The organism is Actinokineospora spheciospongiae, from assembly GCF_003182415.1.
Lineage (GTDB): Bacteria > Actinomycetota > Actinomycetes > Mycobacteriales > Pseudonocardiaceae > Actinokineospora > Actinokineospora spheciospongiae.
This window is the reverse complement of record NZ_QHCP01000002.1, coordinates 396,086-450,524: the sequence shown is the minus strand read 5'-3', so window position 1 is coordinate 450,524 and position 54,439 is coordinate 396,086. Positions and strand designations below refer to the sequence as shown.

Here is a 54,439-nt window from a genome sequence, read left to right as displayed (position 1 = left end):
CGACGAACGGCACGTTCGCCTTGAGCAGGTAGCGCTGCTGGGCGCCGCCCTCGGTCGCCGAGCCCCAGCCCATGACGGTGAAGGTGCCGGAGTCGTAGTTGGTGCTGGTGGCCAGCGGCAGGGTCGCCACGCCGTTGATCGGGGACGAGAGCTTGATCAGCGCCCAGTCGCCGCCCGCCGAGGTCGAGTAGCCGGGGTTGCGGTACACGTACGACGACGTCCGGGTCCCCTTGCTGCTGCTCTGCAGGTCGACCACGCCGTAGGTGGCGGTGATGCTGGTGTTGTCACCCGTGCCGTTCACGCAGTGCGCGGCGGTGAGCACCAACTGGTTGGTGTACATCGCGCCGCCGCAGCCCATCGACAGCCGCACCATCCACGGGAACTCGCCCTGCGCGGCCTGGGTGCCGCCGACGACCTGCGGGGTGATCGGCCCGTCGTCGGTGGGCGGTGCCGCGCTCGCGTGCGCCGCGGCCCCCGCCACCAGGGTGGCGGCGCCCGCGGCGACCAACACCGCCCGGCGGAGCCTGCTGTACCACTTGCCCTCGGTCACTGTGTCTTCCTTTCCCGGACCCTGTCGGCAGGGAGGCCCGGTGCGTTGCGCTGTGGACTCCGTCGGTGCGGACTCCAGTGTGGACGGGATGGCACGGCCACGCCTCGGGCCCGGCGGAGCGGACCCGAGGCGTGGCGGTGACCGGCGCCGGGTGCCCCCGGGGTGCCGGTGCGGGGGCTACAGCGTCGCAGCCTTCGCGGCGATCGCCGCGGACAGGGCGCTGACCTGGGCGTACACGCCCGGGTAGTTCGGCCGGGCGCAACCCTGGCCGTAGGAGACGATCCCGACCTGGACCCAGTTGTTGTTGGCGTCGCGGCGGACCATCGGCCCACCGGAGTCACCCTGACAGGTGTCGACCCCACCCTGCGGGTAACCGGCGCAGATCTCCACCGCGGTCTTCATGCTCGGGTACGCCGACCGGCAGCTCGTGTCGCTGACGAACGGCACGTTCGCCTTGAGCAGGTAGCGCTGCTGGGCGCCGCCCTCGGTCGCCGAGCCCCAGCCCATGACGGTGAAGGTGCCGGAGTCGTAGGCGGTGCTGGTGGCCAGCGGCAGGGTCGCCGCCCCGGTGATGGGCGAGGCCAGCTTGATCAGCGCCCAGTCACCACCGGTCGAGGTCGAGTAGCCCGGGTTGCGGTACACGTAGGTCGACTTGCGGGTGACCCGGCTGCTGCTCTGCAGGTCGACCACCCCGTAGGTGGCGGTGATGCTGCTGTTGTTGCCGGTCCCGTTCACGCAGTGCGCGGCGGTGAGCACGAGCTGGTTGGTGTACATCGCGCCGCCGCAGCCCATCGACAGCCGCACCATCCACGGGAACTCACCCTGGGCGGCCCGGCTCCCGCCGACCACCTGCGGGCTGAACGTGCCGCCGTCCGACGGCGGCGGGGCCGCGCTCGCGTGCGCCGTCGTGCCCGCCGCCAGGGTGAGCGCGCCCGCGGCGACGAGCACCACTCGGCGGAGCCTGCTGTACCACTTGCCCTCGGTCATTGGTCTTCCTTTCCCGGGCCCGATCGGCAGGGGTGGCCCGGTGGTGTGGAGCGGACTCCGTGGGACGGATCTCCGTGGGGGGTTGGAACGCCCCGGACCCGCGGCAGGGGTCAGCGGGCCCGGGGCGCGAGTCCTAGAAGGTGAGCTTGAAGCTGTCGACGTAACCGGTGTCGGAGCTGTAGACGTCCTGCACCTTGAGCCGCCAGGTGCCGTTGGCCGGGACCGCCGAGGCGTTGACGGTGTAGGTGGCGATGACGTTGTCGGCCGAATCCGACGAGCTGGAGTTCTTCAACCGGAAGGTGGTGCCGTTGGGCGCCACCAGGTCGATCACCAGGTCACCGCGGTAGGTGTGCTTGATGTCCACGCCCACCGACAGCGCGGCCGGGGCGTTGCCGGTCACCCCGCTGACGGCGAGGTTGCTGAACACCGCCGCACCCGCGTCGGTGATGGTGACGTTGTTGGCGTTCTCGAACACCTTGCCCGCCGGGGGAGGGGTGCCGTCGCAGGTCAGGCCCGCCGCGCGGCGCGGGCAGTCCGCGTAGTCCAGCAGGTAGAACACCGCGTCCCGGTTGCGGGAGGTCTGGGCGGCGATCACCTCGTCGGGCGGGTAGAAGCCGCCGAGGCCACCGCTGCCCGAGGGGTACATCTCGAAGGTGTAGGCGTAGATCTTGTACTTGCCCCACAGGTAGTCGTCGATCGACCCGTCGGTGATGTAGAGGTCCGAGGACTGCTCGGGGGTGTAGCCGTTGGACGCCGCCATGGCCCGCCCCATGGTGGACAGCACCCGCTGGTCCTCAGCGGTCAGGTCCGGGGTGGTGTCGGCGGTGGTGTAGCCGTAGGGCCACAGCACCAGCTCGGAGTAGGTGTGGAAGTCGATGCCCGCGGTGATCTGCTGCTTGCCACCGACCACCCGGCTCGCCACCCAGTTCTGCAACGCGGCAACCTCGGGGCTGCTCGCCGCAGACGGACCGCGATAGGTCTCACTGCTCGCGCTGCCGGAGGAACCGCCGCAGCAGCCCCACTTGAAGTCCCAGTTGCGGTTCAGGTCGGTGCCCACACTGGACGATCCCGGCGTCGGCTGCCGGTTCTTGCGCCACCCCGCGTACGACCCGGTGCTGATGTCGTACTCACCGCCGTCGGGGTTGACGTCCGGGATGATCCACACCTCGCGCGAGTCCACCAGCCCCCTGACCCGCGCGTCACCGGCGTACCCGTCGGTGAGGGTGCGGATCAGGTACAGCGCCATCTCGACGGTCAGGTGCTCCCGCGCGTGCTGGTGCGCGGTGAACAACACCTCCGGCTCGTTCTCGTCGGTCCCGGCGTTGTCGGAGATCTTGATCGCGACGATGTCCCGGTTCTGGTACGACTTGCCGATCACCGTCCTGGTGATGATCCCCGGGTGGTCGGCCACCGCCTGGTTGATCTCCGCCGTCATCTCGGCGAAGTTGTGGTAGTTCGAGTCGGCACCCGGGAAGTCGTTGGGGGACACCGCCCCCCGGCTCTGCACCACGGGCGTGTCGGCCACCACGGTCAACCCCAGCGCCCGGATGCGCGCCACCTCGTCCGGCGTCGCGGTCACCATCAACCGGCTGTCCTCGAAGCCGTACAGCGCGGCCCCGGTCGCCGCCACGGCGTTGCGCTGCTCAGCGGAGCGAACCCCGCTGACCTGGTACTCGGCCGTCCCCCGACCGGGCTCCGGCTTGGCCCCGGCACCGACCGGGCTCATCGAACTGATCAGGGCAAGGGCGACCAGCGCCCCACCCACGACGGACAGGCGTTTGCGTCTCACGCGGCGGTTCCTCCTGCAGGGGGCGGCCGGGGCCGCCGGAGGTGGTCTTCAGTTGTGACCGGACCTGGCGCGGACGAACCCGAAGGTGCCCTCCCGCCCGACGCCCACCCGGTGCTCGTCGAATAGTGACCGGTCGGTCACGGCTGTCACAAGGCTGCACGCGGTGGGCGTCGTTCCCGTTTCATTCCCACTTCGAACGCGGATAGCGGCACGTCAGAGCGGGTGCCCGGCAATTTTTCACCCATTTGCCCCTGCCCCCGACAACTCCGGTGCGGTGGGTGACGAACCCCTCGGCGAATGTTTCGCCGAGCCGCACGGACGCCCAAGCGCATTGCCGGTCGGCTCAGATGCCCGGCACCGGTTCAGGGCAACGCGTCGGCGTCGAGGTCCGTGCGGGAGACCGCGCCCAGTTTGCGCAGCACCCGGGCCGCGTGTTGCTCGACCGTCCTCGGCGACAGGAACAGCACATCGGCGATTTCCCGGTTCGTGTGTCCGGATGCCAGCAACCGCGCCACTTCCAGCTCCCGTGGTGACAATTCGTTGCCGTACCCGCGCCTGCCCCGCCGCGACGGGGTGCCGCCGCCGAGGGTGCGCAGTCGGTGCCTGCACCGGGCCGCGTCCCGGGTGGCACCCAACGCGTCGAACGCGTCGACCAGCGCGGCCAGTTCCGCCACCGACGGTTCCGCCCGTTCGGTCGCCAGGGCCGCCAGGTACGGCGCGGGCAGCGCCGCGTACAAGTCCGCTGCCTCCCGCAGCGCCGCCGACGAGCCGTCGACCAACCCCCGGCACTCGACCAGCGCCGCGGCGGCGATCGGAACGTCCCTTCCGGACAGCCCGGCCGCGAACTCCGCCACCACCCCCTCCGCGTCCGCGTGCCGCCCGGCCGCCAGGTAGGCGCTGACCGCCACCGGCCCCAGCTCACCCGCCCAGGCCCACACCCCCTTGCGCCGCACGATGTCCAGCCCGCGCTCCGCTTCGACCACCGCCCGGCAAGCGTCCTCCTGCGCCAGTGCCACCCCGGCCAGTCCGGCGCACCCGGCGATGGCCACCGGGGCGATGGACTCCTCCGGGGTGAACGCCCCGGTGGCGCCGAGGTGCCCGGTGGCCTCCGCCCACTCGCCCCGGGTGGCGGCGAGCAGGCCGAGCACCAGGGACAGCTCGCCCGCGATCGGCACCAGGTCCCGGTACTCCTCCAGCAGCGCCCCCGCGCGCTCGGCCAGCCCGGTCCACTGCCCGGTGAACCAGTCGAGCCGGGCGGTGGTGGTGCGGGCGGTGCCGACGACGAACGGGCCGCCCGCCTCGGTGGCCAGGCGCAGGCCGCAGCGCAGGTGCCCCGCGGCGAGGCGGAAGTGGCCGACGGAGGTCATGGCGTCGCCGACGTTGCAGTGGGCTCGGGCGAGTTGCCTGCGGGCGCCGGTGCCGGTGATCGCGGTGGGCAGGGCGGCGATCTCGGCCAGCGCGGTCGGGTCGCCGATGTGCAGGCGGGAGCTGAGTTCGTTGGCCAGCAGCGACATCCGCAGTTCGACGTCGTCGGTGCTCGCGCGGAACGCGTCCGCCGCGGCCCGCCACCGGGCCAGGTCGGCGACGGAGGTGATGCCGACGAACGGTTGGCCCAGCACGGCGAAGCCCTTGGCGGCCAGGTCGGGGCGTTCGGCGAGGTCGGCCACCGCCGTCTCGATCTCGGCCATGGCCTGCTCCACCGCGCCGGACTGGCGCACCAGCAGCAGCCCCCGGTACAGCCGTACCTCCCCGCGCACCGACGTCGACAGCCTCGGGTCGGTGAGCAGCCGGGCCAGCGCCTCGGCCGGGTCGTGCTGGTCGAGGCCGGTGTGCGCGACCCGGCCCAGCTTGATCGCCAGCCGGTCGACGTCGGCGGCGGGCAGGTTGGGCTGGTCGAGCAGGCGGCGCAGCAGGCCGGTGGCTGCGGTGGCGTCGCCCTGTTCGGCGGCCCGGTCGGCGGCGGCCTCCCCGTAGCGCAGGAACCCGGCGACCCGGCCCGCCCTGGCGCTGTGCTCGGCGAGTTGCACCAGCGGTCGCGGTTCGACCTGCTCCAGGGCGTCGATGGCGCGGGCGTGCAACTGCCTGCGCCCGGGTCCGGTCAGCGTGTCGTACACCGCCTGCCGGGCCAGCGCGTGCCGGAAGCCGTAGCGGCCGTTCTCCGCCTCGTGCAGCACCTGCCCGCTCAGCGCCGACGTCAGCGCCTGGTCGACGCGTTGGGCGCCCACCGCCGCGACCTCGCCGAGCAGTTCGGCCGGGGCGGGCACGCCGAGCACGGCGGCGGCCTCGGCGAGCCGGGTCGCGGTGGCGGGCAGCGCGGCCAGCCGCTCGGCCATGGCGTCGCGCAGCAGCACCGGCACGCCCACCGCGTCCAGCAGCCGGGCGTCGCCGGGCTGGTCACGCAGGGTGCGCAGCACCTCCTCGACCACGAACGGCAGGCCCGCGGTGCGCTCGTGCAGCCGCGCGGCGAACTCCGCGGAGGTGTCCTCGCCCAGGATGGCCGAGGTCAGCGCCCGCACCCCGGCCGCGTCCAGCGGCTCCAGCCCGACGACGACCCCGGTCACCGACGACGGCGGCCGGTAGGCGGTGCCCAGCGGCAGGCCCCCGGGCACCTCCGCGCGCCGGTAGGTGACCACGACCGCCAGGTCGGGCGGCGGGTCGCCCATCAAGAACCGCAGCAGCCGCCGCGACCCGTCGTCGGCCCAGTGCAGGTCCTCGACCACCAGCAGCGCCGGACCGAGCGCGTTCAGCAGCTCCCGCAGGCCGCGGAACAGCCGGTGCCGGTCGGCCCGCGGATCGCCGGTGCTCGGCGGCGGTGGGGGCAGGTGCTCGGCGATCTCCGGCAGCAGCGGCCCGACGACCCCGGTCACCGGGTTGAGCTTCGGCAGCCTGGCCAGCCGGGGCCCGACCTCGCGCAGCGCGTCGAGCACCGCCCCGAACGGGAACGGCTCGCCGACCGGGTGGCAGTGCCCGATGAGGACGGCCAGCGGCCCCAGGTCGCCGTCGATCAGCTCGCGGACCAGCCTGCTCTTGCCGACCCCGGCCTCGCCCTCGACCATCGCCACCGCCGGGCGCGCCCGCACCGCCGAGCGCAGCGCGCCCAGCGGACGACTGCGCCCGACCAGCACCGGGGAACTGGTCCGCGGCGCCCCCGAGGTCCACGGCATCGTCCGAGCGTAGGCGAAAGTCGGGTAGCCCTACGTATCGAAACCCGGATTGTTCGCTCTCCCGCGCCACCCGATGGTGAATCCCGAGTGGCTGTCAGTCATCACCCCTGCCAACAGCCACACAAGAGAGGGAGACATCCACGATGCGACACGACCGACTGAACCGCCGGGCGGCGGCGGTCCTGCTGGCCGCGGGCACGGCGGCGCTGGCCGTCGGCACCCCGGCCCAGGCCGCGCCCACCAGCACGATCCTCGGTGTGGCGAACGCCGTCCCCGGCGCGTACATCGCCGTGCTCAAGGACGGGGCCATGACGGCCGCGAGCACCAACGGCACCGCGCTCGACCTGGCCAAGCGCTACGGCGGCACGGTCAAGCTGACCTACACCGCCACCCTGCGCGGCTTCGCCGTCCGGATGGACGAGGCCGCCGCCAAGCGCCTCGCCGCCGACCCGGCGATCGCCTACGTCCAGCAGGACGGCATCGCGCGCATCAGCGACACCCAGACCGGCGCCACCTGGGGCCTCGACCGCGTCGACCAGCGCGCCCTCCCGCTCAACCAGACCTACACCTACGCCAACACGGCCGCGAACGTGAACGCGTACATCCTCGACACCGGCATCAACAAGTCCCACCCGGAGTTCGAGGGCCGCGCCAAGGACGGCTACGACTTCATCGACAACGACAGCGACGCCTCCGACTGCCAGGGCCACGGCACCCACGTGTCCGGCACGGTCGGCTCCAAGACCTACGGCTTGGCCAAGAAGGTGAACCTGATCGGCGTTCGCGTCCTGGACTGCCAGGGCAACGGCCCGTACTCGCAGATCATCGCGGGCGTCGACTGGGTCGCCCGCAACGCGGTCAAGCCCGCCGTCGCCAACATGAGCCTCGGCGGCGGCGCCGACACCTCCGTCGACAACGCGGTCAAGGCCGCCATCGCCTCCGGCGTCACCTTCGCCGTCGCGTCCGGCAACGCCAACACCAACGCCTGCTCCACCAGCCCCGCCCGCGTCCCCGAGGCCATCACGGTGAACGCCACGGACAACGCCGACAACCGCTCGTCGTTCTCCAACTACGGCTCCTGCACCGACATCTTCGCCCCCGGCACCAACATCACCTCCACCCGCAACGGCGGCGGCACCACCCAGATGTCGGGCACCTCGATGGCCACCCCGCACGTCGTGGGCGCGGCGGCGCTGTACCTGTCGGCCAACCCGAACGCGACCCCCGCCCAGGTCCGCAACGCCCTGGTGGACAACGCCACGTCCAACGCGGTCAAGTCCCCGGGCACCGGCTCGCCCAACAAGCTCCTCTACACCGGCTTCATCGGCGGCGGCACCACCCCGCCCCCGAGCTGCGCGGGCGGCACCAACGGCGACGACGTGTCCATCCCGGACACCAACACGCCGGTCACCTCGTCGATCGCCGTCACCGGCTGCACCGGCAAGGCCCCGGCCACCACGAAGGTCAAGGTGGACATCAACCACACCTACAGCGCCGACCTGGCCCTGGACCTGATCGGCCCGTCGGGCGCGGTGTTCCCCCTCAAGCGCGCGGGCGGCGCAGGCTCGTCGGCGGGCGTGCACGAGACCTACACGGTGAACGCGTCGGCGGAGAACCTCAACGGCACGTGGAAGCTGCGCGCCACGGACGTGTGGAGCTACGACACCGGCACCATCGACACCTGGACCCTCACCTTCTGATCCGGTCGTTCCTCAGCAGGCCCCGGGGCGGTGCGCCCCGGGGCCTGCTGCTGTGCGCGTCAGCGGATGAGGTTCCGCAGCGCCGCGCCCGTGTGGGAGCCGGACAGCGCCACGTCGGTGAGGTGCCGCAGGAAGGCGGTGTGCGCCCCGGTGGCGGCGGGCTCCTCCAGCAGGACGTCGGTGCCGTGGTGTTCGATGTGGACGACCGACGGGAAGTGGCCGACCTCCAGGACCCGGAACCCGGGCTCGCGGGCCACCCCGATCGGCAGCAGCCGAACCCGGTGCGCGTGGTTCTCCACCAAGTGCAGCAACTGGTCGCGCATGGTCTCGGCCGAGACCGCCGGGTGGCTCAGCGCGGAGGGGTGCAGGAAGAACCGGCTGATCCGCAGCAGCGCCGGGTCGGCGCGACCCCGGTCCGACCCGATCGCCCGCTCGTAGGCCGGGGTGCGCAGCGGGCGGGGGACCAGGGCGGGGTCGAACCCGGTGATGCCGTCGGCCACCGCCTCCACGTCGCCGATCGGGTCGTCCCCGGTGCCCGCGTGCACCACCCACCCGGTCAGGTCGGTCGCCGCCGCCCGCCGGTAGAGCAGCGGCCGCCGGGCGGCGGGCACGTCGAGCACCGCGCACAACCCGCCGATCTCCAACGCGGTCGGCACCCGCCTGCCGGTCATCACCCGGTTCACCATCGCCGGGGACATCGACATGGCCGAGGCCAGTTCCCTGGTGGTAAACCCCCGCGCCAGCCGCGCGCTGTCGAGTTCGCGCGCCAGCAGCAACCCGCGCAGCGTCTTCGCGCGGACACCGCTGTCGTCCGTTCCCGGTGGGGTCGTGGTGGGTGCTGACATCCGTGGTTCCTACCGTGAGTGGTCGATGTGCTGGTGGCTGACGGCGTAGTGCACCTTCACCACCGACGCCCCGTCGTACGGGGAGTCGGCGGGAATGGCGAAGCCGCACGTGGGTATCGAACAGGTGAACCACGCGCCATTTCCTCGCCGGTCGCGGCAAAGGTCGCAAAAAGGGGACACCGGGGTCCGTAGTATGAAGTCCGGCGGGCCCGGCGGTTCGACGGCGGGGCTGCGGCCCAGCACCGGTCCTCTGCCCATTGCCGCCCCTCCTGATTGGTTTCCCCTAATGTAGTCTTGTTCCTGCAAGTGCGCTTGTGATTGCAAGTGCGGAAAGCGCCGGAGGCAATTGCAGGTGCGGAAAGGAAGTCGTGTCCGGTCAGAGAAAGACACCGCAGGCGCGGGACAGAACCATAGGCGCCCAACTGCGGGCAGTGCGACTTGAGCAGACCACACTGAACCTGGAGGCCGCCGCCCACGCGGTCGGCTGGTCGCCCGCCACGCTCAGCCGAACGGAGAACGGCAAGCGCCACATCACCAGCGAGGACGTCTCCGCCGTCCTGGCGGTCTACGGCGTGCCGGTGGCGCAACGGGATGAGCTGATCGAGAGCGCCCGCGCAGGAGCCCAGGCAGGCTGGTGGTCACGCCCGCTACCAGGCGTTCTGCCCGACGTGGGCACCCTGGCCAGCTACGAGTCCACGGCCGTCGGCCTGACGGACTGGTCCCTCGGTGTGGTCCCGGGCCTGCTGCAAACCGAGCGATACGCCGCAGGCTTCATGCTGGCCGACGGCGCTGAGGCGCGGGACGTCGAGATGCGCTGGCTCGCACGTTTGCGCCGACAACAGGTTTTGCCCAAGGTCGAGTATGTGGCATTCATCCACGAGGGCGCGCTCAGAACGCCCTTCGGTGGCGTTGATGCGCTCCGCGAGCAACTGGACCACCTCCGGGAAGCATCGAGTAAGGGGTACAGCGTCCGGATTGTGCGGGAGCACCTGCCGCACCGCGCACTGCTGCATTCCTGGATGATGTTGCACTACTCGCAAGCGCCCCCGGTGCTGAACATCGAGCTTTACCGAAGCAGTGTTTTCTTGCATGACTCCGAGGTCCACGTCTACGAAGATGTGCTCTCAGAGTTGGCTGACCTGGCACTTTCAAGTGCGGAAAGTCGCAGTATGATCGGGCGACTACGAGAAGGGTTGTGATCATGGAGTGGCGTAAGTCGTCCCGTTCGGGCAACGCTGGTAACTGTGTAGAGCTGCGGCAGGACCTCTCGGCCGTCCGGGACAGCAAGCGACCCGGTGTGTCGCTGCCGGTGTCCCGCGACGCCGTGCGCGAGTTGATCACCAAGCTCGCCCGCTAGCCCCCTCCGGTGCCCCCGCCCAACGGCGGGGGCACCGGAGGGCGTCACCTGAGAACAGGAACGAGGGGCAGATGGCGACACGCACCAAGGGTGGCGTACTGCTGCCGGTGATCATCTTGGTTGCAGCGGTGGCCGTGTTCGGCGGTGACAAGGTGGTCGACACCATGACCGGCCTGTTCACCGGTGGCGGGAGGACGATCCTCGGTGAGGGCGACTCGCGGGTGATGGTCGCCACCGCCGCCGAGTCGGACGCCAAACAGTGTGAAACACCCCAGATGTTGGCCGACAGGTGGTGCGGAGACCTGCATGTCCTCCTCGTCGACGCCAACAAGATCCCCTTCATCGCGCGGAACACCCAACTCGCCTGGGAGTCCGGCCGCCCCGGGGTCCTCACCATGAACAGGGCCAAGCAGGACGAGAATCGCCGCATTGCATGCCCGCGCAGCTTCTCAAAAAAATACGGTGGACAGTGCGACGAATACCCCATGGCGTCAACAAGTGAAGGTGGGGGAGGTGCGCGTACCGAGGAGGTGCCCGGTCGGGAGAACAGTTGTCAGGGTGGAATGTACGGCGCCCAGTACCCTAAAGACGGTCAGCGGTTCCTCGTTGTCATCGTTCATCTTGACCAGATAGCAACAGAGGCGTTCTCGGGAACAGACATCGCAAAGGACAAAGGGCTGTGCTAGAAGGTGGCGCTCCATTCGACGACTTGGTGCGCAAATATGCTTGGGTGAAAGAGGTCGAGGCGTGGGCCGTCGCAGTGATCTCTGGCAAGACCACCGCAGACGTGGCTGCCGTCTACGGCGCCCGGGGAGACAGCCTGCTCGGCGACCACAGCTTCGGCCAGTTGGGTGGCCTGCAAGGTCAAGACCCGCTCACACTCCGACACCACGTCCAGGTGTTCGAGCACGATCACCACGTCGTGACCGTCGAGAACAACGGGTGGAGTGGGAGTCACCCGGAGGTGGCCCGACGGTGCTCAGCGGGAAGTGGACACTTCTTCAGCGTGTACTGGAACGTCAACGCATTCGGTCTTGTCACCGAAGCGGTAGATGGTGTGATCACGGCACGGTTCGAAATGCTCTACCCCATCGCGCCGAGTCAAGAATCAGGTGAGATTCGTCCGCCATGGGCAATCGGTCCTGAGTCAGAAACGGCAGTGGTACGCCAAACTTGTCTCGCGCTCATGGAGCAACAGACCGGCGTGGCCTTCGACCCCTATTGGCTGGGGCAACAGTTTCCCACCTACCATATTACCGAGTCCCATGTACTGTATCCGGATGCGGAACATGGAGGGGCGTAGGTTTTCTCGTTCGGGCAACGCAGGCGACTGTATCGAACTGCGGCAGGACCTCTTGGCTGTCCGGGACAGCAAGCGACCCGGTGTGTCGCTACCGGTCGAGATCAACCACGGCCAAGTCTACATCTACGGCGAGCCCCCCTGGGCTGATGATCCCGGCAACAACGCTGTCCTCCGCGCACTGGACGACGCGCGACAGTCCGGTCGTTTCGTCGGCGAGTCCGATGGCCTGGTCGATCTGGTGAGCCCGGCCCAGTGGAACTCCCACGCCCCCATGCGAGTCGAGGCCTGGCCACACGAACCGCCCCCCGATGACGACCAATGGGACCACGTGGTCGACATCGACCTCGACGCACCGAACGGCCGCTTGTGGTTCGAGGGCTCCGGCGGCCGCGACCCGATCCCCTGCGACGTCCCTCCCGGCGCATACCGCGCCCGCGTCTCGGGTCGTGGTTACACCGAGGCCGCCGCAGGCACCGAAGGCGTGGACTCCTACCGACTCCGGTTGTGGCCTCGAGGCCAGAAGACCCCACCTCGAGGCCGAAAAGTCTGGCACGGTTGGCAGGACGGCACGATCAACTGAACCCGACCACCGAAAGGGTTGTGATCATGGAGTGGCGCAAGTCTTCTCGTTCAGGCAACGTGAGCAACTGTGTCGAGTTGCGGCAGGACCTCTCGGCTGTCCGGGACAGCAAGCGACCTGGTGTGTCGCTGCCGGTGTCCCGCGACGCCGTGCGCGAGCTGATCACCAAGCTCGCCCGCTAGCCCTCTCCGGTGCCCCCGCCTCACAGCGGGGGCACCGCAGGTTCGGGGCAGCTCGGGCTCGACCAACTCCGCCGCTCCCGACGCCTCCGGGCACATCGCCGTGGTGCCTTCGGCCGTGGTCTGGACATCAACCCGCGAGGTGGCTGTCACCTCGACGGAAGTCGTGAACACGCTCGAAGCCCATGGGCTGGGTGGTCAAACCCTCGACGTGCCGACACGCCCCGCCCGGATGGCCCTCACCAGGTCGGGTCCCAGCCACCTCCGGTCGCGCGACGGGCCAGTACGGTGTCGTGGCGGGAGACGAGGACCAGGAAGTCGCCGTTCGGGTCCTCGACGCGTGCTGTGGCCACCGCCCGGTGGGCCAACGACAGGGCGGTGGCGGCTGCCCTGCCCTCGACCAGGTCGTCGAGTCGGGCGGCCTCGCGGTCGTCGGCCGTGAGTTCGCTCCAACCCGACGTGCGGGCGCCCTCGGACAGGATTTCCGACAGGGTGTCCCGCAGCGGTCCCGGCGGCGTTCCCGCGACCACCTCGGCGACCGGGCCGGGCGGGTCGGGGAGCCGGAACACAGCCAAGACCTCATCCCGGCACCGCGAGCACGCGCTCGGCGAGTAGGGGGAGAAGGGGGAGCGGTAGTGGGTGAACGTCTCCGCCCCGCACAGGGTCGCGTCATCACCCGCCGCGTGTTCCGCCCTGCTGCCCGGGACGCCTGCTCGGCCGAAGAAGTGGGTTCGCTGCGGCACCCTGCCGATCACCGCGCCCACGGCGTGCGCCACGATCACGAAGTGCTCCCGCCCGTGGCGGACCACCGCGTACCCGGCCTGGCCCGGGGCGGCGAGCGCCGCTCGCACCCGGTCGTCGTCCTCGGGGGCCACCTCGTCGCAGAAACCGCTGGTGTCGACGTTCAGCTCCACGACCTCGCCGTCGCCCAGCGCATCGAGGAATTCGTCGACCAGCTCGTCGGCGCCGGTCGCCCAGTCCAGCACCATCTCCTCGGTCATGCCGGTCAGCGTAGCCGTTGCGCCACAAGCCTTCCCGCGAACGGCGGGCTGTGGTTCGAGGGCTCCGGCGGCCGCGACCCGATCCCCTGCGACGTCCCTCCCGGCGCATACCGCGCCCGCGTCTAGGGTCGCGGCTACACCGAGGCCGCCGCAGGCACCGAAGGCGGTGTGTCACTGCCGGTGTCCCGCGACGCCGTGCGCGAGCTGATCACCGAGCTCGCCCGCTAGTCACCACCGGTAGGGATCGAAACGGGGCCGGGGTGCCCTTCGGCGAGCACGACGCCAGCGGGCGTCGCCTACTGCCCCACGGTCACGAGGACGACCGTGTTGGTGTCCTTGGCCAGGTAGGCGGTGACGGACCAGCCCTGACCGCTGAACGCCCCGTCGAGGGATTCGCCGGTCAGGAAGGGGCCTTCGGGGAGGTGGTCTCGGAGGCCCTCGACGACCTCGGGTGCGGCGGTGCCTTCCCGGGCGCCCTCGCTGATCTCGGTGACCGTCGCGCGGGGGAGGGTGACGATCGCGTCGATCCAGTACGTGGAGGGGCCGGGGACGCGGTCGTCGCCGAGGGTGCCGGACATCCATTCCGCCGTCTCCGCTTGGGCGAGCAGCGGGAAGCGCTTGGTGAGGGGGTCGAGGTCGGTGCGGAGTTCGCCGGTGCCCGACTTGGGGGGCGTGGTACTTGCCTCCTCCGGTTGGGTGCTGCCGCAGGCGGTCGCGGTCAGCAGCGCGAGGGCTGTCGCGGTGAGTCGGCGGGCTGTGGGGGTCACCGGGCGCGGTTCCTTCCGAGTGCCGGGGGGTTGTCCGGTGTCGGGTCGCGGTCGATGCCCCCAGGGTGCGTGGGGCGAGGATAAGGGGACAGGCGGAAGCCGTCCGGCCTTCGCCTGCGGATCACTCGGGTGGATCTTCGGGAACGGTCGCGACCCGGGCACCCCTCCGTGCCCGGGTCGTGGCCGGTCAACCGGCTTCAGCGGTCTGCCGTCAGCGGACACCGAACGGGGTGACGGTCAGCGTGAAGGTGGTGCTGCCGGTCTTGCCGTCGGCCGAGGTTGCCTTGACGGTGATCGGGTAGGTGCCCACCGGGGTGTTCAGGCTGGTGAAGAACCACACCGTGCTCGTGCCGCCCTGGCCGACCACGGCCGGGTTGAGCTGCACCTGCGTGCCCGCGGGGACGCCCGACGTGGTCAGGGTGAGGTTGCCCGTGCCGCCGCTCGCCCGGATGGACGTCTGCACCAGGCTGCCCTGGTTGCCGCCGCCCGAGGACGGGCTCGCCGTGACGACGACGCCACCCGTGCTGCCCTCGACGGTCAGGGAAACCGTTGCCGTGGCCGACTTTCCGGCCGCGTTGGTGCCGGTCACCGTGATGGTGGCGGTGCCCGGTGCCGCGGTGGTGGTGGCCTCCAGGGTCAGCTTCGAGGAGCCGCCCGCGGGGAGGGTGGTGGGCTGGAAGGTGGCCTTGACGCCCGCGGGGAGGCCGGTGGCCGACAGGGTCAGGTTCTCCGTGGCGTTGCTGGTGATCGCGGTGGAGGCGTGCTTGCCCCCGGCGACGGTCAGCGCCGTCGGGGAGGCCGTCAGGGTGAAGGTGGGCTGGCTGCCACCCCCGGTCACGGTCAGCGCGTACCGCGCCGACGAGCCGCCCGCCGACACGGTGATGTCCGAGGTGCCGGAGGTGGCCGCGGTGGTCGCCTCGAAGGTGACCTTGGCCGTTCCACCCGCCGTGATCGACGTGGGCTGGAACGTCGCCTTGACGCCCGCCGGGAGGCCTGCGGCGGTCAGCGTGCCCGCGGTGCTGGAGGTGACCGTGGCCGAGACGTGGTTGCCCACCGCCACCGTGCCGCTGGTGGGGCTGACCGTCAGGCCCGCCGTGCTGCCGATCTGCGACTTGACCCAGTCGCCCATGGTGTTGTCCAAGCGGCCGTAGACGCTGTACCACTTGAAGTCCGAGCGGCTCCAGCTCGCCACACCGACGATCTTGCCGTCGACGACCAGGGGCCCACCGCTGTCACCGGGGAGGATGGTGACGCGGCCGTCGTTGTAACCAGCGCAGGTCATCGTGGCGGCCTGGAAGCCCGCGCCGACCCCGGTGCACACCCGGGCGCCGTCGACGATCGGCAGGGTGGCCTTGTCCAGGGTGACGTCAGCGGTGTTGTCGTCGAAGTCCTTCTTGCCGTACCCGTAGCCGACGCCGCTCTTGCCCGGCGCGGCGATCCCCGCGTCGGCCGAGGTGGCGACGGCCGGGTAGGCCGCGCCGCCCTTGAGCGCGATGTCGCGGTTCACGGTCACCACGGCGACGTCGTAGCCCTGGTCGAAGTTGACGTAGCTGGGGTGCTTCTTGTACTCCACCACGTTCACCTGGAGACCACCCGCGTCCCGCAGGTCGTCGAGGCCGTAGACGAAGGTCTTGGTCCCCGTGGCGTCGGCGCAGTGGGCGGCGATCAGAACCTTGCGCGGTGCCACGACCGTCCCGGTGCACGTCTGTCCCTCGGGCCGGGTGCCACCCGCCCGGAGACCCGCGATGACACCGGGAAACTCGGCGACCGTGGCGTCCTGCCCGTTGAAGAACAGCGCCCCCGGCCCACCCCCCGTGGGGACGACACTGCCCTCGTAGATCGCCGCGCCGGAGGGCGCCCCCGCAGCCGCCACCCCGGGAATCACGACCCCGGCGACCACGGCCGCCGCCAGCCCCCACACCACACCAGTTCGTCTCACAGTGGATTCCTTTCGGTCCGGAACACGCGCCCAAGGCAGGGAGGGCGGCGTTCACTGCGGCCACTGTCGGGCGGTGCGGCGGGAGGAACAATCAGGGCAGGCATCCGTAGGGGTACGGGTCTTAATCCGCTACTCCAGGAGGATTTCTTCCGGCCTGCGGTGCACCCGGGGGATTGCCGAGCCGATCGACAGCGCTTCGATGCAGAGGTCGATGTCCCCGTCGTACTTCGTATTGGCCAGGTTGCGGACCTCGGTCGCCAGTCTCCGGCCGTTCACCAGGACCATCGGGTACTTGTCGCTGAAGATTTCTTCCTGGGCCTGTGTGGAGTACACCCCCGTGGTGACGTACACCCCGATCCAACCGCGCTGGAGCCGGGCCACGACTCGAGCCACGTTGTCCGCGGAGATGCTCTTGTCCGGCTGCACGCACTTCGCCTGCCCGAGGACGACCAACTTCGCGACAGCAGTACCTGAGCCGATGTCAAGTCGCCCGACGAAGTCGGCGCCGCCGTCGCCGGAACTGCGGGTGACCCAGCCCTCCCGGTACTTCCCCCCGCCGTCCTTGAGGATGCGCGCGGCGATCGCCGAGGCGAGGTGCTCGAAGTCCAACTTCGTCGCGCGGTCGAGGCCGTTGGGCTTTTTGTGGGTTTCGAAGTAGCGGTAGATCCGGTCGAGGTCGCGTCCGAGGGGCTCGGTCGGGGCGACCTTTTCGACCGACGGCTTGCGCAACCGGGACGTGGCCACTCGTCGTCGCACCTTGGTGAGCGCCTGTCCGTCCTGCACCCACACCCGCCAGCTCTTCGGCGCGTGCTCGAGAGCTTGCTGCGCGGTCAGTTCCGGGTTGCGCCGGGCGTTGATCCAGGTCCAGTCGATGCCATCGCCCGTCTGCGCCAGGTCGAGCAGTGCGATGTCGAAGACGTAGTTCACGAACGTCCTGGACCCGGCTGTTTGCTGGACGACGCGTTCGGTCCGTTCGATGACACCGAGTCCGCAGAACTCGACGTACCCCTTCGGCACCCTGCCCATGGGGATGGAGCGGAAGAGCAGGAGCGGAGTCGCGCTCACCCGGACGGCGGGGTCGGTCGACTGGTGTTCCTCGAAGACCGTGAGCATCGCCTTGCTGCCGCTGGTCGTGCCCACGTCGACCTTGGTCTCCGGTCTGTGGTCGCCGTAGTACCGCACGTGCCCGTTCTCCAGGTCGAACACATCGTGCCAGGGCGTGTCGGCACTGCCCGCCTTCCGCGGCGTCGAGCGGATCAGCAGCGCGGGACGCCTCAGCCCGTCAGCGGCGTGCACCATGGCCGGGGTATCGATCCCCTTGTCGAGTTGGAGCCTGGATGTCCCGGCGAGTTGGGTGATGTGGAAAAAGTTGCGCAGCCCGTCGACGGTCTCGGCGGTCGAATCCTTCGACTTCGCGTAGCGTAATTGCTCACCAATTTTTATCACCCGATTGTGCGTCGACATGCCTCAATCGTGGCATCGATGCTGCACGGCATGATGTGGCCGTGGGTTCCTTGGAGACGACGGACGCGGTCCGGGGGCGGATGAGCAGGCAGCGCTCACGGGACACGGGAACCGAGATCGCGCTGCGGAAAGAGCTGCACGCCCTGGGTTTGCGCTACCGGGTGCACCGGCGGCCGGTGCGCGCGGTCCGTCGGGAGGCCGACGTGGTGTTCGGCCCGGTGAAGGTGGCGGTGTTCGTCGACGGGTGCTTCTGGCACGGCTGCCCGGAGCACCTGACCTGGCCGAAGAACAACGCCGACTTCTGGCGCTCGAAGATCGAGACCAACCGGTCCCGCGACCGCGACACCGACCGCAAGCTCGCCGACGACGGGTGGGCGGTCGTGCGGGTGTGGGAGCACGAGGACCCGCTCAGCGCCGCCCGGCGGGTGCGCGACCTCGTCGCCGAGCGGCGCTGAGCCAGGCGACCGCGGCCAGGGTGGCCACCAGCGCGCACACCCACGGCCACCCCGGCAGTGCCGTCGCCGCCCACGAACCCGCCGCGCCGCCGAGGAAGGCGCAGGTCATGTAGGCCGTGTTGAGCCTGCTGCGGACCTCGGGGCCCAGCGCGAAGATCCGCACCTGGTTGGCCACCATGCCCGACTGCATGGCCACGTCCAGCAGCAGCGTCCCCACCACCAGCGCGCCCAACCCCACGGCCCCGCCCAGCGCGCCCAGCCCGAGCACCGCCGCGGCCACCAGCACCGCGCCGAAGCACACCGCGTTCACCACGTCCGGCCCCCACCGGTCCGCGAACCGCCCCGCGACCGGCGTGCACAGCATCGTCACCGCGTTGACCAGCGCCAACGCCCCCACCGCCCGCGCGTCCAACCCGTAGCGCCCACTGGTCAGCAGGAGTGCGACCGCGGTCCACACCGCCGAGAACCCGCCGAACACGCACGCCTGGTTGAGGCACGACCGCCGCAGCGCCGCCTCCGCCCACAACAACCGCACCGACTCCGCCACCAGCGCCGGGTACCGCTGCCGCGACGGCGCCACCGACGACGGCAGCAACCGCGCCAGCACGACCGCCGCGACCGCGCACAGCCCCGCCGCCAGCAGGTACGGCGCGCGCCACCCCAGCCACTCGCCGAGCACCCCGCCGAACGCCCGGGACAGCAGCATCCCGCCGATCGACCCGCTGAGCACCGCGCCGGTCACCGCCCCGCGCCGCTCCGGGGCGACCACCCCGGCCACCATGGGCGCGACCAGCGGTGCCACCACCGTCGTCACCCCGGCCAGGCCGCCGCCGACGACCAGCGCGGGGAGTGCGGTGGCGGTGCCCGCCACCAGCAGGAACACCGAGGTCAGCCCGAGCAGCGCCACGACCAGGGTCCGGTACGGCACCCGGTCGCCCAGCGGCACCAGGAAGAAGACCCCGACCGCGTACCCGAGCTGGGCCACCGTCACCACCAGTGCGGCAGCCGTGGGTGCCACCCCGAGCCCGGAGGCGACCAACGGGCTCACGACCTGCGGGAAGTACAGGTTGCCGACGGCGATCCCGCAGGTCAGCGCCAGCACGAACACCAGCCGCCCGGTCATCGCCGCCAGTGTCACCGGGGGAGACTGGGTGCGGCAACCGAATACTCGACGTGACCGGGATCACGGCGAGTGGCTTCAACGTTCCGGCACTCCCGCGGTGTTCCCCGGACGCACTCGACACTTCAGCGGAAGGGGGGCCACGGTGCGCGAAAGCTTCGACCAGTTCGTGGCGGAACGGCTGGACCGCTTGCTGCGCTACGCGACCGCGATGACCTGCGACCGGCACCTGGCCCAGGACATCGTGCAGGAGGTGCTGCTCAGGGCGCAGCGCAAGTGGTCGCGCATCGGCGACATGGAGGCCTCGTACCTCTACGTCAAGAAGATGGTCACCAACGAGTACCTGTCCTGGCGCAGGCGCAGAGCCGCCCGGGACATCACCGCCACCCGCGCCGCCCTGGAAGCGGCCTCCCCGCCGGTCGGCGACTTCGCCCACGACTACGTGGAGCGCGACGCCATGCGAGCCCGGATAGCGGCCCTCCCGCGCAGGCAGCGCGCGGCGGTGGTCCTGCGCTACTACGAGGACTGCACCACGGCCCAGATCGCGCACGTCCTCGGCTGCACCGAGGGCACCGCCCGCAGCCACCTCTCCCACGCCCTGTCCACTCTTCGCGCCGACACCACCGCGACCGCATCGGAGGCCCTGCGATGACCGAGCACGAATCCCTGATCCGCCAGGCCATCGCCGCCGAAGCCGACCAGGCGGCGCACCCCGAGGCGGTGCTCGCCCGGCTGCGCGGGGGCCACCACCGCACCTGGCCCAGGTTCGCGGTCATCGCCGCCGCCGTGGTCGCCGTCGTGGCGGGCGCGGTGGTCCTGCCGTCACTGCTCCGGGGCGACAACGCGGGCACCACCGAGCAGGTCGCCACCCAGCCGCCCCCGCCCCGCCGGGCCCAGAACGTCCTCCTCGCGGGCAGCGACGCGAACGGCTACCTCGACACCGTCGTCCTGGTCCGGGTGGGCGACGACGGCTCCCTGCGCGGCGTCTCCCTGCCGCGCGACTCGTACACCGCGGTCCCGGGCGCGGGGAACAAGAAGCTCAGCCACTCCTACAACACCCTCTACACCCAGGCGAAGGAAGGCGGCGCCGACGACCGGACCGCCGCCGCCGCGGGCCGCGACGGCCTGGTCGCCACCGTCGAAAACCTCACCGGCGTCCGCGCCGACCACGTCGCCATCGCCGACATGGCGGGTTTCGCCGCCCTCGCCGACACCCTCGGCGGCGTCGAGGTCTGCCTCAACCACGCCACCGAGGACCCCTACTCCGGCGCCGACTTCCAGGCGGGCCCCACCACCCTGACCGGTCAGAGCGCCCTCGCCTTCCTGCGCCAACGCCGCGGCCTCCCCGACGGCGACCTCGACCGCGTCGCCAGGGCCCAGGTGTTCCTCCGCAACCTCTCCGCCAAGCTCCTGACCGACGGCACCCTCACGAACCTGAACGACCTGGCGGCCCTGGTGGACGCGGTGAACCGCACCGTCCGCACCGACCCGGGCTGGGACCTGCTCGCCTTCGCGGCCACCCTCGTCGGCGGCACCCCCCTGGTCACCGCCACCATCCCCGTCGTCGGCGAGGTGGACACCCCGGACAGCGGTTCGGCGCTGGAGGTGGACCCGGCCGCGGTGAAGCAGTTCACCGAGCAGCAGTTCGCGGTGCGGCAGTCGTCACCGAACGCCGCTTCGCTCAGCTCTGAACCGGAAGTGCCCACGGGGAGCACTCGCCAGTGCGTCAACTGAAGGCGTGAGGAGGTCCCGGCCACTGGGGGTGGTCGGGGCCTCTTGCGTTGTGGGGCGCACTGCGCTTGTCCACAACCCTCTTGGCGCGCAGCGGTTTCTGACAGTCCCCCGTGGTGGACTTGTCGGAACCTACTGGAGAGGGGCGCGCGGTGTCGGAGGTCGAGCACGGTGCGGTGGGTGCTGTACTGCGGGCGTTCCTGGCGCAAGAGGGTGAGCTGCCCGCGGGCCGGGTGCTGACCCACGCGGTGGTCGTGTTCCGCACCTACGAGGTCCGCGAGGACGGCCGGGCTCTCACCAGGCGGGGGCGGGTCTACCCGCTGGGGGAGATGGACGCCACCCTGGAGCGGGGGATGCTCGACGACGCGCTGTTCGACGCGCGCAGGGACCGGGGCAGGCCCGGCTAGCCCGGTCAGTCGTCCTCGTGTTCCGGTTCCGCCCGCTGGACCTCGGTGTCGAGCGGGCTGAGCACGGGCTTCGCCTCCGCCAGGCTCCGCAGCGCCCCCACGGTCATGGGCAGGTTCTCCTCCGGCATGTGGGTGACCAGGTCGAGTGCTTGCTGGCGCAGCGCGGACGGCGTCTGCGTCACCGCCGGGAGGGGGCGGGGGGTGTAGCCGGCCAGCGCGAGGATCTCCTCCCGGGGGAGGCCCATCGCCCGGCCCGCTTTGACGATGTTCTTCGCCAGCGGGAAGGACTGGGTGCCGTTGTAGCGGCGGCCGCCGCGCTCGATGTTCTGCCAGGTGGTCTTGGAGATGTCCGCCGCCTCGGCCGCCTCGGCGTGCGACAGCGTTCTGGCCAGCCTCCATTCTTCCAGGCTGCGGCCGAACGCCTGGAGTTTCGCCACATCCGGTCGGCCGGTCATGCCACGGATGATCTCTTACCGGCGGCGGGGGGAAGTCGGCAAAACTCCGAAAGCCAAGTATTGCCGAGTATTGCTGTACTATTGCCGCAACGGTCGGTGTTCCGCGACCGGTGGACGGTTGTTTCATGGTTGAGACCGTCGCCGGGCAAACGGAAGCCCGCCGCACGTGATGTGCGGCGGGCTTCCGGGGATTGTCAGAAAGTGGGCAGCACCGTGGCCGCGGCGGCCAGAACCGCAGCAAAAGTGACCATCAGCAGGGCCATTCGCAGCGTGGTCGGCCACCCTGCGCGGGCCACCTTGGCCAGCGTGGTCAGGCAGTGCGTGCGGACGTCAGTCACAGGACTCCTTCGACTCGAATGGTGATTCGGTGAAACAACGGCGCGGTTTCCTTCTCGGCCGTTGTCCATCGATAACCGAATTCGGTCGGCGGTGTCCCGTCGGTTGCGAAAAGCGGTGGGAAACCGTCGGTGAGCGGTCAGGTGGTCGTGTGCCGGGCGGCCAGTGCGCGGCCCGCGCGTTCGACCAGCACCCGCAGGGTGGCGCCCATGTGCTCGTGCAGCAGCGCCAGTGCCTTCTCCAGGTCCGCCGCGTGGACGCGTTCCATGATCTCGATGTGTTCGGCGATGGACGTCTCGATGCGGCCCTCGACGGTGAAGTCGTACATCCGCACGTGCCGGATGCGCCGGTTCACCCCCACCAGGGTCTCCACCAGCGCCTCGTTGCCCGATGCCGCGAGGAGGGTGGCGTGGTAGCGCTCGTCCTCCAGGACGAAGTCGGGGGTCGGGGGCGGTGGGGCGGCGCGGAGGGCGTACCAGTGCTCCAGTTCGGCCTCCAGCGCCGCCCGGTCGTGGCGGACGGTGGGGTTCTCCACGGATCGGGTGATGCCGCGCAGTTCCACCGCGATGCGGACCTCGTACAGGTCCCGGACGCCGGGCGCGTCCGGGACGACGATCGAGTAGCCGTAGTCCTGGCGCCGCACCAGGCCGTCGGCCATGAGGCGGGTCAGGGCCTCGCGGACGGGGGTCCGGGAGACCCCGAGGGCGCGGGCCAGCTTGGGTTCGGTGAACCGGTCCGCGACCGACCAGCGGGTGCTCAGCACCTCCTCCCGCAGCCGCAGGTACACCTGGTCGCGCAGGGAATCGGTCACGGCCTAGATCGCCATGGCGGTGCGGACGTGCTCGACGGCCCCGGGGCCGCCGTCGCCGGTGGCGGTGACCCGGCCCGCCTCCAGCACGTAGTAGCGGTCGGCGGCGGAGAGGGCGAAGCCGATGTGCTGTTCCACCAGCAGCACCGACAGGCCGCCGCCGGTCGCCAGGGCGCGGATGGTCTCCTCGATCTCGGCGACGACCGACGGTTGGATGCCCTCGGTGGGTTCGTCGAGGACGAGCAGGCGGGGTTGGGTGATCAGCGCCCTGGCGATGGCGAGCTGCTGGCGTTGACCACCCGACAACAGGCCCGCGCGCCTGCCCAGCACCGGCACCAGGGCGGGGAACACCTCCAGGGCGTCGCGGATCAGGCGCTTGCCGTCGCGGCGGGTGTCGGCGACCAGGCGGAGGTTGTCCTCGGCGGTGAGCTGCGGGAAGCACTGCTGGCCCTGCGGCACGTACGCCAGGCCGCGCTTCACCCGCTCGTTCGGCCGCATCCGCGTGACGTCCGCACCGTCCAGCAGGACCTTGCCCGAGGTGGGGCGCAGCAGGCCCGCGGCGGCGCGCAGCAGGGTGGTCTTGCCCGCGCCGTTGTGGCCGGTGACGGCGACCACCGCCTCGGCCGGGACCGCCACGGTGGCGCCGTGGACGACGGTTGTGCGGCCGTAGCCGACGTGGACGTCGATCATCTCCAGCATCAAGACCGAACCTCCCCGGTGGTGGCCGCGCGGCCCAGGTAGACCTCTTGCACCCGGGGGTCGGCCTGCACCTCGGCGACCGTCCCCTCGCTGAGCACCCGCCCGGCGTGCAGCACGGTGACCGAGGTGGCGAACGAGCGCATGAAGTCCATGTCGTGCTCGACCACCACCACCGTGCGCTCCGCCCCGATGCGCCGCAGCAGTTGCCCGGTCTCGTCGCGCTCGTGGGCGCTCATGCCCGCGACCGGTTCGTCCAGCAGCAGCACCCGCGCGTTCTGCACCAGCAGCATCCCGATCTCCAGCCACTGCTTCTGCCCGTGCGCGAGCACCCCGGCCTGCTTGTCCCGCAGGTCGCCCAGGCCGATGATCTCCAGTGCCTCCTCGACCTCCTCCGGCACCGCCGACCGCCTGCGCAGCAGCGTCAGCGGCCCGCGCCCGGCGCCCGCGGCGATGTCAAGGTTCTGCAGCACGGTCAGCTCCTCGAACACGCTGGCCGTCTGGAAGGTGCGGCCGACACCCAGCCGGGCGATCTTGTGCACCTTCTGGTTCAGGAGCTGGGTCGCGCCGAAGGTGGCCGACCCGGACGCCGCGACCAAGCCGGTGATGGCGTCCACCAGGGTCGTCTTGCCCGCGCCGTTGGGTCCGATGAGGAACCGCAGGTCGCCCTGCAACACCGTCATGGACACGCTGTCGACGGCCACGAACCCGTCGAAGGTGACCCGGACGTCGGTCAGCTCCAGGTAGTCGCCGTTCACGCCGTCTTCTCCTTGCGCCGGTCGAGGAGCGCTCCCACACCCGCGAACCCGCGCGGGAGGAACGCCACCACGAGCACGAACATGGCCCCCTGGAAGTAGGTCCAGAACGACGGGAAGCTCTCCGACAGCGACGTCTGCGCCCACGCCACCGCGATCGCCCCGACGACCGGCCCGAACAGCGTCGACCGCCCGCCGATCGCCACCCCGATCAGGAACGCGATGGACGGCACCACCCCCACGCTGGCGGGCGAGATGATCCCGACGATCGGCACGAACAGCGCCCCCGCGATCCCCGCCATGGCCGCGGCCACCACGTACGCCACGATCTTGACGTTGGCCGGGTCGTAGCCGAGGAAGCGCACCCGCTCCTCCTGGTCGCGCACCGCGATCAGCAGTTCGCCGTAGCGGGAGCGGTAGAGCTGCCAGACCACCAGCACCATCAGCAGCAGGGTGGCCGAGGCGATGTAGAACAGCATCCGCTTGTTCACCGGGTCGTAGAGGTTGAACCCGAAGAACGACTTGAAGCCGTTGAGCCCGTTGGTGCCGCCGATCGTCGCCTGTTGCCCCACGAGCAGGATCGCGAACGCCGCCGCCAGCGCCTGGGACAGGATCGCGAAGTACGCCCCGCGCACCCGGCGCCGGAAGATCGCCGCGCCCAGGCCGAAGGCGACCAGCGCCGGGACGGCCACGATGGCGACCACGGTGACGATCGGCGAGCGGAACGGTTCCCACCAGCCGGGGACCTCGCCGCTGCCGTAGAGCTTCATGAAGTCCGGCACCCCGTCCGCCCCCGCGTCGGCGAGCTTGAGGTGCATGGCCATCACGTACGCGCCGAGGCCGAAGAACACCCCCTGCCCCAGCGTCAGCATCCCGCCGCGACCCCAGGCCAGGCCGATGCCCACGGCCACGATCGCGTAGCAGACGAACCGGCCCAGCAGCGCCAGCCGGAAGTCCGACAGCACAGCCGGGGCCAGCACCAGCAGCGCCAGGCCGAGGGCGATGAACCCGATGGCGGTGGGCAGCTCGCTCTTGCGTCTGACCCTGGCCTGCGGGGCAGCAGACTCGGTCTTGTCCTTGAGCGTCGTCATGCCAGGCTCCTCGTCCGAATGCTGAAGATGCCCTGCGGCCGGATCTGCAAGAACACGACGACGACCGCGAACACCGCCACCTTCGCGATGCTCGCCGTGGTGGAGTACTCGAACGCCGCCTGGAGGATGCCCAGCCCGAACGCGGCGATCACGGTGCCCTTGATCTGCCCGATGCCGCCCGCGACGACCACCAGGAACGCGTCGACGATGTAGTTGGTGCCCAGGGTCGGGCCGGTGGAGCCGAGCAGGGTCAGCGCCACCCCGGCGATCCCGGCGAGGCCGGAGCCGATGAAGAAGGTGAGCCGGTCGGTGCCCCGGGTGGAGATGCCCGCGGTCTCGGCGAGGTCGCGGTTCTGCACGACCCCGCGGATGCGCCTGCCCAGCGGGGTCTTGGTGAGCACCAGCGCCAGCCCGCCGACCGCCACGACCGACAGCACCAGGATGAACAGCCGCGACGCGGGCACCTCCGCCACGCCCAGGTCGACGCTGCCGGAGAGCCACGACGGCGAGCGGACGTCGACGTTCGGGGCGCCGAACACGTCGCGGGCGACCTGTTGCAGGATCAGCGCCACGCCCCAGGTGACCAGGAGCGTGTCCAGGGGGCGGTTGTACATGCGGTGGATGAGGGTCAGCTCCAGCAGCAGTCCGAGCAGGCCGCCGATGAGGAACCCGAGGGGGATCGACACCACGAGCGCGATCCCGGCGTCGGCGATGACGCCCTGCACGACGAACGCGGTGTAGGCGCCCGCCATCATGAACTCGCCGTGGGCCATGTTGATCACGCCCATCTGGCCGAAGGTGAGCGCGAGCCCGAGTGCCGCGAGCAGCAGCACCGACCCGAGCGACAGACCCGCGAAGAGCTGTCCGAACAGGGCTTCCATTGCCGGTGTTTCCCTTCTGACGCAGGGGGTCCGCCGAGTCGCGCCCGGGAGCGCGACCCGGCGGCGGGATCAGCTCGACAGGCCCGCGGCCCAGGGGTAGCCCTTGAGGAAGGGGTCCGGCTCGATCGGCTGCGGCGAACTCCACTCGGTGTGGATCAGGCCGTCGGCGCCCACCTTGCCGATCAGCGCGGTCTTGGCGATGTGGTGGTTCTCGCCGTTGACGGTCACCTTGCCCTCGGGGGCGTCGTGGGCGGTGCCGCCCGCGGCCTTCTTGACGTCGTCGGGGGCGAAGGACTTGGCCTTGTCGACCATCGCCGCCCACAGGAACAGCGAGGTGTAGGAGGCCTCCATCGGGTCGGAGGTGACCCGGTCGGTGCCGTACTTGGCCTTGAACGCCTCGACGAACGCCTTGTTCACCGGCGAGTCCACGGTCTGGTAGTAGTTCCACGCGGTGAGCTGGCCGACGAGGTTGTCGACGCCGACGCCGCCGACCTCCTCCTCCGCGATCGACACCGACACCACCGGCATGGCGTCGGCGGTCAGGCCCGCGTTCTTGTACTCCTTGAAGAACGCCACGTTGGAGTCGCCGTTGAGGGTGTTGAACACCGCCCCGGCGCCCGCGCCCTTGACCTTGTTGACGATCGTGGCGAAGTCGGTGTGCCCGAGCGGGGCGTACTCCTCGCCCTTGACCTCGATGCCGTTGGCCTCGGCGTAGGCGTTGATGATCTTGTTGGCGGTGCGCGGGAACACGTAGTCCGACCCGACCAGGAAGAGGGACTTGACGCCCTTCTCCTTCAGGTAGTCCAGCGCCGGGACGATCTGCTGGTTGGTGGTGGCGCCGGTGTAGAAGATATTCGGCGAGGACTCCAAGCCCTCGTACTGCACCGGGTAGAACAGCAGGGCGTTGGCGCCCTCGAACACCGGCAGCATCGCCTTGCGCGAGGAGGAGGTCCAGCCCCCGAACACCGCGGCCACGCAGTCCGAGCTGATGAGCTTGTTGGCCTTCTCGGCGAAGACAGTCGGTTCCGAGGCCCCGTCCTCGGTCACGATCTGGAGCTTCTTGCCGTTGACCCCGCCCTTGGCGTTGATCTGCTCGGCGGCCAGGTTCAGCGAGTCGTTGACCGTCTTCTCGCTGATGGCCATGGTGCCCGACAACGAGTTCAGGAAGCCGATCTTGACGGTGTCACCCGAGGTGTCCACACAGGACGCGCCGGGGCCGCTGGCGGTGTCGCCGGTGCGGCTGCCGCAGGCGGAGGCGCCCAGGGCCGCGATGGACAGCAGGGCGGCGACGCGGACGAGGCGTCCGGGGGGTGTGCGCACAGGGAGGCCTTTCGGGGGTTCGGGAGTTCCGGCGTCCCTGGACGATCGGCGACGAGCGCGGTGTCGAACACCCCACACCTCCCGCGCGACCTGCTGTGTCCAGGACTGTCGACTGGTCTGTGTCCAACCAGTGCCAGCGGGAAAGCTAGGGACGGGGTGTTTCCGCTCCGGCCTCCGCCGGTGACGCGGACGTGTCCCGGTGTTACGGGGACGGCCGATCTCCGGTAACACGACGTGCCGGTGCCCGGGGCGCTCCCCCTGTCAAGGGGCCCCGGGCACCGAAAGGTCCTCAGATCGTCGCGGCCAGCCGGGTTCCCTGGTCGATGGCGCGCTTGGCGTCCAACTCGCCCGCGTGGTCCGCGCCGCCGATGAGGTGGGTGGTGGTGCCCGCCGCGCGCAGGGCCTCGGCGAGGTCGCGCACGGGCTCCTGCCCCGCGCACACGACCACCGTGTCCACGGCCAGGGTGCGCGCCCCGCCGCGGTCCTTGCCGAAGGTGATGTGCAGGCCGTCGTCGTCGATGCGCTCGTAGTTGACCCCGCTGAGCTGCTCGACGCCCTTGGCCTTGAGCGCGGCCCGGTGGACCCAGCCGGTGGTCTTGCCCAGGTTCAGCCCGATCCGGCCCTGTTTGCGCTGCAACAGGTAGACCTGGCGGGCGGGCGCGGCGGGGGTGGCTTCCACCAGGCTGCCGGACTCGCCGACACCCCACTCCGCCGCCCACGGGGTGTCGGTGTGCGTCAGGAACTCGCTGACGTCGACGCCGATGCCGCCCGCGCCGATCACCGCCACCCGCGCCCCGACCGGCCTGCCGTGCCGCACGACGTCCACGTAGGACAGCACCGAGGGGTGGTCGATCCCCGGGATCGCGGGCACCCGCGGCGCCACGCCGGTCGCCAGTACCACCTCGTCGTACCCGCCACCGACCAGCCGCCGCGCGTCCACCCGCGTCGACAGGTGCACCTTCACCCCGGTCAGCTCCAACTGGCGGGTGTAGTAGCGGATGGTCTCGGCGAACTCCTCCTTGCCCGGGATGCGCCGGGCGATGTCGAACTGCCCGCCCACCTCCGCCGCCGCCTCGAACAGGTCGACGTCGTGCCCGCGCCCGCCCAGCGCCACCGCCGCCGACAGCCCCGCCGGACCGGCGCCCACCACCGCGACCCGCTTGGCGCGGCGGGTGGGGGAGAGCACCAGCACGGTCTCGCGGGCCGCCCGGGGGTTGACCATGCAGCTCGCCTTGCGGTTGGCGAAGACGTGGTCGAGGCAGGCCTGGTTGCAGGCGATGCAGGTGTTGATCTCGTCGTCGCGGCCCTCGGCGGCCTTGCGCACCCACTCCGGGTCGGCCAGGAACGGCCGCGCCATCGACACCAGGTCGGCGTCCCCGCGGGCCAGCACCTCCTCGGCGACCTGCGGCATGTTGATCCGGTTCGAGGTCACCACCGGGATCGACACGTGCGGCCGGAACGCGGCGGTGACCGAGGTGAACGCCGCGCGCGGCACCGAGGTCACGATGGTCGGCACCCGGGCCTCGTGCCAGCCGATCCCGGTGTTGATGATCGTCGCGCCCGCCGCCTCGACCTCCTGGCCCAGGGCGACGACTTCCTCCCAGGTCTGCCCCTCGGGCACGAACTCGGCCATGGACAGCCGGTAGACGATGATGAAGTCCGGCCCCACCGCCGCCCGCGCCCGCCGCACGACCTCCACCGCCAACCGCCGCCGGTTCTCCGGCGACCCGCCCCACCGGTCGGACCGCTTGTTGGTGCGCGGGGCGAGGAACTGGTTGATGAAGTAACCCTCCGACCCCATGATCTCGACGCCGTCGTACCCGGCCTCGCGGGCGAGCACGGTGCAGCGCACGAACGCGTCGACCTGTGCCCGCACGCCCCGGTCGGACAGCGCGCGCGGGGTGAACGGGTTGATCGGCGCCTTGATCGCCGACGCGGAGACGCTGAACGGGTGGTAGGCGTACCGGCCCGCGTGCAGCACCTGCAACGCGATCTTGCCGCCCGCCTCGTGCACGGCCCCGGTGACCTCCCGGTGCCTGACCGCCTCCGCCGCGGTGGTCAGCTTCGAGGCGAACGGCGACAGCCGCCCGACCCGGTTCGGGGCGAACCCGCCGGTCACCATCAGGCCGACCCCGCCGCGCGCCCGCTCGGCGAAGTACGCGGCGAGCTTGGGGATGTCCCCGGCCCGGTCCTCCAGGCCGGTGTGCATGGAGCCCATCACGACCCGGTTGCGCAGGGTGGTGAAGCCCAGGTCGAGCGGGGACAGCAGGGTGGGGTACTCGCTCATCGCGCGCCTCTCTCCAGGGCTTGCAACACTTCCGTGCACCACGAGACGAACCCGTGCTCGGCGCTGATCCCGCCGCGCAGCACCAGGTACTGGTGCAGCGCCGGACCGCGCAGCGCGTCGGCGTCGGGGAAGTCGCGGGCCTCGATCCCCCGGTAGACCGCCAGCCGCTCGGCGTGCCGGTCCCGGTGCCGCGCCACCTCCTTGAGCAGCGCGTCCAGGTCGCCGTGCGCGGCACCGCGGATCTTCACCGCGAGGTCGTCGCGCATCTCCGACGGCTCACCGGGCTCGGCCAGCCACCGGGCCAGTTCCGCCCGCCCGGCCTCGCTGACGGTGTAGACCTTCTTGTCCGGCTTCCCGTCCTGCGGCACCTGCTCGACGGTGACCCAACCGGCGTCGTCCATCCGCTTGAGCACCCGGTAGATCTGCTGGTGGGTGGCCCGCCAAAAGAACCCGATCGACTTGTCGAAGCGCCGGGTCAGCTCGTACCCGGACCCCACCCGCTCCCCGAGCGAGACCAGGATCGCGTGCTCCAGCGCCATGCGCCCGAGGCTACCTATGCAACGAAGTGCAATGCAACTAGTTGCTTAGGCCGTGTCCTGCGAGTCCATGTTCGCGATAGCCGCGCCGAGGCGGCCCCTGGCGGCACGGGCCAAGGACACCGATACAACCCCGGTATCGGCGCCCTCGTCCCGCACCACCAGGAACCACCTCGATCACGACTCTCATCGAACGAGACTCACAGGACACGGCCCAAGTGATCCGCGACGCGCTCCGCGACCGCCCGCGCCAGCACCGGCGGCACCGCGTTCCCGATCTGCCGGGCGATCTCGATCTTCGTCCCGCACCACCGGAAGTCGTCCGGGAAGGTCTGCAACCGCGCCGCCTCCCGGTGCGTGATCGGCCGGTGGTGCTCCGGGTGCAGGTACCGACCTTTCTCCGGCTTGTAGAACTCGGTGCGGATGGTCAACGAGGGCTCGTCCCACCGCATCCGCCCCATGACGTCGGTCGTCCCGGTCTTCTTCTCCCGCCAGCACCGGGGCAGCAACTCGTCCGGCAGGTCGAACCGCCCACCCCCCGGCGGGACCGCCCGGTACCGCGCCAGCGACAGCGCCGTCGGGTTGCGGCCCAGGTGCAACTCGTCCGCCCGGAAGCACCCGGGCACCCGCCTGCCGAACACCTCGGTCACCCGCTCCGGCAGCGCGGTCGACACGGGCACCTCGGGGAGGTCCGCGATGGCCGTCTCGACCCCGTTCCAGTGCCCCTTCGGGTGCGTGGGGTGCGGCAGCGCGACCGCCCCCACCCGCGACCCGACCACGAACGCCCGCTTGCGCCGCTGCGGCACCCCGAAGTCCGCGGCGAGCAACAACCCCCAGGTCAGGGTGTACCCGCTGGCTGCGGCCTCCCGGGCCAACAACCCGAACTCGGCGGACCCCAGGAACCGGTCGACGTTCTCGATCACGAACACCTTCGGCCGTGCCCGGTGCACGAACCGGAAGTACTCCTTCCACAACGCGTTGCGCGGATCGTCCACGTCCCGCGACCCGAGGCTGGAGAACCCCTGGCACGGCGGCCCCCCGATGATCACATCCGCCTCCGGGATCTCCCCGACCCCGGCGATGTCCCCCCAGTGCACGTGCCCGGCCCCGAAGTTCGCCGCGTAGGTGGCCGCCGCCGCCAGGTCGTGCTCGACCGCCAACACCGGCTCGAAGCCCGAGCGGAACCCCTCGCTCAGCCCACCGCAGCCCGCGAACAGGTCGATCACCGAATACCCCACACCCGTCAGGCTAGCCGGCCCCGCCCCCACCACCCCGGCTCGCTCGCCGGCGACGCGATTCCGGTCGGACCCCGGTCGCCCCGTGGCCGTGGCGGTGACCTGTTTCCACGGACTCGCCTCCGCCCTCCCAGCGGTCGAGGTACGCTCCCGCCGTATGGGTTCCGGGGGGAGGAACGGGCCGCGATGAAGACGCCCGACGAGTGGCTGCGCGATTTCGAGACGCGGGTGGCCGACGCGCGCGAGCGGTCGGTCCGGTTGCAGGAGGGGCTGGCCCAGGCCGACGGCGCGGCGTCCTCGGCGGACGGTGCGATCGCCGTGCGGGTGTCGCCGAACGGCGCGTTGCAGGACATCCGGCTCGGCCAGGCGTGCGCCGGGCGCTCCCCGGAGCGGCTGGCCGCGGAGATCGTGGCCGTCGCCCGCCAGGCCCAGCGCGCCGCCGCGGCCAAGGTCGTCGAGGCGTTCGAGGCCGTCGGCGAGGGCGGGTCCGACACCCTCCGGGTGATCACCGACTACCTGCCGCCGCCCGAGGGCGACGACACCGCCACTCCGCCGCCGTCCCCGCTGGACGACGACGGGGACTTCAGCGACGACTCCATCCTGCGTCGCGGCCGTCGCTGACCTGGGGGTCCGCACATCGTGAGTGAAGAACAGTCCACGACCACCTGGTCCACCGGGGCGGGTGCCGTCGACAGCGTGGCGGGGTTCGTCGACTCGCTGACCGCCGACGCCGAGGGGGAGGGGCCCGACGTCATCGACGCGGCCCTGGGTGGTGCGGGCGCCGTGGTCGACGTGGTGTCGTCGCTGGCCAACCCGCTCTCGGCGGTCGCCTCCGCGGGTGTGGGCTGGCTGCTCGAGCACGTCGACTTCCTGCGCGAGCCGCTGGACGCCCTGCTGGGCGACCCGGACGAGATCAACGCCAACGTCGACCAGCTCAAGCAGGCGGCGCTGGAGATGAAGGTGATCGCCCAGGAGCACCGCGAGGACCTGGGCTCCGCCGCGGACTGGGGCGGCGAGTCCGGCGAGGCGTTCCACGGCAGCATGGACCGGTTGGCCGCCGAGTTCGAGGCCCTGGGCAAGACGATGGACGGCACGGCGGCGATCTACGCGCTGTCGGGGATGCTGGTGTGCGAACTGCGCTCGCTGGTGTTCGGCTGGATCTCCGACCTCATCGGCGAACTGGTCGCAGGCGCCCTCATCGCCGCCGCCTCCGCCGCCCCGACCTTCGGCGGCTCGATCGCCGCCTACGCCGGGTACGCGGGCGTCCGGGGCGCCACCATGGCCACGAAGATCGCGGGCAGGTTGGGCAAGCTCGGCTCGGCCATGGGCCGGATGGGCGGCAGGCTGGCCGAACTGGGCACCAAGATGGACGAACTGGCCAAGGGCCTGGAGCGCTTCGGCACGGTCGCCGAGGTGGGCGGCTACGCCAAGGGCGCCTACGACGCCGCCCAGCCGTACGACGTGCCGCCCCGGCCCTGATGCCGGAACCCGAGGTCCACCCCGTGCCGCCGGTGGACGAGGAGCGGATCGAGGCGACCGCGGCGGCGCCCCTAGGGAGGGGCACGGGGCAGCCGCACGGCAGGCAGCACGTGGTCGGCCTGTACGCCGGGTTCGCCGCCGGTGAGGCCGCCGCGGGTGGCGACGGCACGCTCACCGCGGCCCTGCTGCACGCCACCGACGCGCTGGTCCGCGCCGCCGCCGACCGGTCCGACGCCGTCCGCGCGGCCACCGTCGTGCGCCCGCCGGGTTGGCAGGACCCGTTGGCGCCCAAGGCGAACGCGGGCACCGAGGTCGCCGCGGTGCTGGCGGGCGTGGCCGCGGGCGTCGACCGGGACCTGCGCGACGACCTGTGGGTCGACTGGATCAGCGAGGTCGTCGACCGGGTGCTGTCCCGCCCGCGGCAGACCCTGCGCACGGTCCTCGCCGACCTGCACCCGACGATCGCCGAGCAGCGCGGAACCCCACTGCCGCAGCGGCTTGCCGATTTGTCGACAACCTGGGAGCGGGCCCTGCTGATCGCGACCGAGCTCGGCCACGACCCGGCCGCCGCCCTCGCCGCACCCGACGACCCGCTCACCGGTGCGCTCGTCGGCGCCCTGGTCGGCGCCCGGCACGGCGCACCCGGGATGCCGCCGACCCCGACCCGCGACCTGCTGGAGCGCGTGGCGGACACCGCGCACACGGCGTTCGACCCCGCGCTCGCCCCGATCCCGCACGTCCCCGGGGCGCCGTGGTCGCAGCCGGTCCTGGACCCCGAGTGGGACTGGGTGGCGTTCCCGGACTTCCCCGAGGCCGCCGTCCTGGGGTACACCACGAACCAGGGCTTCCAGTGGAACGCCGCCCACCTGCCCGGTCCACAGTGGATCGGCCTGCCGCGGCCGGAGACGCCCGCGGAGGAGGTCATCGCCTACCACCGCTGCGGCTGGCTCCCCACCACCGACCTGCTGCTGGACACCACCGTCCTGGTCGTCGAGGCAGGCGACCCCGCTGGGCTGCCGGTCCGGGCGTACAGCTCGTGGCGGCGACTGCCCGCGGGCACCCGCGCCTGGCGGGAGGTCCACGTGCGCGTCCTGGTGCGGACCGAGCAGCGGGAAGTCCTGGTCGACGACGCGTACACCGTCGCACCGGGGCACCCGTTCGAGTTCGAAGCCCTGCCCAGCGCGGAATTCACCTCCGCCGAGGTCGACGGCGCCAACCGCGCCGCCCTCGTCGAGCGGCTGACCGCCCTCGGCGCCACCGACCCGGTCCACGCCGCCGACCGGGCCCGGGAGCAGGCCGGGCCGTGGCTCGACGGCGTGCGCGCCAACGGGTTCTCCCCCACCCACGGCGAGTTCACCCGGATGTGGACCGTGCTCGGCTGGCTCGCCGCCGACCGGCCCGGCTCACCGCCCCCGGGTGCGCGGGCGTGGTGGGACGCGACCGGTGAACGGGTGTGGGAGGCGCCGACGTTCGGCAAGCACTCACCCCGTGAGCACCCGGACGCGGTGCACGCCTGGCACCGGGTGGTGGGCGCCTACCTGGGGTTCGCCGCGGGGGAGGTCGCCGCGGGCGGTGACGGCACGCTCACCGCCGGGCTGCTGCACGCCACCGACGCCCTGCTGCGCGAACTGGCCGGGAACAACCCCGAACTGAGCCCCTCCGGCGACGGGACGACCCGGCCGGTCGGGTGGCTGGACCGCTGGGTCGCCCCGGTCGAGCCGGGGGCCGAGGCGGGCGCGCTGGTCGCCGCCGTCGCCTCCGACCTGGGCGCGGTCCTGCTCGGGGACCGGTGGGCACCGGACCTGAGCCCGGTCCTGGAGCGCGCGCTGCACCGGCACGCCCCGGCCACGCACCTGCTGCTGGCCGAGTCCGGCGGGTACGGGCACCTGCTGGACCTGCGCGACCAGCGGCACGTGCCGGTCCACGCGCACCTGCCCGGCCTGGCCCCGCGCGAGCAGGCGCTGCTGATCGCGGCCGTGCTCGGCCACGACCCGGGCGCCGCCCTCGCCGCCGCACCCGACCCGGTCGTCGGGGCGGTCGTCGGCGCGCTGGTCGGCGCCCGCCACGGCGCCCCCGGCCTGCCCCCGGTCGCCGCCGCCGACCTGCTGGAGTGCCTGGCCACCGAGGTCCACGCGGTGCTCGCCCGGGCGCAGCCGTGGACGCCGGGCGTGCCCCCGTCCTGGCCGGACCCGCTGCCGGACGGCGCGGTGGTCGACCCGGAGTGGGACAGCGCGGTGTTCGGCGCGGCACCGGGGGCCGCGGTGCTCGGGTGGCGGCGCGGCGACGACGTCAAGCGCAACCCGGGGTACCTCCCCGGCCCGTCGTGGCACGGCGCCCCGCCCCCGGACACCCTGGGCGACGCGGTGCTGGCCCACCTGGACTGCGGCTGGCTGCCGGACCCCGACGCGTTCACCGACTTCCCGGTGCTGGTGACCTCGGAGTACCTGTTCGAGGAACTCGGCGGCGCCCGCACCTGGCAGGCCGCCTACACCTCACCCCGGCACTTCCCGCTCGCGGACCGCGCGTGGCGGGAGGTGACCATGCGCGACCTGCTGGCCACCACCGGGGCGGACGGGGTCAAGCTCAACCCGGCCCACGGCGGCCGGTGGTTCGAGGCCACCGGCGGGGGTGGCCGGGCGGAGTCCGTCGAGCACCTGCCGTTCCACGACCGGCCGGAGCAGATCGCCGAGATCACCCGCGCCTGCCGCGACCTCGACGCCCCCGACGACGCGCCCGAGGCGATCCGCGCCCACCTGCGCGCCTTCACCGTCGCCGCCCGGGCCCTGGGCCACGACGTCACCGGGGTCGAGTACTGGCAGCTCGCCGCGGTCCTGCCCTGGACCCACAGCGCCCGCACCACGCCCCCACCCGTGGGCACCCGGACCACCTGGTCCGCCGACGGCGAGCCCGTGCCCGAGGCCCCGACCTTCGGCAAGGTGACTCGGGTCGACGCGGGCGCGCACCCCCACGCCTGGGACCGGGTGCTCGGCGCGGTGGCGGGCTTCGCCCTCGGGGAGGCGACCGCCGGGGGCGACGGCACGCTGATCGCGGGGCTGCTGCACGGCCTGGACACCCTCCGCGCCACCGTGGCCGGACCGCTGCGCCCGGACGGCTGGCTCGACTCGCTCATCCCGCACGCCGAACCGCTCGGCGAGGCGCGGGGCATCGCGGGTGCCGTGGCCGCCACCGCTGACCCGCAATGGTGGTCCGACGGGGTCACCCAGGTCTTCCGGGCGTTGTTCGCCAAGCGCCTGCCCGCGCCCGCCCTGCACCAGGTCCTCGCCGAACAGGGCCGGTACGGCCACCTCCTGGTCCTGCGCGGCCACCGGGAGACGCCGGTCGCCGAGCAGTTGGGGTGGCAGGGGCTGTGCTGGCACGGCGCGCTGCTGGTCGTCCTGCGCCTCGGCCACGACCCGGCCGCCGCCCTCGCCGCCGCGGGCGACCCGATCACCGCCGCTCTCGCCGGTGCCCTGCTCGGCGCCCGCCACGGCCTGCCCGGCCTGCCCGGGGAACCGCCGCACCGGGACCTCCTGGAGCAGGTCACCCTCGACGCGTACACCGCGTTCGGACCTGTGAACTCCGACTCAGTCGCGCACAGGGTGAATCCCGGCAGCGCGAGCGCCATGTAACGCACCCCCGGGGTGAAAGTCATCCGGGCGTAACGCGCGCTCCTTAACTTTCGGTGGCAGGCGGTCGTGACCGAAGGGGGAAGGCGCGGTGGGCGGGACGTCGGTGCGCACGGTGTGCTCGTACTGCGGCGTTGGCTGCGGCATCGTGCTCGACATCGGGATCGGACCCGACGGCACCCGCACGGCGCTCAAGGCCGTCGGCGACAAGCAGCACCCCACCAACGCGGGCAGGCTCTGCACCAAGGGCGCCACCAGCGCCGACCTGCTCGCCGCCCCCGACCGCCTCGACACCGCCCTGGTCCGCCCCGAGCGCGGCGCCGAACCCGTGCGCACCCCCGTCGACCAGGCCATCACCGACACCGCCCGCAGGCTGCGCGCCCTCCTCGACGAGCACGGCCCGGACGCGCTGTCGTTCTACGTGTCCGGGCAGATGACCCTGGAGGCGCAGTACCTGGCGAACAAGCTGGCCAAGGGGTTCATCGGCACCAACCAGATCGAGTCCAACTCGCGGCTGTGCATGGCCAGCGCGGGCACCGGCTACAAGCTTTCCCTGGGCGCCGACGGGCCGCCCGGCTCCTACGACGACTTCGACCGCGCCGACGTCTTCCTGGTCACCGGCGCCAACATGGCCGACTGCCACCCCATCCTGTTCCTGCGGATGATGGACCGGGTCAAGGCGGGCGCCAAGCTCATCGTGGTCGACCCGCGCCGCAGCGCCACCGCCGACAAGGCCGACCTGTTCCTGCGGATCGAACCCGGCACCGACCTGGCGCTGCTCAACGGCCTGCTGCACCTGCTCGTGGAGAACGGCCACACCGACCCCGACTTCATCGCCGCGCACACCGAGGGCTGGGACGCCCTGCCCGACTTCCTCGCCGACTACACCCCCGCCGCCGTCGCCGAGACCACCGGCATCCCCGAGGCCGACCTGCGCCGCGCCGCCGAGCTGATCGGCACGGCGGGGGAGTGGATGAGCTGCTGGACCATGGGCCTCAACCAGAGCACCCACGGCACCTGGAACACCAACGCCCTGGTCAACCTGCACCTGGCCACCGGGGCGATCTGCCGCCCCGGCAGCGGCCCGTTCTCCCTCACCGGTCAGCCCAACGCCATGGGCGGCCGGGAGATGGGCTACATGGGACCCGGGCTCCCCGGGCAGCGCAGCGTCCTCGCCGACGCCGACCGCGCGTTCACCGAGGACGTGTGGGGCCTGCCTGGGGGGACCCTGCGCACCGAGGCGGGCACCGGCACCGTCGACATGTTCGCCCGCATGGCGGCCGGGGAGATCAAGGCCTGCTGGATCATCTGCACCAACCCGGTCGCGTCGGTGGCCAACCGCCGGACCGTGCTGGAGGGCCTGGAGCGGGCCGAGCTGGTGATCACCCAGGACGTGTTCGCCGCCACCGAGACCAACGCCTACGCCGACGTGGTGCTACCCGCGGCGATGTGGGTCGAGGGGGAGGGGGTGCTGATCAACTCCGAGCGGAACCTGACCCTGGTGCCGAAGTCGGTGACCCCACCGGGGGAGGCCCTGCCGGACTGGCTGATCATCGCCAGGGTCGCCCGCGAAATGGGCTTCGCCGACGCGTTCGACTACGCCTGCGCCGAGGACGTGTTCGCCGAGATCAAGCGCTTCCACAACCCGAAGACCGGCTACGACCTGCGCGGGGTCACCTACGACCGGCTCCGCGAGACCCCGGTCCAGTGGCCCAGCGCCCCGGCGGGCCCCGCGCGCAACCCCATCCGCTACCGCGACCTGGTCTTCCCCACGCCCAGCGGCAAGGCCCAGTTCTTCGCCCGGCCGCACCTGCCCGCCCGCGAAATGCCGGACGAGGACTACCCGTTCGTCCTCAACACCGGTCGGGTCCAGCACCAGTGGCACACGCTCACGAAGACGGGCAAGGTCGCCAAGCTCACCAGGCTCAACCCGGGCCCGTTCGTGGAGCTGAACCCGGCGGACGCGGCGGCGCTGGAGGTCGGGGACGGCGACCCGGTCGAGGTGGCGTCCCGCCGGGGCCGGGCCGTGCTGCCCGCGGTGGTCACCGACCGGGTGCGGCCGGGGAGCCTGTTCGCCCCGTTCCACTGGAACGACCTGTTCGGCGAGTACCTGAGCATCAACGCGGTGACCAACGACGCGGTGGACCCGCTGTCGTTCCAACCGGAGCTGAAGGTGTGCGCGGTGGCCCTGGCCAAGGTCGCCTCGGTGACCCCGGCGCCCGATCCCGGTCCCACCCTGGTCGCACCCACCCCCGAGGGCGGCCCCGCCGCCATCCTGGCCCAGGCCCTCGGCCTGCCCGCGCTCACCCCGCCCCCGCTGGGCGACGCGGAGAAGACCTACCTGGCGGGCTTCCTCTCCGGTGTCGGCGCGGCCACGAGCGCCCCTGGTGTGCCGGTGCTGCCCCCGGGTTCCCCGCTGTCGACCGAGCAGCAGCACTGGGTCAACGGCCTCCTGGCGGGCCTGTTCTCCCGCTCCGCGCCGGGCCGCGAGGTCCTGGTCCTGTGGGCGTCGCAGACCGGCAACGCCGAGGGGGTCGCGGCGGCCGTCGCCGAGGCGGTGGCCGGAGCCGGGCACCGAGCCCGCGTCCTGTGCATGTCCGACATCACCCCCCGCTCCCTGCCCAGGGAATCGGACCTCCTGTTCATCAGCAGCACCTTCGGCGACGGGGACGCCCCCGACAACGGCACCGACTTCTGGTCCGAACTGTCCACAGTGGATGCGACAGCCCTGGCGGGCGTCCGCTACGCCGTCCTCGCCCTGGGCGACTCGAACTACGACAACTTCTGCGGCCACGGCAAACGGCTCGACCAGCGCCTGGGCGAACTGGGCGCCCACCGCCTGGCCCCCAGGACCGACTGCGAACCCGACTACGAAACCCCCGCCCACCAGTGGCTCGACCGGGTCCTGGCCGCACTGGCGGGTTCACCCGCCACCACCGCCGAGCGCACCGCCCCCGCCCCCACCGGCCGCGCCAAGCCCGACGTCCGCACGGTCACCCTCACCGGCAACCGCCTCCTGAGCCTCCCCGGCGCCCAGAAGGAAGTCCGCCAGTTCACCTTCGACCTCACCGGCACCGACCTCACCTACGACGTGGGCGACGCCCTGGGCATCTGGCCGGACAACGACCCCCTCCTGGTCCAGGAATGGCTCACCGTCACCGACCTGGACCCCGAGTCCACGGTGGACATCAAGGGCATCGGCGAGGTCCCCCTGCGGGAAGCCCTCACCCGGCACCTGGAAATCGCCAAGGTCACCCCCAACCTCCTGCACTTCCTGGTCGACCACACCCAGGACAAAGACCTCAAGATCCTCCTCCGCCAAGACGACCGCGACGCCCTGTCCAAGTGGGCCTGGGGAAGGCAGGCGGTCGACATCGCCGCCGAATACCCCCTGCGAGCAAGCGCCCAGGCCTGGGCCGACACCTTCAAGCGTCTGCAACCCCGCCAGTACTCGATCTCGTCGAGCCCGCTGACCGACCCCACCCGGGTCAGCCTCACGGTGTCGGTGGTCCGCTACGGAAACCCCCACGGCCGCCCCAGAACAGGCGTCTGCTCCGCCTACCTGGCCGACGCCGCCCCCGACACCCGGGTCCCCGTCTTCATCCAGCGCTCCCCCCACTTCCGCCCCCCGCTCGACCCCACCACCCCCGCCATCATGGTCGGCCCCGGCACCGGCGTAGCCCCCTTCAAGGCCTTCCTCGACCACCGCCAAGCCAGGGGCGACAAAGCCCCCAACTGGCTCTTCTTCGGCGAACAACGACAATCCACAGACTTCTACTACCAAGAAGAACTCACCCACCACCACACCACAGGCACCCTCACCCGCCTCGACACGGCCTTCTCCCGAGACCAGAGGAACAAGGTCTACGTCCAAGACCGAATGCGAGAACAAGCCCCCACCCTCTGGACCTGGCTCGAACAAGGAGCCCACCTCTACATCTGCGGCGACGCCACCAGAATGGCCAAGGACGTCGACAAGGCCCTGCACGAGGTCATAGCCCACCAGGGCCACCTCACCCCAGAGGAAACCACGGCCTACGTCAAACGCCTCACCACCGAAAAACGCTACGTCCGCGACGTCTACTGATCCTTGCGACCCCCTTCCACGCCACCGCGAGAGCCAAAGGGTGCGTGCCCTCGGAGGACGGCGCATCACGGAGTCCACAGGCGGGAAGAAGCAACGGTCTCAGTAATCGTGACCACGGCGTATGCCCACCGCAACGAGGTATCGCGGCGCGGCTGCCCGCTCGCCCTCCCTGCAGGGGGCACTCAAGAGGCCAGTGCTGGGACAACGCCGTTGCGGACTCGTTCTTCGCCACCATCAAGATCGAACTTCTCGTCGGCAGTCTTGGCACCGGAACAGGGATGCACATAACGCGACACAAGATCAGTTACGGGACGGTGTCAAGCGTGCGGTCATACCGCGCCGGGCCCACCTGCGATTCTGCGGAAGAAATCGGCGTCCAACCGCTCTCCGCACCGGGCGACCTCTCCGCGCCAACCGTCCAGGGTGCCGATGCGTTCGGGGTGCTCATACAACCCGGCTGCCTTCTCGGCTTCGGTCGTGGCCTTCAGCCCGGCGCACCTTTCGTCATCGGGTGAGAGGAACTCTTCGGTCCGGTGGAGTATCGGCGGGTTGTCCGACTGACGGTGGTCGCGGAAATCCACCGTCCTGCTCTTGAGGTCCACTGTCACAGCTGTGGCCAGTGTCGGGTGGGGGACGCGGCCGAACTCCGGGTAACTGAAGTAGGAGACCCGGGACTCGTCCCGGTGAAGCTTCACGACGTTCGCCCCCGGCACCACACCTACAAAGGCGCGGGCGCAACCCTCGAGCACTCGCAAGACCGGGGGAATGTGGAACAGGGCGGAGGAGTGGACGTACAACGCGGTGGGCGTCTGTTTCCCCACCGCGCTCGCCGAGATCGCCAGGTGCACCAGGTCGCGCTTCCCGGAGGCAAGCAGCAGACGATCGGCCCGGACGCACCCCTGCTTGTACGTGCGGGTGAGTTCCCGCACGTCGTTCTGGATCGTCCGCGGCAGGTGTGTGAACCGCGGTCTCCCCTCGAAGCGCGCCAGTGCCAGGAAGATCAGCAACTCGGCCGTGGCGCGCTCGCGCGCCCGCTCCCAGTGTTGCTCGCCAGTGGTGGTGGCGACGATCCCGAACGCGCGGGCGAGGCTGCCGAAGTGCCGCAGGATCTGCCCCGTGCGGAGCTCGTCTCCCTTCGGCAAGCGTCCGCGTCGGGTGAGGAAGTCGACCAGCGGTGCGAGCACGGTCCTGTGCTCCTGGTAGAGCTGCTCGCAGATCCACGGCTCAGGCGGAAGGGTCCGGCGCCGCGTGCGTTCGGCGAGGAGGCCGTGTGCGCGCATCGGGTCACGGAACACGTAGATGATGCCGGGGGCGGCGACCAGCATCGGTGCGCCCAGGGTTTCCTGGACGAGGGTGCGGAGCTCGTCTTGGGTGAAGAACTTTTGGAACGTTCCGAGGCCGGTGATGAACCCGTCCCCGGAGGGCCTCCCGCGGAAGCCCTTCGCATCCCAGGTCATGCGAGCGGACACGACCAGCAGCTGCTCGGCGAGCTCCCAGGCAGCTCGCAGCGTGGTCACCCGCTCGTCCGGATTCTCGATCACATTCAGCACATAGCCCAGGTTCACGACGCCCGCGGGTTCCCTCGGTGCGTCCGGCCGATGAGCGGGGTCCCAACCGCTGGCGCTGATGCCCATCCTGACCAGGTGATCGATGTCCGTTCCCCGACCGCACCCGTAGTCGAACAGGGTGCAGTCGCCATCGAGCAGGGAGTCCTCGAGCGCGGTGGTGAGCGGCCTCGACAGCGCTGTTCGGCTCAGCGCGGTCTTGTGCCGGGGGACTGGACCGGTCATCCCCGCTGGGGGGATGTGGCCTGACCGAGGAGGTCGGAGATGGAGCGCAGTCCCCGGTCCCCGACGAGGTATCCGATCCCCCGGTGGAGGTGGATGCGGAACTGGAGGGCGAGCGTCTCCTCGTCGAGCGGGAGGCCGTCCGCGTCGCACCGCTGGCGCAGCAGGGCCCAGTAGATGTCTTCGTGCTGCCCGGCGAAGGTCCGCCAGTTCATGGTCACGTTGCTGTCAGCCGGGTGTTTGGCCAACGGCGGCGTACTCGGTTCGGCGAGCGAACGGCAGAAAGCCCACCGGCAGAGGGTGTTCCAGTTCGCGATCCCGGTGCGCCGCTTCAACGTGACGAGCTGGTCGCGGCCTCGCTGGCTGAGAGTGATGTTTTCGACTGGCATGGTTGCTCCTCGGTCCGCGATCTACCAGAGGTAGCCGGTCTTGGCGGACGTGCGCCCGCTCGCGTTGTCGTGTTCGAGCTGGTAGGTGTGTCCGACGTGCTTGCGCAACTTCTGCCAGGCGGGCTCGTCGATTTCCTGGTCGGTCGACAGCAGGATCACCTGGTGGCTTGCCTGGGGGAAGTACCGCTCGATCAGGTGGTTGCGGTGGATTCCGTCCAACCGCCCGAGCGGCGTGTCGATCACGACCGGCAGCGGTCGCCCGGAGGCTTGGGCCAGCCCCCACAGCATCGACACGGCGAGCAGCTGGCGCTCTCCCGCTGAGAGCTGTTGGGGGAGCAGCACCGTGCCGTCCCTGCCTTGCAGCTCCACCTCGAAGGTCTCCGGGTCGATGCTGATGTCGGTAATCAACCGGTTCTTCCTTGCCAACCGCTGTAGAGACTCGAGGATGAATTTCTCGATGCGGTCGACGTTCCTCCTGGTTGCTTCGTGCTTGAATTTGGCCAGGGTCGCCCGGACCCGCTGGCTGTGGTCGATCAACCTGCGTGAGTCATCGGACGCGGCGAATTCTTCGGCCGCCTTGTTCAACAGGCCGTCCCGGACCCGCGTGACCTCCTCTTTCTCAGATGCGGCGGACTTGAGGTCGAAGTCGGCGAGGCCCTCAGCCTGCACCGCTGCCGCCACCGCCGCGTGGGCTGCGTTGCGCTCCTCGTGGAGCTGTTCCAACGCCTCTTCCGCAGGAACCTCTGCCAGACTCCGGAGCACGTCCTCGAGCTCGGCCACCGTCGCGGCTTGCTCCTCGGCGAGCCTGGTCGCTTTGGCGATCTCCTCGTCCAAGCTGTTGCCCGTCAACTGCCTGAGGACGGCGACGGCGTCGTGGTTCAGCTTGGCGACCCGGCTCTGCTTCTGACCATCCCGACGGGCTTTGCGGTCTTCGGCGAGGAAGGAACGCATCGCCTCGATGACCTCTTCAGGCGCATTTTGGTCGCGCAATCTGCGGATCGTCTGCTGATCCCGCTTCCCGAGCAGGTCTGTCACCGCCCGCTGCTGCACGTGCTCCAACTCCGCGCCTGCCCGTTCCTCGAGGGCCACCAGCTGCTCGCGGACGAGGGCGAACGGCAGGCTCTCCCCTGCCACGTCGACCATCTGCCTCTGGAGCGATGCTGACCGCTCGCTGAGGTGCCGCTTGGCAGCCTCCAGGTCCTTGCTTCGATCCAGCAGCTCGCCGCCCTCAAGCCGGATCTTGGCCTCGATGGCCGCCAATGCTTTGTTGGCCTGCGCCACGCGGTCCTTGGCCTCGCCCAACCGCTCCTTGGCTTCTGCCTCCGCCTTCTCGCACATGGCGAGCTTGTTGCGCTGGGCGTCGAGCACCTTCTGGATCACGGGCGGGGCGGCGTCGGCCTTGTGGTTGCGCTCGACCACGGTGAGATCGGTGGTCAGCCGGTCCACCAGGTCGAGGCCCAGCAGCGCGCCGATGGCGGTCCGCAGCACCTCGCGGGCGTTGTCCAGCTCCGCGAGCGTCTCGATCTTCTCGCCGTCGAAGAAGAACAGCTCGGCCACCCCGCGCGGCACGAACGCGTCGACCCGCTCGGCCCACTGCCGGGACAGGGTCTGGTCGGGTTTGCCGTCGATGAGGACGTCCAACCGCTCCTTGGCGCCCGAGGTGGTGCCGGTCCAAGACCGGCACACCCGGTAGTGGCGGGGCTCACCCTGCTCCACGATGTGGAAGGCGAGCTCGATCGACGCCCCGTCCGCCGGTGCGACGCCGTTGTGGATGAGCCTGCGAAGGTACTGCTGGTAGCTGCCCGTGCCCCTGCTTGTCGTGCGAGCCATCGGCCCGAAGAGTGCGAGCTGGATGGCGTCGAGGAACGTCGTCTTGCCGCCCCCGTTCAGTGCTCCGATCAGGATGACGGGCTTGTCCGGACTGGGCGGCGTCAGGGCGAAGGTGTGCCTGTCACCGAACACGCCGACGTTGTGCAGGACGAGTTCGTCGAAGATCATGTCTCTCGAGTGCTCTCGATCGGGGTGAGCCTGATCAGGCCGGTCTCGAAGTCGATCAGATTCTCCAGCTCGGCGTTGTCCTTGTCCTGCGCCTTCTTCTTGACCCTTGAGTGGGTCAGTGCGCGCTCGAGCGCGTCCTCCCGGTCGTCGTAGAAGCCCTTGCGCAACGCCCCTTGCAGCGCATCGAACAGCCCGGCGCGCCTCGACATCGCGCGGTGCCGCTGCTCGATGTCGAGCAGCTCCCGAACCATCTCGAAGTGCAGTGACCCGCTGTCTTCGCCAACGATTTCGCGCAGGAGCCGCACGTCCTCGGCGCCCAGCGGCAGGTGGTCGTCCATCGGCTTGCCCGGGTAGGGCGAACCGACCGCCTCCTCGTAGATCCCGGGCAGGGTGTCTTCGAACTCGTGCTTCTCCACGACCCAGATCCGGCGGATCTCCTCGAGTTCTGCCTGGGTGATCAGCTCGATGTCCGAGACGTTGTCCGGGCCCTCCTGCCGGATGTACGACTGGGCTTCCAGCAGCTTCCGCAGCCAAGCCTCGCGCCACTGCTGCAGGTACGGGCCGTGGATCGGCTCGTCGTGGAAGAGCTGGACCGTCCCGTTCATCCGACGGAAGTCGCGGCGATCGCGGTCATCGGTCTTGTCGAGATCGTTGCGGATGTCCAGCAGCGGGCGCATCCACTCTTTCTCGTCGTCGTTCTGGATCATCGCCGACATGGACTTGTCCTTGTCGACCAAGGTGCAGGTCCAGCACCCGAACCGGCTGTCGCCGCAGCTGGGCGTGCTGGTGTCCACCACCAAAGGGCACTCGCCGTCCGATGAGGCCCCCTGGTACATCGTCAAGAGGTCCTTGTTGTTGTAACCCCACGGGTTGGGGCGCTGCATCAGGAACAGCCAGACGTCGTCGTTGGACCAATTCTCGACGGGGCTGTAGACGAGGGAGTTCGGAAGGTTTGAGTTCGGGCTCAATTGGTCGCGCACCCGGTGCGACTCCAAGGAGTTCATGCGAGCCGCACGGCCGGAGCTCTCTGCCTTCCGCGTACCGAGGACGAGGATCGCCTCACCGTGCGTGCGCACCATGCGGCGGATGAACTCGTTGGACGGTTTGATCTTCAGTCGCTCGGTGCACCACCGGAACTTCGGCCGTGGTGCCGGGTAGCCGCGACCGATCAAGTTCACCCAAAAGGTGTCAGAGATTTGAGGAGTGAGCTTGTGCGCCTCGATCGGCAGCCCCTTGGCGACCGCGTTCCGGTTGATCAGCTCGAGCGAATGCGCCACCCATGAGGACACAACCGGATTCTCGACCAGGGTGTCGGTGCTGATGACGTGGACCTGCTTCGTCCGCTGCTCCACGGGGAGCGCCTCGAGTGCCATCCACACCAGCTGCAGGGTCGCGGTGGAGTCCTTGCCACCGCTGTACCCGACGACCCAGGGGATGCGGTCGGCCAGGTAGAGGGACTGCACCTCCACGACCAAGCGCTCGATCGTCGCCGAGAACCCCTCGTCGGCGAATGCCGAGTTCCGTCCCGTCTTCGCTTTGCTCATGCCCGACCTCGCTCGTGCAGGGATTCGACGTGCGACTCGTCCGCCGTGAGTTCGAGGCCGAGCGCTTTCTTCAGTGCGTTGGTCGTGAGGATCACGTTGTTGCCGGTCTTCGAGACCCGACCCCCGAGGATTGCTCGACCTTCCCACAGGGAGGCGTTGGAGCGGGACCAGTCCATGCCCGTCAACGGTGCGAGGGCCTTCCGCCACCGCCGCGAGTCCCGGGATTGCCGAAGCAGCGTGTTGCCCACCTTTCCCAGCGCGTGCAGGGCGATGCCATGGCTGTGGACGAAGTCCCGGCGGACGTCTCCGGCAGTGACCTTCCGCTCGTACACCATCCGCCACTCGGGGATTTTCTCGGCCACTGCGTCCCAGTAGGTCCTGGCGAGCTTCGCGGCTTCGTCGACGGTCAGATCTCCGACGGACTCCAGCAGCGCCTTCGTCGACCCGTGCAGCGCGGAAAGTGTGAACAGCTTCCTCGACCGGGCGGAGAGGTTGCTCCGCTCGAGCTCGACCAGGTCGCTCCAGAGCGGAGAGGCCTTGATCATGCTCTTGACGATCTGCGCGCCGTTCTCGCGCTGGTCGTACAGAATGGTCAGCGATCGGGCAGGGCGGATGGCGTACCGGTTCAGGTCCGCGAACATCTGTTGGCTGCGCTCCAGGCCGATGTCCAGGAACAGCACGATGGGGATGCTCTCGTCACCCATGTCCGGGTTCTCGCGCAGCGCCTGCTCGATCGCCGCCCGGCGGTGCTGGCCGTCGTTGATGACGAAACGGGCAGACATCGGGATCGCGAGCTGGCCGATGCGCGCCTCGGCGCCGCCCTTGCCCAGGGCGTCGAACCGGATGTCGGCATCCACGGAGGCCGTCAGGGCGGAGAAGACGTAGCCGGACGGGTTGTCGAGCATGTACCGCGCGATCTCGGGTATCCGCGCCTTGTTCAGGCTCCGCTGCGCGCGCAGTGTGGGCTGCAGCTCCTCCTCGTCGAAGAGGAACAACCGCGGCACCAGCCTGAGGGGGAACATCGTCACGTAGAAGTGGCGTTGGGCCTGGATGCCGCGGATGGCGGGGAACACGTACTCGAAGACGTCCGACCTGTGCGTCTTGGTGTCGTCACCTGGGGTTGACGTCGGGTGGTCCTCGGTCTCGACCGACATGATCAACCAGGTACCTCTCGACGCGGGTGTACGCAAGTGCATCTTAATACTTGCAGACATCGGGCGACATGGCTACGAACTCGGCCAGTGTGTTGCGTACACTACTGGGTGCCTCGGGAGCGGGAAGAGGCGACTCCCACGAGCGGTTGAGGACACTGTGACCAACAGCGACAACGAAGGTCGTCCAGTTTACCTGGATGCCAACGCCACAACCCCGCTGGAGCCCGCTGTCCTCGATGAGGTGATGCACTACTTCATCGTCGAGTTCGGCAATTCGGGGAGTCGTACGCACGAATACGGGCAGGCGGCCAAGTCGCGCGTACAACGCGCGCGCGAACAGGTCGCGGAGGTTGTGGCCGCGCACTCGGATGAAGTCGTGTTCACCAGCGGGGCGACAGAGAGCAACAACATCGCCCTGCTCGGCCTTGTCGAGCACGGTGAGAAGACGGGCCGCCGCCGGGTCATCACCACCGCGATCGAGCACAAAGCGGTGATCGAACCCGTCGAACAGCTCGCCCGGCGCGGGTTCGACGTCGTCTTCCTCCCGACGACCGCAGGCGGCTGGGTGGACCCCCAAGCCCTGGCCGACGCCCTCACACCTGACACGCTCGCGGTGTCGGTCATGCAGGTCAACAACGAGACCGGGGTCCGCCAGCCACTCGCCGACATCGCTGAGCTGCTCCGCGACCACCAAGCGTACCTGCACGTCGACGCCGCCCAGGGTTTCGGCAAGGAACTCGCCGCGCTGCGCGACCCGCGCATCGACCTGATCAGCATCTCCGGCCACAAGATCTACGGGCCCAAGGGGGTCGGTGCCCTGGTCGCGCGCAGGCGCGGCTACAAGCGCCCACCACTGGTGCCGCTCGTGCACGGCGGTGGCCAGGAGCGGGGACTGCGCCCGGGCACCCTGCCCGTGCCGCTGGTGGCTGGGCTGGGGACCGCCGCACATCTCGCGGTCAGGGACAACGAGACCCGAATGCGCACGTGCCTCGAGCACAAGAGCGCCGCACTGCGCGTCTTCGACCGCTTGGGGGCCGAGTACAACGGCGACCCGGACCGGGTGGTCGCCCATGCGGTCAACCTCAGCATCCCCGGACTCGATTCCGAGGCGCTGATCCTCGCCCTCAAGGGCGCCGCTGCGGTGTCCAACGGTTCTGCGTGCACCTCGCACAGCTACGAACCGAGTCATGTGCTGATCGCGATGGGCCTGCCGGTCGAGCGGGTCCAGGGCGCGTTGCGGTTGTCCTGGAGCCACCTCACTGCTGAGGTCGATTGGGAAGATCTCCACGACCGCATCGCGGCGATCCGCTGAAGCGGTGTGCGCGGTGCTGCCGCGGAGTTGCACAGCGTAGTTGCAGCGGGCGCTGGTGTGATTCACTACCGGGTGAAATCCGAGCGTTCGACCCGACTGTAGTCCGCCCGAAGGGGAAGCCTGCGTAAAGTTCGGGTGCAGTAGGGGAGCAGATGCAGAGCCGGTTCTCGATGCTCGACGTCGACCGGGCGCCGGAGGCGCCGGGCATCTACGCGTGGTACGCCGTTTTCCGCGCGGGCCCGCCTGATTGGAAGCTGAAGCCGGGACCCGACGGGGACGAGTCCATCGAGGGCTTCCTCAACCTCATCCGCCGGTACGCCGGGTACCACGAACCCCTCCCCATCGATCTCGTCGGCAGGGGTACGTACGGAGCACGTTGGCGTGGGGACTTGGTCCTCGACTATCCCCTCCGCGCATCCGAGCAGGCGGGCGACGGCGATGCAGGGAGTGCGGAGAGAACCAGCAAGCTCATGGACGCTGTGGAGTCCGAGGACCGGCGTCAGGCAATGACCAGGATTCTCGAGATGGTCTCGCCTGCGTTCTCGTCGCCGCTGTACATCGGGGTCGCCGAGAACTTGCGGACCCGGTTGGGCCAGCACAAGCAGAACTTCACCCGCGCCGCCGAGTGGCTCCGGGACCATCCCGATGACGCGGAGGTCGTCCAAGCCCGCGGCAAGTCATTCGGTGCGCGCGCCGCCGCGCGCGACATCCCGATGGAGCACCTCGAGGCTTGGGTGATCGAGCTCGACGACCAACAAGGGCAACTCAGCACGAAGCAGCTGCGCGCCATCGCGGAGTCGGCGGAATGGCTGCTGCACCGGCTTTACGGACCGATCCTGGGAAGGCAGTAGGAAACGATGTTCGGCTCTGGCACCAAGCTTGTGTTCCGCGACTACGTGCAGGGAACCTGGGGAAAGTTCAGCACCCCTGCCGGTCAGGTCGACTACATCATGACCAAGGCGAGGCTCGGCGAGGATTCTGACGACCCGGAGCGGCAGCTGACCAAGAGTCTGGCCCCGGTTCGGGAGGTCATGGAGGCGGAGGACCTTGACTTCAACCAGCTCCTCCAGCGTGACCTCGACGACCACCGGGTCGCGGTCAAGCTCATCCCCTACCTGCTCCGCCAGCAGATGACGGGGCCTGCCTTCTTCCCGCCGGTCGTGGCGGTCCTGCTGCCTTTCCGGAGCAAGCGTCCGTCCGCCTTCCCGGAGCTGGGCCCCGCCACCGAGGTCGAGGACGACCACGCACGGTGGCAGCAGGAGGATGCGGGCTCGTCCTTCCGCGTCCAACGGCTGCTGGACGACAACAGCCGCCTCCACCCCGCCAGCGTCGGCAAGCTCTGGTGGAACAAGACCGAGTCCCAGCTCGTCGTGCTGGACGGGCAGCACCGGGCCATGGCTCTCCTCGCCATCGAGCGGACGATGACCAGCAGTTGGCAGAACTCGAGCGGTGCGCGGTTCCGGTCCTTCTACGAGCACCAGGTGAAGCAGGCGCTGCAGGACGCCACTGCGGACCACATGGACCTCAGCAAGATCGAGGTTCCGGTCACCGTGTGCTGGTTCCCCGGCGAGACCGGTGACGGGGCGAACCCGCACAAGGCAGCCCGCAAGCTGTTCGTCGACGTCAACAAGGAGGCGCGCCCCCCGTCCGACTCGAGGATCATCCTCCTGTCGGACGCCGAGCTGGGGAACATCCTCGCCCGTCGGATGTTGAGCGACCTGCGCAACGGCATCGATCAGGAGTTCCTCCCCCTCTACGCGGTGGAGTACGACAACCCCGAGGTCAATTCGAACAGGCCTGCCCGGTGGTCCGTCCTCACCAACATCCACCTGCTGAAGCTCGCAGTGGACCGCTGCGTCTTCGGTCCGTCGAGGCACCTGCAGAACGTCTCCGCGACCGTCCTCGGACGGCCGAACCTGACTGAGCAGGACACCCACATGCGCAAGCAGCTCGACATGACCAGCCTCTTCCCCGACGAGTTCGACGACGGGGCCATCACCTACCGCCGTGACAAGATCGGCAACACCGAATTCCCCCAGGGGCAGGTTTCCAAGATCGCCGATCGTTTCGCGGCGACTTGGGGTCAGGCGATCCTTACGTTGTTGTCCAAGACGGCGCCGTACGCGGCGCATGGCCGTGCGCTCACCAAGTTGAAGGAGGAGTGGCACGTCGATGACACCTGGTTGCGCTTGGCCCACGACGCCATCTTCGGAGGCGTGGGAGTGTATTGGACGCTGAAGGACAGTCACGAGCATTTCCAGGAAAAGTACTCCCGGGACAAGAGCACTTCCAAGTCCGACGTGGTCAGGGCGTGGGACGCGCTCAAGGGCCGCGAAGCGAATTTTGAAATCCACCGCACGGCGGAATTTCTGAACTCGGCGAAACCGGGGAACCTCAAACCGGCCAAGGCTGCTTTTGCTGTCTTCAACACCCATGCCTGTCAGCTCGGCCTGGCGATGACACTGGGCTCGCTGTGGGAACTGGTCAGGGACCGTGACGATGTCGGCCTGGATGACCTGCCGCGGTTCGCCAACGACCTCGTCAGTGGTCTGAACGCTTTCTTCGCCCAGGAGAATGGAAAAGCGCGGGACCGCAGGCTGGCTTTCAACAAGAGCGAGGTCAGCAGTCCGATCAACCAGATCGCGAGCATGGAGAGCTCGCAGTCGGTCTACTTCCGCTACTTCTGGTTGCAGGCGCTTGCCACCCCGGTCGCCTGGGAGAAAGTCTCCCGCTGGTTTTCCGAGCCCTCTTCCTTCGCCGACATGGTCGAGGACGCGCGTGGCTTCTACCTCAAGCTCTGCACCGAGCAGCAGTTGAAAGCCCTCAAGCAGAGCAGGCCTGGGACTGCTGAAACCCGGCTCCGGGAGGATGCGGCGCAGGCGGCGAACAAGTTCCTGAAGCGAGCCCTGCGCGACTGGTTCTACGTCCCGGACGAGCAGTACGACGAATGGAGTGCGGCGAGCTCCGAGCGTACGAAGACCACTGACGAGGACTCCCAGAGCTCCTCGGAGGCCGACGCGGGATCTGATGCCGATGGGGACGTCGACAACGACCCGATCGGCCGGTTGGAAGACTTGCTCGAAGATTGACCATACCGCTGGCTGCTTCCGGAACAGCGGAACGCGATGAGCCCTTCCGCAGCGTACGCTGCGGAAGGGCTCATCATGCTTGTATGAGCGTGGTGCCCCCGGCAGGATTCGAACCTGCGACGCACGGTTTAGGAATCTCTGCATCCGCCTAGTCTACATGCTCTACCAGGGCAAACACTCCCGTTAACTTCAAACCGCAGCCGGGAACGCCAGGATTCTCGCCAGTTCGCACCACGATGCGCACCATGCCGCCGTCGGCCTGGTCTGGCAAGAGTGGAGGCCTCGCCGCTGGCGCGGCGACCACGCATAGCCAAGTTTTAACCAGCCTGGTAAGGAAGTAGGGCTAGCGCCTCTCCGTCCACCGTGCTGCACATGTAGGCGTCGAAAGGTAGTACTCCGGCGCTGACCCCGCCATCGATGATAAGGCGGTCCACCTCGGCGCACGGCCGGGCGTGGCAGTGCTGGCTTTCATCTGACCAGTAGCGCACCCAAGATAGGACATGCGGTATTACATCCAATTTCTATGAACGTCCACTGCTGTGGTGCCGCAAGAAACCATCATCGACGACCGGATCGCTCAGGCGCCAGCCGCGTCCCTCGCGTGACAGATCACCGGTGACGGTAAAGGGAAGTTTGCTCCGGTACGCCAGGATCGCCCAGTCGTGGTCTTGGCCGGTGACGGTTACGTTGACCGCGCGGGTTTTGCCCCGGACATCGGCCACCAGCACGATTGTCGCGGACTCGGGCTCATCGGGTGCGGTGTCCTCGCGGGTCAGCGACCGGACAGAGCCGATCAAGGTTTCCCGTCGTGGTGGCTCCTCTCTCCGCATCAGCCGCTCACGTACATGGGACAATCCATTGATAGCGTCGCGATCGAGGATGATGGCCCGGGTGCCAACAGCAGGCGCGGGTTCGCTGGTTGCCCAACGAAACGACAGGTCCAACGACCGCAGTGACTGTGGGGCTGTGATGTCTTCTAGTGATTCCACCACACCAGCGCTGAGGCCAAACTGGGCGGCGGACTCAATCACGGACTCGTCGAGTGCGCGAGTTAGGTCCCTAGTTGTCTCCAGTGCCTGCGCCAGAGTTTGCATCGCCGCTCGGGAGAAGTCGATGGGCACAGTCGATTGCGCTGCGCTCGCGGCTGGTGCGGGTTTGGCAGGGTCTCCGAGGCGGGCAAGAATCGTGAACACGAAACTGCCACGTTGAGTGTGGCCAAGGCGGACATCATGGTCGAGAAAATCGTTCACGATACTGGACCGACGACCCCGATGCGAGTGGTTGGGGTCGTGGGCGGTCGTTGCGGCGGCCTTGAGCATCTTGTACAGCGCGTCGATCGTGGCCTCAGCCTGCTTAAAGGGGATGGTGCCGTCGGCCATGGGTTGATCAAGCCGGACAAAGAACAGGTCCGCACGGGCGGAGACGATGAAGTCGGCTAGCTGCGATGCTCCGACGCCATAGACCTGGGATAGCGCGATCAGGGCATCCTCAAAGCGGTCGGTGAAGTCGGCGTACCCGGTAGCCAGCGGCAGCATGATGCGGGCGCGGTCACTGCGGTCGCCGGGAAGGCGCCATATCTCCCGGACAGCGTCACGCCGTGACTCCAACTGCCAGTCGTGGCTGGCCAGGTACTGTGATACCGCAGACGGGGAGAGTGCGCCCGCGAGTTCACGGTAATCCCTCGCAGTCGATGCGCTCACCAGTCACCTCCGTCTCCGATAGCAGCCATGATGGCCTCCAGGCCAGCGACATCAAAGAGGTTACTGCGTGGTAGGTGTACTGTCCTGCTGTCCTGCTCTAAGGGCAGGTTGCCGAGGTTCGTGGCGCGTTCGTAGTACAGGCGACTGTGGGTGAGCAAGCGTGCGTCATCCTGGTCCAGCCAGTCGTCCCCGTCACCGGGGATCAGCAGGACGCCGAGGTAGGCGGGGATGAAGCGGTCCGGGCAAACGAGCTTGGTGTACGCCTTGGCCTTCATCGGCCACGCCAAATGATCGGCCGTAAGGTAGCGGTGCTGGGTGGTGCATTTGAGCTGCAACTCAAACTGAGGGCCGTAGAACTTCCTGTAGCGGGCCGAGGAAGCGATGGTGACGTCAACGCCGTCGTAGTCGGTGGCATGGGTCTTGATCCAGCAGCCCGCTGCGGCGGCGACCATATGTACGAACCCCAGGCTGAATTGTTCCTGGCGCGCGGACTTGGGCAGGCCAGCGCCCGCCTGGACTTGGACGCCGTCGCACTG

The 54,439-nt window shown here is 69.9% G+C and carries 46 protein-coding genes (1 of these 46 only partly in view); 18 read left to right on the top strand and 28 right to left on the bottom strand.

The annotated features are described in order from the left end of the window. The 4 genes from DFQ13_RS05705 to DFQ13_RS05690 all read right to left on the bottom strand — a co-directional run. Positions 1 to 550, bottom strand: a 550-nt coding sequence (locus DFQ13_RS05705) for a S1 family peptidase (protein ID WP_146241148.1), incomplete at its 3' end; no start/stop codon positions are given. Positions 551 to 727: 177 nt separating this feature from the next. Continuing rightward, on the bottom strand, positions 728 to 1,537 hold the full coding sequence (locus DFQ13_RS05700) for a S1 family peptidase (protein ID WP_110079075.1): 810 nt from the start codon (positions 1,535 to 1,537) through the stop codon (positions 728 to 730). A 133-nt stretch (positions 1,538 to 1,670) separates the two neighbouring features. Further along, entirely contained in the window at positions 1,671 to 3,326 is a 1,656-nt protein-coding gene (locus DFQ13_RS05695) for a M14 family zinc carboxypeptidase (protein ID WP_110079074.1), read from the bottom strand. A 362-nt stretch (positions 3,327 to 3,688) separates the two neighbouring features. After that, on the bottom strand, positions 3,689 to 6,490 hold the full coding sequence (locus DFQ13_RS05690; RefSeq protein ID WP_110079073.1) for an ATP-binding protein: 2,802 nt from the start codon (positions 6,488 to 6,490) through the stop codon (positions 3,689 to 3,691). A gap of 143 nt (positions 6,491 to 6,633) precedes the next feature. Between DFQ13_RS05690 and DFQ13_RS05685 the strand changes: the two genes are divergently transcribed. Further along, positions 6,634 to 8,190 carry a S8 family peptidase gene (locus DFQ13_RS05685; protein WP_110079072.1) on the top strand — a complete coding sequence of 519 codons (1,557 nt, stop codon included), beginning with the start codon at positions 6,634 to 6,636 and terminating at the stop codon, positions 8,188 to 8,190. A 59-nt stretch (positions 8,191 to 8,249) separates the two neighbouring features. On the opposite strand, the gene DFQ13_RS05680 is transcribed toward DFQ13_RS05685, so the two are convergent. Beyond that, on the bottom strand, positions 8,250 to 9,035 hold the full coding sequence (locus DFQ13_RS05680; RefSeq protein WP_110079071.1) for a helix-turn-helix domain-containing protein: 786 nt from the start codon (positions 9,033 to 9,035) through the stop codon (positions 8,250 to 8,252). A gap of 314 nt (positions 9,036 to 9,349) precedes the next feature. Between DFQ13_RS05680 and DFQ13_RS05675 the strand changes: the two genes are divergently transcribed. The 6 genes from DFQ13_RS05675 to DFQ13_RS05650 all read left to right on the top strand — a co-directional run bounded on the left by DFQ13_RS05675 (position 9,350) and on the right by DFQ13_RS05650 (position 12,457). Continuing rightward, complete coding sequence (locus tag DFQ13_RS05675) at positions 9,350 to 10,234, top strand: helix-turn-helix domain-containing protein (RefSeq protein WP_110079070.1); 885 nt, start codon at positions 9,350 to 9,352, stop codon at positions 10,232 to 10,234. A 2-nt stretch (positions 10,235 to 10,236) separates the two neighbouring features. Next, a complete protein-coding gene (locus tag DFQ13_RS05670; RefSeq protein ID WP_110079311.1) occupies positions 10,237 to 10,392 on the top strand; it encodes a DUF397 domain-containing protein in 156 nt (51 codons plus the stop codon). Between the two features lie 71 nt (positions 10,393 to 10,463). Continuing rightward, complete coding sequence (locus DFQ13_RS05665) at positions 10,464 to 11,078, top strand: NucA/NucB deoxyribonuclease domain-containing protein (RefSeq protein ID WP_110079069.1); 615 nt, start codon at positions 10,464 to 10,466, stop codon at positions 11,076 to 11,078. 44 nt (positions 11,079 to 11,122) lie between these two features. Further along, entirely contained in the window at positions 11,123 to 11,695 is a 573-nt protein-coding gene (locus tag DFQ13_RS33000) for a DUF6461 domain-containing protein (protein WP_146241116.1), read from the top strand. Continuing rightward, positions 11,673 to 12,275: a DUF397 domain-containing protein gene (locus DFQ13_RS34365; protein ID WP_219994307.1), complete on the top strand. Its 603-nt coding sequence runs from the start codon at positions 11,673 to 11,675 to the stop codon at positions 12,273 to 12,275. Before DFQ13_RS33000 ends, DFQ13_RS34365 begins: the two co-directional genes overlap by 23 nt. Positions 12,276 to 12,301: 26 nt before the next feature. After that, on the top strand, positions 12,302 to 12,457 hold the full coding sequence (locus DFQ13_RS05650; RefSeq protein WP_110079310.1) for a DUF397 domain-containing protein: 156 nt from the start codon (positions 12,302 to 12,304) through the stop codon (positions 12,455 to 12,457). A gap of 236 nt (positions 12,458 to 12,693) precedes the next feature. Here the strand turns inward: DFQ13_RS05650 and DFQ13_RS05645 are convergent, their stop codons facing one another. The 4 genes from DFQ13_RS05645 to DFQ13_RS05630 form a co-directional block, all read right to left on the bottom strand. Next, positions 12,694 to 13,455 carry a hypothetical protein gene (locus DFQ13_RS05645; protein ID WP_110079067.1) on the bottom strand — a complete coding sequence of 254 codons (762 nt, stop codon included), beginning with the start codon at positions 13,453 to 13,455 and terminating at the stop codon, positions 12,694 to 12,696. A gap of 296 nt (positions 13,456 to 13,751) precedes the next feature. Next, on the bottom strand, positions 13,752 to 14,222 hold the full coding sequence (locus tag DFQ13_RS05640; RefSeq protein WP_219994305.1) for a hypothetical protein: 471 nt from the start codon (positions 14,220 to 14,222) through the stop codon (positions 13,752 to 13,754). A 211-nt stretch (positions 14,223 to 14,433) separates the two neighbouring features. Further along, positions 14,434 to 16,161: a S1 family peptidase gene (locus DFQ13_RS05635; protein WP_233438274.1), complete on the bottom strand. Its 1,728-nt coding sequence runs from the start codon at positions 16,159 to 16,161 to the stop codon at positions 14,434 to 14,436. A gap of 129 nt (positions 16,162 to 16,290) precedes the next feature. After that, a complete protein-coding gene (locus DFQ13_RS05630) occupies positions 16,291 to 17,625 on the bottom strand; it encodes a restriction endonuclease (protein WP_110079065.1) in 1,335 nt (444 codons plus the stop codon). 80 nt (positions 17,626 to 17,705) lie between these two features. On the opposite strand from DFQ13_RS05630, the gene DFQ13_RS05625 reads away from it, so the two are divergent. Continuing rightward, entirely contained in the window at positions 17,706 to 18,080 is a 375-nt protein-coding gene (locus DFQ13_RS05625) for a very short patch repair endonuclease (protein ID WP_110079064.1), read from the top strand. Here DFQ13_RS05625 and DFQ13_RS05620 read toward each other — a convergent pair. Then, positions 18,034 to 19,203 carry an MFS transporter gene (locus DFQ13_RS05620; RefSeq protein WP_110079063.1) on the bottom strand — a complete coding sequence of 390 codons (1,170 nt, stop codon included), beginning with the start codon at positions 19,201 to 19,203 and terminating at the stop codon, positions 18,034 to 18,036. The two genes, DFQ13_RS05625 and DFQ13_RS05620, sit on opposite strands and share 47 nt — an antisense overlap. Before the next feature lie 142 nt (positions 19,204 to 19,345). On the opposite strand from DFQ13_RS05620, the gene DFQ13_RS05615 reads away from it, so the two are divergent. The 3 genes from DFQ13_RS05615 (at position 19,346) to DFQ13_RS05605 (ending at position 21,338) form a co-directional block, all read left to right on the top strand. Further along, complete coding sequence (locus tag DFQ13_RS05615) at positions 19,346 to 19,852, top strand: SigE family RNA polymerase sigma factor (RefSeq protein ID WP_035286086.1); 507 nt, start codon at positions 19,346 to 19,348, stop codon at positions 19,850 to 19,852. Further along, positions 19,849 to 20,934, top strand: coding sequence for an LCP family protein (locus DFQ13_RS05610; protein ID WP_110079062.1), 1,086 nt, complete (start codon positions 19,849 to 19,851; stop codon positions 20,932 to 20,934). Before DFQ13_RS05615 ends, DFQ13_RS05610 begins: the two co-directional genes overlap by 4 nt. 149 nt (positions 20,935 to 21,083) lie before the next feature. Continuing rightward, positions 21,084 to 21,338 (top strand): hypothetical protein, encoded by a 255-nt coding sequence (locus DFQ13_RS05605; protein ID WP_035286087.1) that lies wholly within the window; start codon positions 21,084 to 21,086, stop codon positions 21,336 to 21,338. Between the two features lie 5 nt (positions 21,339 to 21,343). Here the strand turns inward: DFQ13_RS05605 and DFQ13_RS05600 are convergent, their stop codons facing one another. The 11 genes from DFQ13_RS05600 to DFQ13_RS05555 all read right to left on the bottom strand — a co-directional run bounded on the left by DFQ13_RS05600 (position 21,344) and on the right by DFQ13_RS05555 (position 31,741). Then, a complete protein-coding gene (locus DFQ13_RS05600; protein WP_110079061.1) occupies positions 21,344 to 21,793 on the bottom strand; it encodes a helix-turn-helix domain-containing protein in 450 nt (149 codons plus the stop codon). A 194-nt stretch (positions 21,794 to 21,987) separates the two neighbouring features. Further along, a complete protein-coding gene (locus tag DFQ13_RS33600) occupies positions 21,988 to 22,131 on the bottom strand; it encodes a hypothetical protein (RefSeq protein ID WP_161784496.1) in 144 nt (47 codons plus the stop codon). 137 nt (positions 22,132 to 22,268) lie between these two features. Further along, positions 22,269 to 22,940: a GntR family transcriptional regulator gene (locus tag DFQ13_RS05595; protein WP_035286089.1), complete on the bottom strand. Its 672-nt coding sequence runs from the start codon at positions 22,938 to 22,940 to the stop codon at positions 22,269 to 22,271. 3 nt (positions 22,941 to 22,943) lie between these two features. Further along, positions 22,944 to 23,636: an ATP-binding cassette domain-containing protein gene (locus DFQ13_RS05590; RefSeq protein WP_035286115.1), complete on the bottom strand. Its 693-nt coding sequence runs from the start codon at positions 23,634 to 23,636 to the stop codon at positions 22,944 to 22,946. Beyond that, on the bottom strand, positions 23,636 to 24,391 hold the full coding sequence (urtD, locus tag DFQ13_RS05585; RefSeq protein ID WP_219994302.1) for an urea ABC transporter ATP-binding protein UrtD: 756 nt from the start codon (positions 24,389 to 24,391) through the stop codon (positions 23,636 to 23,638). Before urtD ends, DFQ13_RS05590 begins: the two co-directional genes overlap by 1 nt. Further along, a complete protein-coding gene (gene urtC / locus DFQ13_RS05580; protein WP_110079060.1) occupies positions 24,388 to 25,479 on the bottom strand; it encodes an urea ABC transporter permease subunit UrtC in 1,092 nt (363 codons plus the stop codon). Before urtC ends, urtD begins: the two co-directional genes overlap by 4 nt. Continuing rightward, the gene (gene urtB, locus DFQ13_RS05575; RefSeq protein ID WP_110079059.1) at positions 25,476 to 26,360 is read right to left on the bottom strand and encodes an urea ABC transporter permease subunit UrtB; all 885 of its coding nucleotides are present in this window, start codon (positions 26,358 to 26,360) and stop codon (positions 25,476 to 25,478) included. Before urtB ends, urtC begins: the two co-directional genes overlap by 4 nt. A gap of 69 nt (positions 26,361 to 26,429) precedes the next feature. Continuing rightward, on the bottom strand, positions 26,430 to 27,680 hold the full coding sequence (gene urtA, locus DFQ13_RS05570) for an urea ABC transporter substrate-binding protein (protein WP_110079058.1): 1,251 nt from the start codon (positions 27,678 to 27,680) through the stop codon (positions 26,430 to 26,432). Between the two features lie 289 nt (positions 27,681 to 27,969). After that, positions 27,970 to 29,967: an NADPH-dependent 2,4-dienoyl-CoA reductase gene (locus DFQ13_RS05565; RefSeq protein ID WP_110079057.1), complete on the bottom strand. Its 1,998-nt coding sequence runs from the start codon at positions 29,965 to 29,967 to the stop codon at positions 27,970 to 27,972. Further along, on the bottom strand, positions 29,964 to 30,506 hold the full coding sequence (locus DFQ13_RS05560) for a PadR family transcriptional regulator (protein ID WP_110079056.1): 543 nt from the start codon (positions 30,504 to 30,506) through the stop codon (positions 29,964 to 29,966). Before DFQ13_RS05560 ends, DFQ13_RS05565 begins: the two co-directional genes overlap by 4 nt. 197 nt (positions 30,507 to 30,703) lie before the next feature. Next, positions 30,704 to 31,741, bottom strand: a complete 1,038-nt coding sequence (locus DFQ13_RS05555) for a DNA cytosine methyltransferase (RefSeq protein ID WP_233438273.1) — start codon at positions 31,739 to 31,741, stop codon at positions 30,704 to 30,706. A gap of 183 nt (positions 31,742 to 31,924) precedes the next feature. Between DFQ13_RS05555 and DFQ13_RS05550 the strand changes: the two genes are divergently transcribed. The 4 genes from DFQ13_RS05550 to DFQ13_RS35520 all read left to right on the top strand — a co-directional run bounded on the left by DFQ13_RS05550 (position 31,925) and on the right by DFQ13_RS35520 (position 40,930). Then, a complete protein-coding gene (locus DFQ13_RS05550; protein ID WP_052021604.1) occupies positions 31,925 to 32,359 on the top strand; it encodes a YbaB/EbfC family nucleoid-associated protein in 435 nt (144 codons plus the stop codon). Positions 32,360 to 32,377: 18 nt separating this feature from the next. After that, positions 32,378 to 33,217 carry a WXG100 family type VII secretion target gene (locus tag DFQ13_RS05545; protein WP_052021606.1) on the top strand — a complete coding sequence of 280 codons (840 nt, stop codon included), beginning with the start codon at positions 32,378 to 32,380 and terminating at the stop codon, positions 33,215 to 33,217. After that, entirely contained in the window at positions 33,217 to 36,846 is a 3,630-nt protein-coding gene (locus DFQ13_RS05540) for a hypothetical protein (RefSeq protein WP_110079055.1), read from the top strand. The genes DFQ13_RS05545 and DFQ13_RS05540 overlap by 1 nt, the downstream gene beginning before the upstream one ends. A gap of 88 nt (positions 36,847 to 36,934) precedes the next feature. After that, positions 36,935 to 40,930 (top strand): bifunctional nitrate reductase/sulfite reductase flavoprotein subunit alpha, encoded by a 3,996-nt coding sequence (locus tag DFQ13_RS35520; protein ID WP_219994300.1) that lies wholly within the window; start codon positions 36,935 to 36,937, stop codon positions 40,928 to 40,930. Positions 40,931 to 41,259: 329 nt separating this feature from the next. On the opposite strand, the gene DFQ13_RS05530 is transcribed toward DFQ13_RS35520, so the two are convergent. Genes DFQ13_RS05530 through dndB form a run of 5 tightly spaced genes read right to left on the bottom strand, consistent with a single transcriptional unit; the run spans position 41,260 to position 47,802 of the window. Continuing rightward, on the bottom strand, positions 41,260 to 42,720 hold the full coding sequence (locus DFQ13_RS05530; protein ID WP_110079054.1) for a DNA phosphorothioation-associated putative methyltransferase: 1,461 nt from the start codon (positions 42,718 to 42,720) through the stop codon (positions 41,260 to 41,262). Next, the gene (gene dndE / locus DFQ13_RS05525) at positions 42,717 to 43,106 is read right to left on the bottom strand and encodes a DNA sulfur modification protein DndE (protein WP_110079053.1); all 390 of its coding nucleotides are present in this window, start codon (positions 43,104 to 43,106) and stop codon (positions 42,717 to 42,719) included. The genes DFQ13_RS05530 and dndE overlap by 4 nt, the downstream gene beginning before the upstream one ends. A gap of 21 nt (positions 43,107 to 43,127) precedes the next feature. Then, positions 43,128 to 45,104 carry a DNA sulfur modification protein DndD gene (dndD, locus tag DFQ13_RS05520; RefSeq protein WP_110079052.1) on the bottom strand — a complete coding sequence of 659 codons (1,977 nt, stop codon included), beginning with the start codon at positions 45,102 to 45,104 and terminating at the stop codon, positions 43,128 to 43,130. Then, entirely contained in the window at positions 45,101 to 46,648 is a 1,548-nt protein-coding gene (gene dndC / locus DFQ13_RS05515; RefSeq protein WP_110079051.1) for a DNA phosphorothioation system sulfurtransferase DndC, read from the bottom strand. The genes dndD and dndC overlap by 4 nt, the downstream gene beginning before the upstream one ends. After that, positions 46,645 to 47,802 carry a DNA sulfur modification protein DndB gene (gene dndB / locus DFQ13_RS05510; RefSeq protein WP_110079050.1) on the bottom strand — a complete coding sequence of 386 codons (1,158 nt, stop codon included), beginning with the start codon at positions 47,800 to 47,802 and terminating at the stop codon, positions 46,645 to 46,647. Before dndB ends, dndC begins: the two co-directional genes overlap by 4 nt. Before the next feature lie 157 nt (positions 47,803 to 47,959). Between dndB and dndA the strand changes: the two genes are divergently transcribed. The 3 genes from dndA (at position 47,960) to DFQ13_RS05495 (ending at position 52,203) form a co-directional block, all read left to right on the top strand. Continuing rightward, positions 47,960 to 49,114, top strand: a complete 1,155-nt coding sequence (dndA, locus tag DFQ13_RS05505; RefSeq protein ID WP_219994298.1) for a cysteine desulfurase DndA — start codon at positions 47,960 to 47,962, stop codon at positions 49,112 to 49,114. 152 nt (positions 49,115 to 49,266) lie between these two features. Next, positions 49,267 to 49,965, top strand: coding sequence for a hypothetical protein (locus DFQ13_RS05500; RefSeq protein WP_110079048.1), 699 nt, complete (start codon positions 49,267 to 49,269; stop codon positions 49,963 to 49,965). A gap of 6 nt (positions 49,966 to 49,971) precedes the next feature. After that, on the top strand, positions 49,972 to 52,203 hold the full coding sequence (locus DFQ13_RS05495; RefSeq protein ID WP_110079047.1) for a ParB N-terminal domain-containing protein: 2,232 nt from the start codon (positions 49,972 to 49,974) through the stop codon (positions 52,201 to 52,203). A 521-nt stretch (positions 52,204 to 52,724) separates the two neighbouring features. On the opposite strand, the gene DFQ13_RS05490 is transcribed toward DFQ13_RS05495, so the two are convergent. Beyond that, positions 52,725 to 53,903, bottom strand: a complete 1,179-nt coding sequence (locus DFQ13_RS05490) for a hypothetical protein (protein ID WP_110079046.1) — start codon at positions 53,901 to 53,903, stop codon at positions 52,725 to 52,727. Next, positions 53,900 to 54,439 carry the 3' portion of a DUF4365 domain-containing protein gene (locus DFQ13_RS05485; protein WP_110079045.1) on the bottom strand. The gene runs 21 nt beyond the window's last position, so 540 of the gene's 561 nt are visible here — the last part of the coding sequence; its start codon lies beyond the right edge, outside the window; its stop codon occupies positions 53,900 to 53,902. Before DFQ13_RS05485 ends, DFQ13_RS05490 begins: the two co-directional genes overlap by 4 nt.

Bases quoted from the DNA above. Each gene is read 5' to 3' on its own strand.
- dndD (WP_110079052.1), bottom strand. From the start codon at position 45,104: ATGATCTTCGACGAACTCGTCCTGCACAACGTCGGCGTGTTCGGTGAC.
- DFQ13_RS05600 (WP_110079061.1), bottom strand. From the start codon at position 21,793: ATGACCGGCCGACCGGATGTGGCGAAACTCCAGGCGTTCGGCCGCAGC.
- DFQ13_RS34365 (WP_219994307.1), top strand. From the start codon at position 11,673: ATGCGGAACATGGAGGGGCGTAGGTTTTCTCGTTCGGGCAACGCAGGC.
- DFQ13_RS05690 (WP_110079073.1), bottom strand. From the start codon at position 6,490: ATGCCGTGGACCTCGGGGGCGCCGCGGACCAGTTCCCCGGTGCTGGTC.
- DFQ13_RS05645 (WP_110079067.1), bottom strand. From the start codon at position 13,455: ATGACCGAGGAGATGGTGCTGGACTGGGCGACCGGCGCCGACGAGCTG.
- DFQ13_RS05700 (WP_110079075.1), bottom strand. From the start codon at position 1,537: ATGACCGAGGGCAAGTGGTACAGCAGGCTCCGCCGAGTGGTGCTCGTC.
- DFQ13_RS05650 (WP_110079310.1), top strand. From the start codon at position 12,302: ATGGAGTGGCGCAAGTCTTCTCGTTCAGGCAACGTGAGCAACTGTGTC.
- DFQ13_RS05630 (WP_110079065.1), bottom strand. From the start codon at position 17,625: ATGTCGACGCACAATCGGGTGATAAAAATTGGTGAGCAATTACGCTAC.
- dndE (WP_110079053.1), bottom strand. From the start codon at position 43,106: ATGCCAGTCGAAAACATCACTCTCAGCCAGCGAGGCCGCGACCAGCTC.
- urtC (WP_110079060.1), bottom strand. From the start codon at position 25,479: ATGACGACGCTCAAGGACAAGACCGAGTCTGCTGCCCCGCAGGCCAGG.
- DFQ13_RS05565 (WP_110079057.1), bottom strand. From the start codon at position 29,967: ATGAGCGAGTACCCCACCCTGCTGTCCCCGCTCGACCTGGGCTTCACC.
- DFQ13_RS05550 (WP_052021604.1), top strand. From the start codon at position 31,925: ATGAAGACGCCCGACGAGTGGCTGCGCGATTTCGAGACGCGGGTGGCC.
- DFQ13_RS05620 (WP_110079063.1), bottom strand. From the start codon at position 19,203: ATGACCGGGCGGCTGGTGTTCGTGCTGGCGCTGACCTGCGGGATCGCC.
- DFQ13_RS05500 (WP_110079048.1), top strand. From the start codon at position 49,267: ATGCAGAGCCGGTTCTCGATGCTCGACGTCGACCGGGCGCCGGAGGCG.
- dndC (WP_110079051.1), bottom strand. From the start codon at position 46,648: ATGAGCAAAGCGAAGACGGGACGGAACTCGGCATTCGCCGACGAGGGG.
- DFQ13_RS05685 (WP_110079072.1), top strand. From the start codon at position 6,634: ATGCGACACGACCGACTGAACCGCCGGGCGGCGGCGGTCCTGCTGGCC.
- DFQ13_RS05670 (WP_110079311.1), top strand. From the start codon at position 10,237: ATGGAGTGGCGTAAGTCGTCCCGTTCGGGCAACGCTGGTAACTGTGTA.
- DFQ13_RS05590 (WP_035286115.1), bottom strand. From the start codon at position 23,636: ATGCTGGAGATGATCGACGTCCACGTCGGCTACGGCCGCACAACCGTC.
- urtB (WP_110079059.1), bottom strand. From the start codon at position 26,360: ATGGAAGCCCTGTTCGGACAGCTCTTCGCGGGTCTGTCGCTCGGGTCG.
- DFQ13_RS05625 (WP_110079064.1), top strand. From the start codon at position 17,706: ATGAGCAGGCAGCGCTCACGGGACACGGGAACCGAGATCGCGCTGCGG.
- DFQ13_RS05495 (WP_110079047.1), top strand. From the start codon at position 49,972: ATGTTCGGCTCTGGCACCAAGCTTGTGTTCCGCGACTACGTGCAGGGA.
- DFQ13_RS05540 (WP_110079055.1), top strand. From the start codon at position 33,217: ATGCCGGAACCCGAGGTCCACCCCGTGCCGCCGGTGGACGAGGAGCGG.
- dndB (WP_110079050.1), bottom strand. From the start codon at position 47,802: ATGTCGGTCGAGACCGAGGACCACCCGACGTCAACCCCAGGTGACGAC.
- DFQ13_RS05560 (WP_110079056.1), bottom strand. From the start codon at position 30,506: ATGGCGCTGGAGCACGCGATCCTGGTCTCGCTCGGGGAGCGGGTGGGG.
- DFQ13_RS05665 (WP_110079069.1), top strand. From the start codon at position 10,464: ATGGCGACACGCACCAAGGGTGGCGTACTGCTGCCGGTGATCATCTTG.
- DFQ13_RS05610 (WP_110079062.1), top strand. From the start codon at position 19,849: ATGACCGAGCACGAATCCCTGATCCGCCAGGCCATCGCCGCCGAAGCC.
- DFQ13_RS05530 (WP_110079054.1), bottom strand. From the start codon at position 42,720: ATGACCGGTCCAGTCCCCCGGCACAAGACCGCGCTGAGCCGAACAGCG.
- DFQ13_RS05680 (WP_110079071.1), bottom strand. From the start codon at position 9,035: ATGTCAGCACCCACCACGACCCCACCGGGAACGGACGACAGCGGTGTC.